General features: G+C 72.6%; 58 protein-coding genes and 1 tRNA gene (1 of these 59 cut by a window edge). 17 read left to right on the top strand and 42 right to left on the bottom strand.

The features are described from left to right. The 4 genes from QE405_RS03225 to QE405_RS03210 all read right to left on the bottom strand — a co-directional run. A protein-coding gene (locus tag QE405_RS03225; protein WP_307198776.1) for an alpha/beta hydrolase crosses the window boundary here: on the bottom strand, positions 1–346 show its beginning. It extends 467 nt beyond the left edge of the window; only the first 346 of its 813 coding nucleotides appear in the window; its start codon is at positions 344–346; its stop codon lies beyond the left edge, outside the window. Between the two features lie 9 nt (positions 347–355). Further along, a complete protein-coding gene (locus QE405_RS03220) occupies positions 356–1,177 on the bottom strand; it encodes an endo alpha-1,4 polygalactosaminidase (protein ID WP_307198775.1) in 822 nt (273 codons plus the stop codon). Next, positions 1,177–1,698 (bottom strand): hypothetical protein, encoded by a 522-nt coding sequence (locus QE405_RS03215; protein ID WP_307198774.1) that lies wholly within the window; start codon positions 1,696–1,698, stop codon positions 1,177–1,179. The genes QE405_RS03220 and QE405_RS03215 overlap by 1 nt, the downstream gene beginning before the upstream one ends. Positions 1,699–1,768: 70 nt before the next feature. Continuing rightward, a complete protein-coding gene (locus QE405_RS03210; protein ID WP_307198773.1) occupies positions 1,769–2,989 on the bottom strand; it encodes a 3-hydroxyacyl-CoA dehydrogenase NAD-binding domain-containing protein in 1,221 nt (406 codons plus the stop codon). Positions 2,990–3,120: 131 nt separating this feature from the next. On the opposite strand from QE405_RS03210, the gene nucS reads away from it, so the two are divergent. The 3 genes from nucS to QE405_RS03195 are packed head-to-tail and all read left to right on the top strand — an operon-like array spanning position 3,121 to position 4,548. After that, positions 3,121–3,795, top strand: coding sequence for an endonuclease NucS (gene nucS, locus QE405_RS03205; protein ID WP_307198772.1), 675 nt, complete (start codon positions 3,121–3,123; stop codon positions 3,793–3,795). 10 nt (positions 3,796–3,805) lie between these two features. Next, positions 3,806–4,225 (top strand): WapI family immunity protein, encoded by a 420-nt coding sequence (locus QE405_RS03200; protein ID WP_307198771.1) that lies wholly within the window; start codon positions 3,806–3,808, stop codon positions 4,223–4,225. Then, positions 4,225–4,548: a DUF952 domain-containing protein gene (locus tag QE405_RS03195; RefSeq protein ID WP_307198770.1), complete on the top strand. Its 324-nt coding sequence runs from the start codon at positions 4,225–4,227 to the stop codon at positions 4,546–4,548. Before QE405_RS03200 ends, QE405_RS03195 begins: the two co-directional genes overlap by 1 nt. A 4-nt stretch (positions 4,549–4,552) precedes the next feature. Here the strand turns inward: QE405_RS03195 and QE405_RS03190 are convergent, their stop codons facing one another. The 5 genes from QE405_RS03190 to QE405_RS03170 form a co-directional block, all read right to left on the bottom strand. Further along, positions 4,553–5,470 carry an FAD-dependent oxidoreductase gene (locus QE405_RS03190; protein WP_307198769.1) on the bottom strand — a complete coding sequence of 306 codons (918 nt, stop codon included), beginning with the start codon at positions 5,468–5,470 and terminating at the stop codon, positions 4,553–4,555. A gap of 34 nt (positions 5,471–5,504) precedes the next feature. After that, entirely contained in the window at positions 5,505–6,029 is a 525-nt protein-coding gene (locus tag QE405_RS03185) for a ferritin (protein ID WP_307198768.1), read from the bottom strand. A gap of 147 nt (positions 6,030–6,176) precedes the next feature. Continuing rightward, complete coding sequence (locus tag QE405_RS03180) at positions 6,177–6,368, bottom strand: hypothetical protein (protein WP_307198767.1); 192 nt, start codon at positions 6,366–6,368, stop codon at positions 6,177–6,179. Between the two features lie 46 nt (positions 6,369–6,414). After that, entirely contained in the window at positions 6,415–8,478 is a 2,064-nt protein-coding gene (locus tag QE405_RS03175) for a protein meaA (protein ID WP_307198766.1), read from the bottom strand. Positions 8,479–8,580: 102 nt separating this feature from the next. Beyond that, positions 8,581–8,943: an STAS domain-containing protein gene (locus QE405_RS03170; RefSeq protein WP_307198765.1), complete on the bottom strand. Its 363-nt coding sequence runs from the start codon at positions 8,941–8,943 to the stop codon at positions 8,581–8,583. 199 nt (positions 8,944–9,142) lie between these two features. On the opposite strand from QE405_RS03170, the gene QE405_RS03165 reads away from it, so the two are divergent. After that, positions 9,143–9,718 carry a cob(I)yrinic acid a,c-diamide adenosyltransferase gene (locus QE405_RS03165; RefSeq protein WP_307198764.1) on the top strand — a complete coding sequence of 192 codons (576 nt, stop codon included), beginning with the start codon at positions 9,143–9,145 and terminating at the stop codon, positions 9,716–9,718. Positions 9,719–9,789: 71 nt separating this feature from the next. On the opposite strand, the gene QE405_RS03160 is transcribed toward QE405_RS03165, so the two are convergent. Continuing rightward, positions 9,790–10,083, bottom strand: a complete 294-nt coding sequence (locus QE405_RS03160; RefSeq protein WP_307198763.1) for a SelT/SelW/SelH family protein — start codon at positions 10,081–10,083, stop codon at positions 9,790–9,792. A 41-nt stretch (positions 10,084–10,124) separates the two neighbouring features. Here QE405_RS03160 and QE405_RS03155 point away from each other — a divergent pair, with 41 nt between their 5' ends. Then, positions 10,125–10,847, top strand: a complete 723-nt coding sequence (locus QE405_RS03155; RefSeq protein WP_307198762.1) for a hypothetical protein — start codon at positions 10,125–10,127, stop codon at positions 10,845–10,847. Between the two features lie 209 nt (positions 10,848–11,056). Here QE405_RS03155 and QE405_RS03150 read toward each other — a convergent pair whose 3' ends face one another. The 22 genes from QE405_RS03150 to argS form a co-directional block, all read right to left on the bottom strand. After that, a complete protein-coding gene (locus QE405_RS03150; protein WP_307198761.1) occupies positions 11,057–11,497 on the bottom strand; it encodes a DUF2550 domain-containing protein in 441 nt (146 codons plus the stop codon). Between the two features lie 134 nt (positions 11,498–11,631). Beyond that, on the bottom strand, positions 11,632–12,024 hold the full coding sequence (locus QE405_RS03145) for a F0F1 ATP synthase subunit epsilon (protein ID WP_307198760.1): 393 nt from the start codon (positions 12,022–12,024) through the stop codon (positions 11,632–11,634). A 2-nt stretch (positions 12,025–12,026) separates the two neighbouring features. Next, the gene (gene atpD / locus QE405_RS03140) at positions 12,027–13,484 is read right to left on the bottom strand and encodes a F0F1 ATP synthase subunit beta (RefSeq protein WP_307205501.1); all 1,458 of its coding nucleotides are present in this window, start codon (positions 13,482–13,484) and stop codon (positions 12,027–12,029) included. Positions 13,485–13,489: 5 nt separating this feature from the next. Continuing rightward, on the bottom strand, positions 13,490–14,416 hold the full coding sequence (locus QE405_RS03135) for a F0F1 ATP synthase subunit gamma (protein ID WP_307198759.1): 927 nt from the start codon (positions 14,414–14,416) through the stop codon (positions 13,490–13,492). A 3-nt stretch (positions 14,417–14,419) separates the two neighbouring features. Continuing rightward, complete coding sequence (gene atpA, locus QE405_RS03130; protein ID WP_307198758.1) at positions 14,420–16,060, bottom strand: F0F1 ATP synthase subunit alpha; 1,641 nt, start codon at positions 16,058–16,060, stop codon at positions 14,420–14,422. Positions 16,061–16,127: 67 nt separating this feature from the next. Next, a complete protein-coding gene (locus tag QE405_RS03125; RefSeq protein WP_307198757.1) occupies positions 16,128–16,934 on the bottom strand; it encodes a F0F1 ATP synthase subunit delta in 807 nt (268 codons plus the stop codon). After that, positions 16,934–17,479: a F0F1 ATP synthase subunit B gene (locus tag QE405_RS03120; RefSeq protein WP_307198756.1), complete on the bottom strand. Its 546-nt coding sequence runs from the start codon at positions 17,477–17,479 to the stop codon at positions 16,934–16,936. The genes QE405_RS03125 and QE405_RS03120 overlap by 1 nt, the downstream gene beginning before the upstream one ends. A 38-nt stretch (positions 17,480–17,517) precedes the next feature. After that, a complete protein-coding gene (gene atpE / locus QE405_RS03115) occupies positions 17,518–17,727 on the bottom strand; it encodes an ATP synthase F0 subunit C (protein WP_307205497.1) in 210 nt (69 codons plus the stop codon). 59 nt (positions 17,728–17,786) lie between these two features. Further along, entirely contained in the window at positions 17,787–18,578 is a 792-nt protein-coding gene (gene atpB / locus QE405_RS03110) for a F0F1 ATP synthase subunit A (RefSeq protein ID WP_307198755.1), read from the bottom strand. Between the two features lie 76 nt (positions 18,579–18,654). Beyond that, a complete protein-coding gene (locus QE405_RS03105) occupies positions 18,655–18,915 on the bottom strand; it encodes an AtpZ/AtpI family protein (RefSeq protein WP_307198754.1) in 261 nt (86 codons plus the stop codon). A gap of 33 nt (positions 18,916–18,948) precedes the next feature. Next, positions 18,949–19,422 carry a hypothetical protein gene (locus QE405_RS03100; RefSeq protein WP_307198753.1) on the bottom strand — a complete coding sequence of 158 codons (474 nt, stop codon included), beginning with the start codon at positions 19,420–19,422 and terminating at the stop codon, positions 18,949–18,951. Positions 19,423–19,503: 81 nt separating this feature from the next. After that, entirely contained in the window at positions 19,504–20,694 is a 1,191-nt protein-coding gene (locus tag QE405_RS03095) for a glycosyltransferase family 4 protein (protein ID WP_307198752.1), read from the bottom strand. 11 nt (positions 20,695–20,705) lie between these two features. After that, positions 20,706–21,431, bottom strand: coding sequence for an L-threonylcarbamoyladenylate synthase (locus QE405_RS03090; protein ID WP_307198751.1), 726 nt, complete (start codon positions 21,429–21,431; stop codon positions 20,706–20,708). A 5-nt stretch (positions 21,432–21,436) separates the two neighbouring features. Continuing rightward, entirely contained in the window at positions 21,437–22,306 is an 870-nt protein-coding gene (gene prmC / locus QE405_RS03085) for a peptide chain release factor N(5)-glutamine methyltransferase (protein WP_307198750.1), read from the bottom strand. Continuing rightward, complete coding sequence (gene prfA, locus QE405_RS03080; protein WP_307198749.1) at positions 22,303–23,388, bottom strand: peptide chain release factor 1; 1,086 nt, start codon at positions 23,386–23,388, stop codon at positions 22,303–22,305. The genes prmC and prfA overlap by 4 nt, the downstream gene beginning before the upstream one ends. A gap of 99 nt (positions 23,389–23,487) precedes the next feature. Continuing rightward, positions 23,488–23,712, bottom strand: a complete 225-nt coding sequence (rpmE, locus tag QE405_RS03075) for a 50S ribosomal protein L31 (RefSeq protein WP_307198748.1) — start codon at positions 23,710–23,712, stop codon at positions 23,488–23,490. A gap of 154 nt (positions 23,713–23,866) precedes the next feature. Next, positions 23,867–25,897: a transcription termination factor Rho gene (gene rho, locus QE405_RS03070; protein WP_307198747.1), complete on the bottom strand. Its 2,031-nt coding sequence runs from the start codon at positions 25,895–25,897 to the stop codon at positions 23,867–23,869. 227 nt (positions 25,898–26,124) lie between these two features. After that, positions 26,125–27,132 carry a homoserine kinase gene (gene thrB / locus QE405_RS03065; protein WP_307198746.1) on the bottom strand — a complete coding sequence of 336 codons (1,008 nt, stop codon included), beginning with the start codon at positions 27,130–27,132 and terminating at the stop codon, positions 26,125–26,127. A gap of 1 nt (position 27,133) precedes the next feature. Further along, on the bottom strand, positions 27,134–28,213 hold the full coding sequence (gene thrC, locus QE405_RS03060; RefSeq protein ID WP_307198745.1) for a threonine synthase: 1,080 nt from the start codon (positions 28,211–28,213) through the stop codon (positions 27,134–27,136). Continuing rightward, positions 28,210–29,514 (bottom strand): homoserine dehydrogenase, encoded by a 1,305-nt coding sequence (locus QE405_RS03055; protein ID WP_307198744.1) that lies wholly within the window; start codon positions 29,512–29,514, stop codon positions 28,210–28,212. The genes thrC and QE405_RS03055 overlap by 4 nt, the downstream gene beginning before the upstream one ends. A gap of 160 nt (positions 29,515–29,674) precedes the next feature. Continuing rightward, positions 29,675–31,087, bottom strand: coding sequence for a diaminopimelate decarboxylase (lysA, locus tag QE405_RS03050; RefSeq protein ID WP_307198743.1), 1,413 nt, complete (start codon positions 31,085–31,087; stop codon positions 29,675–29,677). A gap of 4 nt (positions 31,088–31,091) precedes the next feature. Next, positions 31,092–32,774 carry an arginine--tRNA ligase gene (gene argS / locus QE405_RS03045; RefSeq protein ID WP_307198742.1) on the bottom strand — a complete coding sequence of 561 codons (1,683 nt, stop codon included), beginning with the start codon at positions 32,772–32,774 and terminating at the stop codon, positions 31,092–31,094. 127 nt (positions 32,775–32,901) lie between these two features. Between argS and QE405_RS03040 the strand changes: the two genes are divergently transcribed. Both QE405_RS03040 and purT read left to right on the top strand, forming a co-directional pair. After that, positions 32,902–32,974, top strand: a tRNA-Arg gene (locus QE405_RS03040). Between the two features lie 73 nt (positions 32,975–33,047). Then, positions 33,048–34,256, top strand: coding sequence for a formate-dependent phosphoribosylglycinamide formyltransferase (purT, locus tag QE405_RS03035; protein WP_307198741.1), 1,209 nt, complete (start codon positions 33,048–33,050; stop codon positions 34,254–34,256). A 20-nt stretch (positions 34,257–34,276) separates the two neighbouring features. Here the strand turns inward: purT and QE405_RS03030 are convergent, their stop codons facing one another. Further along, the gene (locus tag QE405_RS03030) at positions 34,277–34,771 is read right to left on the bottom strand and encodes a DUF427 domain-containing protein (protein WP_307198740.1); all 495 of its coding nucleotides are present in this window, start codon (positions 34,769–34,771) and stop codon (positions 34,277–34,279) included. Positions 34,772–35,000: 229 nt separating this feature from the next. Here QE405_RS03030 and QE405_RS03025 point away from each other — a divergent pair, with 229 nt between their 5' ends. Both QE405_RS03025 and QE405_RS03020 read left to right on the top strand, forming a co-directional pair. After that, positions 35,001–38,801: a multifunctional oxoglutarate decarboxylase/oxoglutarate dehydrogenase thiamine pyrophosphate-binding subunit/dihydrolipoyllysine-residue succinyltransferase subunit gene (locus QE405_RS03025; RefSeq protein WP_307198739.1), complete on the top strand. Its 3,801-nt coding sequence runs from the start codon at positions 35,001–35,003 to the stop codon at positions 38,799–38,801. Between the two features lie 108 nt (positions 38,802–38,909). Further along, positions 38,910–39,086, top strand: coding sequence for a DUF6104 family protein (locus tag QE405_RS03020; RefSeq protein ID WP_174267464.1), 177 nt, complete (start codon positions 38,910–38,912; stop codon positions 39,084–39,086). Between the two features lie 6 nt (positions 39,087–39,092). Here the strand turns inward: QE405_RS03020 and QE405_RS03015 are convergent, their stop codons facing one another. The 5 genes from QE405_RS03015 to QE405_RS02995 all read right to left on the bottom strand — a co-directional run bounded on the left by QE405_RS03015 (position 39,093) and on the right by QE405_RS02995 (position 46,623). Beyond that, positions 39,093–41,477 (bottom strand): protein kinase domain-containing protein, encoded by a 2,385-nt coding sequence (locus tag QE405_RS03015; protein WP_307198738.1) that lies wholly within the window; start codon positions 41,475–41,477, stop codon positions 39,093–39,095. Positions 41,478–41,602: 125 nt separating this feature from the next. Further along, positions 41,603–43,948 carry a bifunctional serine/threonine-protein kinase/ABC transporter substrate-binding protein gene (locus tag QE405_RS03010; RefSeq protein WP_307198737.1) on the bottom strand — a complete coding sequence of 782 codons (2,346 nt, stop codon included), beginning with the start codon at positions 43,946–43,948 and terminating at the stop codon, positions 41,603–41,605. A gap of 81 nt (positions 43,949–44,029) precedes the next feature. Beyond that, entirely contained in the window at positions 44,030–44,275 is a 246-nt protein-coding gene (locus QE405_RS03005) for a hypothetical protein (RefSeq protein WP_307198736.1), read from the bottom strand. Between the two features lie 10 nt (positions 44,276–44,285). Then, positions 44,286–45,485, bottom strand: coding sequence for a fatty acid desaturase family protein (locus QE405_RS03000; protein ID WP_307198735.1), 1,200 nt, complete (start codon positions 45,483–45,485; stop codon positions 44,286–44,288). Between the two features lie 43 nt (positions 45,486–45,528). Then, positions 45,529–46,623: a ferredoxin reductase gene (locus QE405_RS02995; RefSeq protein WP_307198734.1), complete on the bottom strand. Its 1,095-nt coding sequence runs from the start codon at positions 46,621–46,623 to the stop codon at positions 45,529–45,531. A 175-nt stretch (positions 46,624–46,798) separates the two neighbouring features. Here QE405_RS02995 and QE405_RS02990 point away from each other — a divergent pair, with 175 nt between their 5' ends. Further along, entirely contained in the window at positions 46,799–47,455 is a 657-nt protein-coding gene (locus QE405_RS02990; RefSeq protein WP_307198733.1) for a TetR family transcriptional regulator, read from the top strand. A gap of 64 nt (positions 47,456–47,519) precedes the next feature. On the opposite strand, the gene QE405_RS02985 is transcribed toward QE405_RS02990, so the two are convergent. From QE405_RS02985 to QE405_RS02970, 4 genes are all read right to left on the bottom strand, one after another. After that, the gene (locus tag QE405_RS02985; RefSeq protein ID WP_307198732.1) at positions 47,520–48,230 is read right to left on the bottom strand and encodes an SDR family oxidoreductase; all 711 of its coding nucleotides are present in this window, start codon (positions 48,228–48,230) and stop codon (positions 47,520–47,522) included. Further along, positions 48,227–49,195: a zinc-binding dehydrogenase gene (locus tag QE405_RS02980; protein ID WP_307198731.1), complete on the bottom strand. Its 969-nt coding sequence runs from the start codon at positions 49,193–49,195 to the stop codon at positions 48,227–48,229. The genes QE405_RS02985 and QE405_RS02980 overlap by 4 nt, the downstream gene beginning before the upstream one ends. Before the next feature lie 230 nt (positions 49,196–49,425). Next, positions 49,426–50,625, bottom strand: coding sequence for an NAD(P)-dependent malic enzyme (locus QE405_RS02975; protein WP_307198730.1), 1,200 nt, complete (start codon positions 50,623–50,625; stop codon positions 49,426–49,428). 74 nt (positions 50,626–50,699) lie between these two features. Further along, positions 50,700–51,068: a S24/S26 family peptidase gene (locus QE405_RS02970; RefSeq protein WP_307198729.1), complete on the bottom strand. Its 369-nt coding sequence runs from the start codon at positions 51,066–51,068 to the stop codon at positions 50,700–50,702. A 98-nt stretch (positions 51,069–51,166) separates the two neighbouring features. On the opposite strand from QE405_RS02970, the gene sodN reads away from it, so the two are divergent. From sodN to QE405_RS02935, 7 genes are all read left to right on the top strand, one after another. After that, complete coding sequence (gene sodN, locus QE405_RS02965; protein ID WP_307198728.1) at positions 51,167–51,562, top strand: superoxide dismutase, Ni; 396 nt, start codon at positions 51,167–51,169, stop codon at positions 51,560–51,562. A gap of 119 nt (positions 51,563–51,681) precedes the next feature. Continuing rightward, positions 51,682–52,146: a DUF5709 domain-containing protein gene (locus QE405_RS02960; protein WP_307198727.1), complete on the top strand. Its 465-nt coding sequence runs from the start codon at positions 51,682–51,684 to the stop codon at positions 52,144–52,146. An 8-nt stretch (positions 52,147–52,154) separates the two neighbouring features. Next, positions 52,155–52,571 (top strand): hypothetical protein, encoded by a 417-nt coding sequence (locus tag QE405_RS02955; RefSeq protein ID WP_307198726.1) that lies wholly within the window; start codon positions 52,155–52,157, stop codon positions 52,569–52,571. A 166-nt stretch (positions 52,572–52,737) separates the two neighbouring features. Beyond that, on the top strand, positions 52,738–53,175 hold the full coding sequence (locus tag QE405_RS02950) for a hypothetical protein (RefSeq protein WP_307198725.1): 438 nt from the start codon (positions 52,738–52,740) through the stop codon (positions 53,173–53,175). Positions 53,176–53,248: 73 nt separating this feature from the next. Next, complete coding sequence (locus QE405_RS02945; protein WP_307198724.1) at positions 53,249–53,923, top strand: TetR family transcriptional regulator; 675 nt, start codon at positions 53,249–53,251, stop codon at positions 53,921–53,923. A gap of 44 nt (positions 53,924–53,967) precedes the next feature. After that, positions 53,968–54,780 carry a DUF6924 domain-containing protein gene (locus tag QE405_RS02940; RefSeq protein WP_307198723.1) on the top strand — a complete coding sequence of 271 codons (813 nt, stop codon included), beginning with the start codon at positions 53,968–53,970 and terminating at the stop codon, positions 54,778–54,780. A gap of 64 nt (positions 54,781–54,844) precedes the next feature. Further along, the gene (locus tag QE405_RS02935; RefSeq protein ID WP_307198722.1) at positions 54,845–55,240 is read left to right on the top strand and encodes a hypothetical protein; all 396 of its coding nucleotides are present in this window, start codon (positions 54,845–54,847) and stop codon (positions 55,238–55,240) included. The last annotated feature ends 420 nt before the right edge of the window (positions 55,241–55,660 follow it).

Genomic DNA, 55,660 nt, shown 5'->3' with positions numbered 1-55,660 from the left:
GGAACTCGGCGTACTCCAGGGCCGCCGCGACGTCGAACCGCTCCCCGACCCCGTTGTCGAACGTGCCCTCGCTCGTGCCCTGCTCGCTCCAGGTGCCGCGCGAGTTGTAGCGCAGCACGGCCACCCCGGCGAGGGCGGGCAGCCGGAACGCGGCCTTGCGGAAGACGTGGCTGTCCATCATGCCGCCGTGGGTCGGCAGCGGGTGCAGGCAGATGATCGTCGCGACGGGGTCGCGGTCCTCGGGCAGGGCGAGCTCCGCCACCAGGTCGAGGCCGTCCGCCGTGTGGAGCGTCAGCCCCTCACGCCGCGCCGGGAGGACGGAGTTCGCACGGATCTTCTGGCCCACACGGGGAGGTTAGTCCTCGCACCACGCGCGTTCGCCGTCGGGCGCGAGGTCCACGTCCCGGTAGACGATCGGCACCGTGCCGCCCAGCTCGTCGCACGCCGCCGCGAAGCCTTCCTCCGTGTACTCCACGACGAGCACGTGGTCGCCGAAGAACTCCGTGTAGGCGTCGCACTCGTCGTACGCCCCGCACTCCTCGACCACGGCGAAGTCGTAGCCGACGCTGGTGCCGTCCCAGCCGGCCCGGTTCTTCTGCCCGGCCGCGAGGCCCGCGTCGTGGGCGACGCCCACGAGCGCCGCGGCCCAGGCGTCGGCGTCCTCCTCGTCGAGGAGGCCCTCGCTGCGGGTGAAGGAGTCGAGGTTGTCGAGCTCGACGGCGTCGAAGCCGTCGTCGGCGCACCCCTCGATCCAGGGGCCGACGACCTCCAGGAGCGCGTCGCGCTTGGCGGCCGAGGAGATGTCGAAGAGGTGTTCCTGCCACACCTCGTCGATCACCGGCTCACCGGCGGCGTCGCGCAGCACCAGGTCGGAGTCGGTCCAGCGCCCGTCGTCGGGCTGCGACTGGAAGCCGTTGACGTAGCAGATGTCGTAGCCGCCGAGCGGCTCCGCCGTGCGGTCCCGCTCGACGATCGCCACGTCGCTGGGTACGTCGCGGGGACCGCCCAGCTGGATGTCCCAGCGCGCGTCGGCCGGGGGCGGGGCGACGGCGGCGCTGTCGCCGGAGCCCGGCTCCTCGCCGGGACCCGCGTCGCCGCCACCCCCGTCGTCGTCGGTGGCCGCGCACCCCGTCAGGAGCACCGCCGCCACCGCCAGCCCGACGACCGCTCGCCGCATCAGTCCTCCACGTCGACCTCGCTGATCGCGCCCTCCTGCCCGGCGCTGGCCGCCTCGTTGGCGACGCGCACGACGATGTCATAGCCCGTGCCGTTCCAGGTGCAGTACGACGAGCCCGCCGCGCCCTCGCACATCGCGAAGACGGGGTCACCCGTCAGGTCGTCCTCGTCGAAGAGGTCGTCGACCTCGTCGGGGTCGCGCACGAGCCGCTCGGCGGCGGCCCGGTCGCCGGCCTGCCAGGCGTCGATGAGCGCCTGCGCGTACTCCTGGGCGTCCGTCGGCAGCGGTCCCGTCGGCGCGGCCGCGGAGGTCGGCGCCGACGACGCCCCGGACGTGTCGCCCGGCTGCTCGGTCGGCGTGCTGGTGGACGTCGAGGGCGACGACGTGACCGTCTCCGTGACGGTCACGGTCGGCGACGACTCGTCGTCGCTGTCGGAGCAGGCGGAGAGCGCCGCACCGGCCAGGACGGCGGTGACGGCGAGGGCGGCGCCGCGGCGTACGGCGTGGGTCGAGGTGGTCATGACCTGAGTCAACACCCGACCTCAAGCCCCTCCCTCCGTCCCCGGCACGCACCGGGGACGGAGGTCGGGATCAGGCGTAGTCGTGGAAACCGGCGCCGGTCTTGCGTCCCAGACGGCCCTCGGCCACGACCTTCTCCAGCGTGACCGCCGGGGCGAGGCCGGGCTCGCCGAACTCGGCGTGCAGCTCCTTCTGGATGGCGAGCGAGACGTCGTTGCCGACGACGTCGAGCAGCTCGAACGGCCCCATCGGGAGCGCCACCTGCTCCTTGATCGCGGCGTCGATCTCGGTCAGCGAGTGCGTGCCCTCCTCGGAGAGCTTCACCGCGTCGTTGAGGTAGGGGAACAGCAGCGCGTTGACGATGAACCCCGCGCGGTCGCCGCAGGAGACGGCCACCTTGCCGGTGCGGGCGCACAGGGCGCGCACCGTCTCGTCGACCTCGGGCGCCGTGTCGGCCGTCGTGACGACCTCCACCAGCTTCATCACGGTCGCCGGGTTGAAGAAGTGCATGCCGATGACGGCCTCGGGCCGCGACGTGGCGGCCGCGCACTCGCGGATGGGCAGCGAGGACGTCGTCGTCGCGAGGATCGCACCCGGCTTGCAGATGCGGTCGAGGTCGGCGAACAGCTCACGCTTCACCTCGAGGTCCTCGGCGATGGCCTCGACGACGAGGTCGACGTCGGCGAGCGCGTCCCGCGAGGTCGCACCGGTCAGGCGACCGAGCACGGCCTCCTTGGTGGCCTCGTCGCCGCGCCCCTTGGCGATGGCACGGTCCTGGTTCTTGGTGATCGTCCGCACGACACCGGCGAGCTTGTCGTCGCTGCGACCGACGAACACGACGTCGTACCCCGCCTTGGCGAACACCTCCACGATGCCGGCCGCCATGGTGCCGGTGCCCACGACACCGACCCGGGTGATCTCGTGGCGCAGCTGCGGCGCGTCGTCCGCCGACGGGGTCTCCTCGTCGGCGACGGGCTCGCCGTCGGCGTACGTGTAGAAGCCACGGCCGGCCGCGACCCCCGTGCGGCCCTCGGCCACCAGGCGCTCGAGCAGGTCGGCGGGCCGGTGCAGCGGGTCGCCGGACTCCGCGAACCGCGCCGCGAGGGCGTCGCGCACCACGTCGAGGCCGATCGCGTCGGTCGCGGCCAGCGGACCGACCGGGTAGCCGCAGCCGAACCGCATGCCCGCGTCGACGTCGGCGCGCGAGGCGTACTTCTCCTCGTACATGCGCACGGCGTGGTTCAGGTACGGGTAGACCAGCGTCGTGCTGATCTGCTCGTTCGTTGAGGTCATGCCCGGGATGATGGCACCGACGGCTACCCCTCGGTAAGTGCCCGACCGGGCGATCCGAGCGATCGATCGGGTAGGTCGGCGACGCGGGCGGGTGGGGCCCGCGCCCGTGCGGCCCGGTAGATTGCCTCGGCGTGAGACTCGTCGTAGCGCGCTGCCAGGTCGACTACGCGGGCCGCCTCACCGCCCACCTGCCGATGGCCACCCGCGTCATCATGGTGAAGGCGGACGGCTCGGTCCTCGTGCACTCCGACGGAGGCTCCTACAAGCCGCTCAACTGGATGAGCCCGCCCTGCACGCTGCGGGAGGGCACCACCGAGGACGGCGCCGTCGAGTGGACGGTCACGAGCAAGACCGACGACACGCTGCGCATCCTCATCGAGGAGGTGCTCGCCGACACCCGCCACGACCTCGGCGTCGACCCCGGCCTCCAGAAGGACGGCGTCGAGAAGCACCTCCAGGAGCTCCTCGCCGAGCACCCCGGCACGCTCTCCGCCGGGCTCACCCTCGTGCGACGCGAGTTCCCCACCGCCATCGGGCCGGTGGACCTCATGTGCCGCGACGCCGCCGGTGCCGCGGTCGCCGTCGAGATCAAGCGGCGCGGCGAGATCGACGGCGTCGAGCAGCTGACGCGCTACCTGGAGCTGCTCAACCGGGACCCCGCCCTGCGACCCGTGCGCGGCATCTTCGCCGCCCAGGAGATCAAGCCGCAGGCCCGCGTGCTCGCCACCGACCGTGGCATCACCTGCGCCGTCGTGGACTACGACGCGCTGCGGGGCATGGATGACGCCGAGGACCGGCTGTTCTAGGCGGCGCCCGGTGAGCCTCCAGCTGCGCGACGCCTCCGGGCACGGTCTCGTCCTGTCGGTCCTGCGCTACGAGCTCCCCGACCTCGACCCGTCGGCCCCCGGCCACGGCTGGGACGCCAACTGGCTCGTCGTCGACGCCACGCTCACGGGCGACGCAGGCGCCCACCACCTGACCGGCCCGTGCCTGCTCACCTCGGAGACCCGGGCACTGGCGGACTGGCTGCACGCGGTCGCCGACGGCCGCGGTACGGCGGGGATCGGCTTCGTCGAGCCACTGCTGTCGTTCCGGCTCGGCCGGCAGGCCGGGGGCACCGCCCAGCTCGGCGTCCGGCTCGGCGACGCGGTCGCGGACCTCGTCGTACCCTCGCGATCACTGCACGCCGCCGCCGACGCGTGGGCGGCCCACCTCGAGGACTTCCCGGAGCGCTGATGCTGATCCACCACGTCGCCACCGCCGCCGACTGGGCCTCCGCCCAGGCCACGGGCGCCTACGAGACCTCGACCCGGGGACGCACCCTCGCCCAGGAGGGCTTCCTCCACGCGGCGCGACCGGAGCAGGTCGCCGGGGTGCTCGCGCGGTACTACGCCGACGTGACCGAGCCGCTCGTGCTGCTCACCGTCGACACCGACCTCCTCGACGAGCTCGGCGTGCCGTGGCGCGAGGACCCCGTCGGGGACGACACCTTCCCCCACGTGTACGCCGCGCTCCCGCCCCCCGCGGTCGTGGCGGTCGAGCCGGTCGAGGCGCGCTGACGGGTCAGGCGGTCCCCACCAGCCGGGTGACCTCCTCGGCACACCCCCAGGCGAGGGTGACGCCGGCGCCACCGTGGCCGTAGCAGTGCACCACGTCGCCCTGGCGCTCGACACGGACCGCGGCCCGCAGCGGACGGAGCCCGACCTTGTGCCGCAGCACCTTCGCGCCGCGCAGGGCGGGCACCAGCACCGCGGCACGCTCGAGGATGTCGCGTGCTGCCTCCGGCGACGGCGTGCGGCTCCACTCCCCCTCGACGGCCGTGCCACCCACGACGATCTCGTGCTCGCGCGGCAGCACGTACGTCGGGTGCTCACCGCTCTCGTCCAACCACCAGCGCTCGAGGCCGATCTGCTCGACCACGACCACCTGTCCGCGGATGGGCACCACGGTGCGGTCCCCCGCCAGCAGGCGCGACCCGATCCCGGAGCAGTTGACGACCACGTCGGCGTGGGACGGGAGCGCCGAGAGGTTCATCCGGGTGAGCGTGCCCCCCAGCTCCTCGACGCGCCGCACCAGCCACCGCAGGTGCACCGGCATGTCGAGCACCGGGGCGCGGAAGGTCCACCCGTCGACGTACCCCGGCGGCAGCGCCGTCTCCCGCGCGATCGGCGGTCCGCCGTCGGCCCACCACGGGTCGGGCACGCGGGTGCGGTGCACCTCGGTGCCCTCCCGCATCCGCACGCCGGCGTCGGGATCGGTGTCGCTGAGGGCGTCGAGGACGGCGTACGACGTGCGCCCCCAGTCCCCGACGCGAGCGCGGGGGAAGGCGAGGTACGGGTACCAGACGGCCCCGGCCACGACCGACGTCGTCTCCAGCGGGAGGTCGCGCGCGACGACGTCGACGCGGTGTCCGGCCTCGAGCAGGCGCACCGCCGCCGTGAGGCCGACGACGCCGGCCCCGACGACGATGACACGGCTCACCGGCGGGCTCCTCCTGCTCTCCGGGCGTCCGGGCTCAGGCGCCCGCGACCGGCGGGGCGGTCGGGTCGGCGCCGGCGCCGCCCTGCTCGCGGGCGACGTACTCCTCGATGTCGTTGACGTCGTCCTTGCTGCGGGTGACGACGGTCAGCAGGTCGCTCATCGTGGCGATCTCCTCGACCTGCTCCTTGATGAACCACTGCATGAACTGCTCGGAGGCGTAGTCGGACTCCTCGCGGGCGATCCGCAGCAGGCCGTTGATCTGCTCGGTGACGCGCTTCTCCTGCGCGAGCGCCAGCGCGACGGGAGCGATGACGTCGTCGAAGGACGACGTGGGCGCCTCGACGCCGGGGATCGTCACCGCGGCGTCGGTGTCGAGGAGGTACTGCACCATCATGAGCGCGTGCTCCCGCTCCTCGAGCGCCTGGCCGTAGAAGAAGGCAGCCATCTGGGGCATCGTCAGGGCGTCGTAGTAGACCGCGCAGGCGAGGTACTGGTTGTGGGCGGCGAGCTCGTTGCCGATCTGGACGTTGAGCTGCTCGGCGAAACGGGCTGCGGGCATGAGGGCGCCTCCTGGTCGATCACGTCGGTTCGCCGGCGCGGAGCGGCGGCGGCCACGATCCTGCCAGAGCGGCGGCGCTGCGGCATCCCAGGACAGGCTGGGCTCAGATCGGGCCCAGATCTGGCGCAGATCTGGCCCAGGTCGGGCTCAGGCCGCCTTCTGCAGCTTCTTCTTGCTGACCTTCTTGCCGTCGACGCGCACGAGGTGACGGTGCTTGACGGTGTAGCCGTCCGGCAGCGTCCCCTCCTTGAGCATGCGGAGGGGGCAGCGGCTGCACTTCGACTTCGACTCGCAGCACTTCAGCTTGGGAAGCTTCTTCTTCCCCTTGGACTTGCCCACGGCGTGGATGCTACGTGACCCGACCGAAGATGAGCGAAGCCTTGCCTCAGTCGAGACCGTTGGCGGCGCGGATCACGTCGACGATGCCGCCCATGATCTCGGTGAGGCCGAAGTCCTTGGGCGTGTAGACCGCAGCCACGCCCAGCTCCTGCAGCCGCTTGCCGTCGGAGTCGGGGATGATCCCGCCCACGATGACCGGGATGTCACCCGCGCCCGCGGCCTTCAGGCCCTCCAGCACGTCGGGCACGAGCTCCATGTGGGAGCCCGACAGGATGGAGAGGCCGACGCAGTGCACGTCCTCGGCGACCGCCGCCGCCACGATCTGCTCGGGCGTGAGGCGGATGCCCTGGTAGATGACCTCGAAGCCGGCGTCGCGGGCCCGCACGGCCACCTGCTCGGCGCCGTTGGAGTGCCCGTCGAGGCCCGGCTTGCCGACGAGCAGCCGCAGGCGACCACCGAGCTCCTCCCCGGTGGCGGCGACCTTCTCGCGCACGGCCGTGAGCTCGGCGCCGGCCTCGGCCACGCCCACGGCGCCGGACACGCCGGTGGGGGCTCGGAACTCGCCGAAGACCTCGCGCAGGGTCGCGGCCCACTCCCCCGTGGTCACTCCCGCCCGCGCGGCCGCCAGGGTCGCGTGCATGAGGTTCGTGTCGTCCTTGGCGTCGGCGGCGAGCTTCTCCAGGGCCGCCGTCACCGCGGCCTCGTCCCGCTGTGCCTTCCACGCCTCGACCGAGGCGATGGCGGACCGCTCGGCCTCGGGGTCGGCGGTCTGGATCGCGCCGTCGAGGTCGGCCGTCAGCGGCGAGGACTCGGTCGTCGTGAACTTGTTGACGCCGACGATGATCTCGTCACCGGCCTCGATGCGCGCCCGTCGGGCCGCGTGGGAGGACACGAGGGCCTGCTTCATGTAGCCCGACTCGACCGCGGCGATCGCGCCGCCCATGGCCTGCACCCGGTCGATCTCGGCCTTGGCGCCCTCGACCAGCTCGGTCACCTTGGCCTCGATGACGTGGCTGCCGTCGAAGATGTCGGCGTACTCCAGGAGGTCGGACTCGTAGGCGAGCACCTGCTGCAGGCGGAGCGACCACTGCTGGTCCCACGGCCGGGGCAGCCCCAGCGCCTCGTTCCACGCCGGGAGCTGGACGGCGCGCGCCCGGGCGTCCTTGCTGAGCGTGACCGCGAGCATCTCCAGCACGATGCGCTGGACGTTGTTCTCGGGCTGCGACTCCGTGAGCCCGAGGCTGTTCACCTGCACGCCGTAGCGGAAGCGGCGCATCTTCGGGTCGGTCACGCCGTAGCGGTCGGCGGTGATCTCGTCCCAGAGGCGCACGAAGGCGCGCATCTTGGACATCTCCTCGACGAACCGCACCCCGGCGTTGACGAAGAACGAGATGCGGCCGACGACCTTCTCGAAGTCCTCCTCGCTGACCTGCCCGGCGGCCTTCACCGCGTCGAGGACGGCGATGGCGGTGCACAGCGAGTAGGCCAGCTCCTGGGTCGGCGTGGCCCCGGCCTCCTGCAGGTGGTAGCTGCAGATGTTGATCGGGTTCCACTTCGGGATCTGGTGGACCGTGTAGGCGATCATGTCGCTGATCAGGCGGAGGGAGTGCTCCGGCGGGAAGACGTACGTCCCCCGCGACAGGTACTCCTTGATGATGTCGTTCTGCGTCGTGCCCGCGAGCTGCTGGGCGACCTCGGCGGGGTCGAGCTCCGGGTTCTGCTCCTCGGCCGCCACCTGGTACATCGCGAGGAGCCACATCGCGGTGGCGTTGATCGTCATCGACGTGTTCATCGACGTCAGCGGGATGCCGTCGAAGAGCTTGCGCATCTCCCCGAGGTGCGGCACGGGCACGCCGACCTTGCCGACCTCTCCGCGCGCGAGCGGGCTCGTCGGGTCGTAGCCGGTCTGGGTCGGCAGGTCGAAGGCGACCGACAGGCCGGTCTGCCCCTTCTCGAGGTTCGAGCGGTAGAGCGCGTTGGAGGCCTCGGCGGTCGAGTGGCCCGCGTAGGTCCGCATCACCCACGGCCGGTCCTTCGCCGGCCGCTCGGGCACGGCGGCGGGGGTCGGCGCGGCGGCGGCGTCGACGGCGCCGTTCGAGGAGTCGCTCATGATCGCAGAGTATGTCGCGAGCGACCGATCGGTAACCACCTCCCGTGGGGCATGGATCACCTCCCCGTCCGGTCAGTTACCCCCCGGTCGACACCGGCTCCGTCACGCGGGGACGGCGAGCCGTTCCACCTCGAGCAGGCGGGCGAGGTGGGAGAGGTGCATGAGGCGCACGACGACGGGACGGGGCGAGGCCAGCACGAGGTGACGACCCTCGTGGTGCGCCCGACGGCTGGCCGCGGCGAGCACCCGCAGCGCCGTCAGGTCGACGTTCGCGACCCCGGCCAGATCGACGACGACGCGCTCGTGCACGGCCATGGCGTCGTGGAGCACCGGGCGCACCTGCGACGTGCTGCGCGCGTCGAAGTCACCGACGAGCTCCAGCCGCGGACCGTCCCCGACGATCTGCAGGCGGTTCCCCGCGCTCGTGCGTCGCCCGATCGTGCCGATCGTCGCGGTGTCAGCCATGTCGATGCCTCGTTCCCCGGACTGCCCGGATCGCGTTCCCACAAGCACAGACGTCCCGAGAGGCGATTCGGTTGCACCGGACCACTGGAGCGACATGGTGTGACGTGGACCACACTATACGCCGCGGGGCACCGCCGTGCGCGCAACCACGGCGTGGCGCGTCCTCGGCCCGCTCGGCTCCATGACCTACCGTCGAGCCATGGTCAACCTGACGCGCATCTACACCCGCACCGGCGACGCCGGTCGCACCCGGCTCGGTGACATGAGCGAGACCAGCAAGACCGACGCGCGCCTCGAGGCCTACGCCGTCGTCGACGAGGCCAACGCCCACATCGGGGTCGCCCTGGCGACGGGCGGGCTCGACGACGACGTCGTGGCGGTGCTGACCCACGTGCAGAACGACCTCTTCGACGTCGGCGCGGACTTCTGCACGCCGGTGGTCGAGGAGCCCGAGTTCCCGCCCCTGCGGATCGAGCCCGACTACGTCGACCGCCTCGAGGGCTGGTGCGACCACTACAACGAGGACCTGCCGAAGCTGCGGTCGTTCATCCTGAACGGCGGCACCGCCGCGGCCGCCCACCTCCACGTGGCCCGCACCGTCGTGCGTCGGGCCGAGCGCGCCGCCTGGGCAGCCTGGGACGAGTACGCCGACTCGATGAACGCCGTCGCCATCACGTACCTCAACCGGCTCTCCGACCTGCTCTTCATCCTGGCCCGGCACGCGAACCGCGAGAACGGCGACGTGCTGTGGGTCCCGGGTGGCGAGCGCGGCTGACGGGGTCATGGCTCGACCCTCGCCCGGCGGGGACGGCGGCGCGACCGACCATGGTCGCGCCGTCGACGACTTCAGTCGCCGCGCACCCGGTCCGCATGGCCGAGGTCCCGACCCGGCGCCGCCAGGTCCCGCACCCGCCGCTTGAGCTCGGTGATCTCGGGGAACCCGCCGTCGGTCTTGCGGTTCCACACCCCGTGGCGCTGACCGTCGACGAGCACGTCGACCCGGAACACCCCACCCGTGGCGGGAGCCAGCGCGACCTCGTCGAGGTCGCCCTCGAAGGTCTGCAACAGCTCGCCGGCGTACCACGTCGCTCGGAGCAGCCAGCGACACTGCGTGCAGTAGGTGATCCGGACCGACGCCACGCCCCGATCCTCGCAGACGGCAGGGGCCTAGGGTCGGGGGAATGGAGAGCCCCCAGGACGACCGCCCGCACCGCATCCCGGACGCCGAGGGCCAGGAGCTGTTCCAGGCCCTGCGGCGGGCACTCGCCTCGGGGCGGCCGCTGGACCTCCTGGTGAGCGTCGGCTCGCTCCTCGACAGCATCGACGAGCGCCACGCCGATCCCGCCCGCGCGCTGGGGCCGACGCTCGCCGACCTGGTGCTGTCGTTCGTCGACACCCCGTACGCCGAGACCACCGCCGCGCTGCTCGTCCTGCGCGAGCTCCACCCCGACCTCCCCCACGGCGACCGCGTCGAGGCCGAGCTCGGCCGCCGGGACGACGCCGTGCCCGCGTGGCTGCGGGTCCTCGGCGACACCCGCGCCGCCGACACCACCTGGACGATCACCGAGGTGGGCGGGGACGCGGTCGACCACCTCGCGGGCGTGCGCCTGCCGGACGGCACCTCCCTGACCACGGCGGTGATCGTCGAGCGCGCGAGCGGCGAGGTCGTGCTCGACGCCGTCGTGCTGCCCCTCGCGGTCGACGACGTCGTCGGGCAGGCCCGCGCCCAGGCGGGCGACGCCATCGACGTCGCGCGGCTCGACGCCGACCCCTGGGTCGCGTCCGTGACGCGGGCGATCGACGGCGGGGCAGCGCAGGACACCCCCGTCATCACGGCGACGTGGCCGCTCTGCCGCCCGGTGGTCGAGTGGGTGGTGCGGCTCAACACCACGCACGACGCCTGAGGCCCCTCGGCCCGCCCGCGCCGATCCCGGCGCCGGCCCGTGTAACGCGGTGTCCGGGCTACTGGACACGTGGTCGACCACCGCACAGGTAGCACGAACACCGCGTTACATGACGAGGGGCGGGCGGCGGAGGGGCGGCGGAGGGCCGGAGGGGTACGGCGGTGGGCGGCGACCGGCCGGCAGGGGTGATGGGGCGGAGGCGGAGGGCGCTAGATGTGCTCGGCCGTCCCCGGCGGGGCGGCCTCGATCCAGGCCTGCAGCCCCATGAGCGACGACGGCGCGAGGGCCAGCTCGACGGTGCCGTCGGGCGTGCGGCACTCCACCACCAGGTGGTCGGCGTAGAGCGTCGCGCACTCGGGGCCGCTCGGGACCCGACGCCCGACGTACTCCAGCTCCGAACGGCGCCACAGGCGCTTCGGCCGCGGGGAGACGGAGAAGATCCGGAACCACTCGAGCGTGTCGCCCTGGTAGCGCCCCAGGCCGAGCACCCAGCCGCGTCCAGGACGGTCCTCGCGGAGCCGCACGCTCAGCTCGAAGGTGGCCCCGTGCCGGGACACAGCACGGCGCCGCACCACGAGTGCGACGCCGTAGAGGACGACCAGGACGACGAGGGCAGCGACGCCGTCGAGCAGCCACTGCCACAGCGGCATGCGATCTCCTCCTCGACGGGTCGGCCCGGCCTCGTCGGAGCGGGACGGGGAAAGACTACTGCCCGGCCCCGCCGAGGGAGGCGGGGGCCGGGCAGCAGCTCACAGCGTCGTACGACGCGGGCGGGACGAGCCTGTCAGGAGGCCGTCTCGACCGCTCGGATGCGGGCCTCGGCCGTGCGGAGGACGTCGAGCGCCTCCGTGTCGTCCTCGCCCGCAGCCTTGGCGCGCTCCACGTCGGCGCGCGCCTTCTCGACATCGATCTCGTGGGACAGCTCGGCGTACTCGGAGAGCACGGACACGCGGTCGTCCGCCACCGACAGGAACCCGTCGGAGACGGCCGCGATCCAGGTCTCGCCCTCGGCCGACTGGATGTCGACCACACCGTGCGACAGCGCGGAGAGCAGCGGCGCGTGACCCGGCAGGATGCCCACGTCACCCGCGACCGTGCGGGCGATGACGCGGACGGCCTCGCCCGACCACACCACGCGCTCGGCGCTGACCAGCTCGACGTGCAGGGAGCCGGCCATCGTCAGAGGCTCTTCTGGATGTCGGCCCACTTGGCCTCGACGTCGTCGAGGCCACCGCACATGAAGAACGCCTGCTCGGCGACGTGGTCGTACTCGCCCTCGGCGATCTTGTTGAACGCCTCGATCGTGTCGGCGATGGAGACCGTCGAGCCCTCGATGCCCGTGAACTGCTTCGCCACGTAGGTGTTCTGCGAGAGGAAGCGCTGGATGCGACGCGCGCGGTGCACGACGACCTTGTCCTCCTCGGAGAGCTCGTCGACACCGAGGATCGCGATGATGTCCTGCAGCTCCTTGTTGCGCTGCAGGATCTGCTTCACGCGGATGGCGCAGTCGTAGTGCTCCTTGCCGATGTACTGCGGGTCGAGGATCCGCGAGGTCGACGTGAGCGGGTCCACGGCCGGGTAGATACCGAGCGACGCGATGTCGCGCGACAGCTCCGTGGTGGCGTCGAGGTGGGCGAACGTCGTCGCCGGCGCCGGGTCGGTGTAGTCGTCGGCGGGCACGTAGATCGCCTGCATCGAGGTGATCGAGTGACCACGCGTCGACGTGATCCGCTCCTGGAGCTGACCCATCTCGTCGGCCAGGTTGGGCTGGTAGCCCACCGCGGAGGGCATGCGGCCGAGCAGCGTCGACACCTCGGAACCGGCCTGCGTGAACCGGAAGATGTTGTCGATGAACAGCAGCACGTCCTGCTTCTGCACGTCGCGGAAGTACTCCGCCATCGTCAGCGCGGACAGGGCGACGCGCAGCCGGGTGCCCGGCGGCTCGTCCATCTGGCCGAAGACGAGCGCGGTCTGACCGAAGACGCCCGCCTCCTCCATCTCGACCATGAGGTCGTTGCCCTCGCGGGTGCGCTCACCCACGCCGGCGAACACCGACACACCACCGTGGTTGCGGGCCACACGCGCGATCATCTCCTGGATGAGCACGGTCTTGCCCACGCCGGCGCCGCCGAACAGGCCGATCTTGCCGCCGGTCACGTAGGGCGTCAGCAGGTCGATGACCTTGATGCCCGTCTCGAACATCTGGGTCTTCGACTCCAGCTGGTCGAACGCGGGCGCCTTGCGGTGGATGCCCCAGCGCTCGTTGACCTCGAGCGTCTCGCCCTCGGGGAGGTTGAGGCAGTCGCCGGTGGTGTTGAACACCTTGCCGAGCGTGACGTCGCCGACGGGCACGGTGATGGACTCACCGGTGTCCGTGACCTGCAGGCCGCGGACGAGGCCGTCGGTCGGCTTCATCGAGATGGCGCGGACCATGCCGTCGCCGATGTGCATCGCGACCTCGAGCGTGATCGTGGTCGACTCGCCGCCGAGGTCGAACGTGACCTTGAGGGCGTTGTAGATCGACGGCATGGCGTCGGACGGGAACTCGATGTCCACGACCGGGCCGATGACGCGGGCGATACGACCGACGGAACCAGCGGCCCCGCCGACCTGGGTCTCTTCAACAGTGGCAGTCATTGTCTTCACTCACTCCCGGCCTGGGCGTCGGCGAGCGCGTTGACGCCACCGACGATCTCGCTGATTTCCTGGGTGATGCCAGCCTGGCGGGCCTGGTTGGCGATCCGCTTGTACTTCTTGATGAGCTCGTCCGCGTTGTCCGTCGCCGACTTCATCGCCTTCTGACGGGCGGCCAGCTCGGAGGCCGCCGCCTGCAGCAGGGCGAAGAAGATCCGGCTCTGCACGTACTTCGGGAGCAGCGCGTCGAGCACCTCGGTGCCGGACGGCTCGAACTCGTACAGCGGGAGCAGCTCGTCCTTCTCGGGCGCCTCGGTGCCCTCGACGACCTCCAGGGGCAGCAGGCGGATCGCCTGCGGCTCCTGCACGAGCATCGACTTGAAGCGCGTGAAGACCACGTGCACCTCGTCGACGCCGGTGATGTCGTCGGCGACCTCGCCCGTCTCCGTCAGGAACGCCGCGATGAGCGCCTGGCCGATGGCCCGGGCGTCGTCGTACGACGGCTGGTCGGAGTAGCCCGTCCACGCCCGCGCGATCGGGCGCTGGCGGAACTTGAAGTACGCCTCGCCCTTGCGGCCGCTGATGAACGCGTCCACCTTCTTGCCCTCGCCCTGCAGGCGCTCGATGAGGCGCTCGGCCTCCTTGAGCACGCTCGAGGAGTAGGCACCGGCCAGACCGCGATCGCTCGTGACGATGAGGACCGCGGCCCGGGTCGGGTTCTCGGGCTCCGTGGTCAGCGGGTGGTCGACGTTCGAGAACGTCGCCACCGCCGACACGGCACGGGTGAGCTCGCGGGCGTACGGCGCGGCGGCCTGCGCCCGCTGCTGCGCCTTGATGATGCGGGACGCAGCGATGAGCTCCATGGCGCGCGTGATCTTCTTCATCGACTCGGTCGATCGGATCCGCGCGCGGTACTCACGCAGCGAAACGGCCATGGGTCAGCCCCGCTTCTGCTTGACGATCTGCTCCTGGCCGAGCTCGTCGTCCTCGAGGGCCTCGTGCGACTCCTTGCCGGCCTTGATCGACTGGCCGTCGGAGGTCTCGAACTGGTCGAGGAACGACTCGTAGGCGTCGTTCAGCGACGACTCGGTCGAGTCCTCGAACTTGAGGCTCTCGCGGATGCCGGCGAGGACGCCGTCGTGCGAGCGGCGCAGGTAGTCCAGGAACTCCTGCTCGAAGCGGAGGACGTCGTCCGTGGGGACCTTGTCCAGGCGACCCGACGTGCCCAGCCAGAGCGAGACGGTCATCTCGTCGACGGGGTACGGCGAGTACTGCGGCTGCTTGAGCAGGGCCATGAGGCGCTGGCCGCGGTCGAGCTGCTGGCGCGAGGCGGCGTCGAGGTCGGACGCGAACATCGCGAAGGCCTCCATGGCGCGGAACTGCGCCAGGTCGACCTTGAGCGAGCCGGTGACGGCCTTCATCGCCTTGGTCATCGCGGCACCACCCACGCGGGAGACCGACACGCCGACGTCGATCGCGGGCCGCTGGTTGGCCGCGAAGAGGTCGGACTGCAGGAAGATCTGGCCGTCGGTGATCGAGATGACGTTGGTCGGGATGAACGCCGAGACGTCGTTGGCCTTCGTCTCGATGATCGGGAGACCCGTCATCGAGCCCGCGCCCAGGTCGTCGCTCAGCTTCGCGCAGCGCTCGAGGAGCCGGCTGTGCAGGTAGAACACGTCACCCGGGTAGGCCTCGCGGCCCGGCGGACGGCGCAGCAGCAGCGACACGGCACGGTAGGCCTCGGCCTGCTTGGTCAGGTCGTCGAACACGATGAGGACGTGCTTGCCCTCGTACATCCAGTGCTGGCCGATGGCCGAGCCCGTGTACGGCGCCAGGTACTTGAAGCCGGCCGAGTCGGACGCCGGGGCGGCGACGATGGTCGTGTACTCCAGCGCGCCGGCCTCCTCGAGGGCGCCACGCACGGAGGCGATGGTCGAGCCCTTCTGGCCGATCGCCACGTAGATGCAGCGGACCTGCTTGGACGGGTCGCCCGAGGCCCAGTTCTGCTTCTGGTTGATGATCGTGTCGATCGCGATCGTGGTCTTGCCGGTCGCGCGGTCACCGATGATCAGCTGGCGCTGGCCACGGCCGATCGGCGTCATGGCGTCGATGGCCTTGATGCCGGTCGACAGCGGCTCGTGCACCGACTTGCGCTGCACCACGGTGGGCGCCTGCAGCTCGAGGGCGCGGCGGCCGCTGGTCTCGAGCTCGCCGAGGCCGTCGATGGGCTTGCCGAGCGGGTCCACCACGCGGCCGAGGTAGCCGTCGCCGACGGGGACCGAGAGGACCTCGCCCGTGCGCTTGACGGCCTGGCCCTCCTCGATCTTGTCGAAGTCGCCGAGGACGACGACACCGATCTCGCGGGCGTCGAGGTTGAGCGCCAGACCCAGCGTGCCGTCCTCGAACTCGAGGAGCTCGTTGGCCATGGCGGACGGCAGACCCGACACGCGGGCGATGCCGTCGGCGGCCTCGGCGACGAGGCCGACCTCGTCACGGCTGGCGGTCTCGGGCGTGTAGTCCGACACGAAACGCTGGAGCGCGTCGCGGATCTCGTCCGGACGGATCGAAAGCTCCGTCATCACTCTTCCTTCTGGTTCTCGGCCCGGGTGGTGGAGGGCGCGGGTGCGGCTGGGATCGGGGCCGGGGTCAGCCGGCGAGGCGGCGGCGTGCGGTGTCGAGGCGCCCGGCGACCGTGCCGTCGATGATGTCGTCGCCGATCTCGACGAGGACACCTCCGACCACGGACGGGTCCACGACGACGTTCAGGTGCACCGGGCGGCCGTACTGTCGCGACAGTACGTCGACCAGTCGAGCCCGGTCGCCCTCGGCGAGCGGCTTCGCGACGGTCACCGAGGCGACCCGCTCACCGTTCACGTCGGCGGCGACCCGCTCGTACGTCGCGAGCGCGGCGCTCACCGTGCGGTAGCTGCCGACCAGGGACTGCTTGGCCAGCACGACGGTCGCGGGGAGCGCCTTGCCGCCGAGCAGGTCGTCGACCAGGCGGGCCTTGTCGTCGACCGAGCGGGCCGGGTCGGAGAGCGCGTCGCGCAGCGACGGCTCGCCCTTGACGACCTGCCCGAGCTCGAAGATCTCGTTCTCGAGCCGGGTGCTGTCGGCCCCGGCGGAGCGGACGACCGCGATCTCCCCGAGACGCTCGATGGCGTCGGCGAGGTCGCGGGCGACCGTCCAGCGGTGCGCGACGGCGGAGGCGACCAGCGGCAGGGTGCCCTCGGCGACCTTGCCCTGCAGGATCTGCCGGAGCAGGCCCTGCTTGGCCTCGGCGGGCACCGACACGTCCGTGACGACCCGGCGCAGGGCCGGCTCGCCGCGGAGGATGCCGGCGACCGCGAAGAGGTCGCCACCGACACGGGCGAGGTCGCCCTCGGCGACGGCCCGCAGCTCGACGGTCAGCGCCGCGAGCGCGTCGGCCGACGTGCCACGGAAGTCGGCCATCAGTTGACCCCGCCGGAGGACTCGAGGTCGGCGAGGAACCGCTCGACGACGCGGCTCTGGCGAGCCTCGTCCTCGAGGCTCTCCCCGACGATGCGACCGGCGAGACCGGTCGCGAGCGTGCCGACCTCGGCACGGAGCGAGGTGACCGCCTGCTGGCGCTCGGCCTCGATCTGCGCCTTGCCCGCCTCGACAATGCGCGCGGACTCGGCCTGGGCCTGCTCGCGCATCTCGGCGATGATCGTCGCGCCCTGCTCGCGGGCCTCCTCACGGATGCGGGCCGCCTCGTGGCGGGCGTCCGCGAGCTGCTGCTCGAGCTCGGCGAGCTTGGCGTCGGCCTCGGCCTGCTTGGTCTCGGCCGCGGCCAGACCGCCCTCGATCGCCGAGGTGCGCTCGGCGAACGTGGCCTCGAAGTTCGGGTAGACGAACTTCTTGACCAGGAGGTAGAGCAGGGCGAAGACGACGATGCCGAGGACCAGCTCAGGGATGTGCGGGATGAGCGGGTTCGGCTCTTCGCCCTCGGAGGCTGCGAGGATGATGGACTTCATGGGCAGTGTCCTTCGTCAGTGCGCGCGAGCGGTGAGGCTCAGGGGTTGAGGACGAACGCGAGCGCGATACCGATGATCGCGAGCGCCTCGGCGAGCGCGAAGCCGAGGATGGCGATCGTCTGGAGGCGGCTCTGCGCCTCGGGCTGGCGCGCCACACCGTTGATGTAGGCGGCGAAGATCAGGCCGATGCCGATACCCGGGCCGATGGCGGCCAGGCCGTACCCGATCATGTTGAGCGAGCCGGTCATTTCCACGGCGGTGCTTCCTTTCGGTTGGGTTTCTCAGCGGTGTTGCTGGAAGGGGAAGGTCAGTGCTCGTCGGCGAGGGCGCCGGCGATGTACATCGCGTTCAGCAGCGTGAACACGTACGCCTGGAGGAACTGGATCAGCAGCTCCAGGAAGAAGATGGCCGTGAACAGCACCCAGGCGAGGATGCCCACCGGCACGTAGCCGAGCACGCCGCTCTGGAAGATCAGCCAGTAACCGCCCATCGCGAACAGGATGAGCAGCAGGTGGCCCGCGAACATGTTGCAGAACAGACGCAGGGCCAGCGTGACCGGGCGGACCAGGATGTTGGAGAAGAACTCCAGCGGGACGATGAGCACCAGGATCGGGCCCTTCACGCCGCTCGGCATGCACTGCAGCTTGAAGTAGCCCAGGAGGCCGTGCTTCTTGATGCCGACGCCGTTGTAGACCAGCCAGCTGATGAGTGCGAGGCCGTAGACTAGTCCCGCACGCGAGAACGTCGGGAACTGGATCACGGGGATCGCCGCGGCCCAGTTGTTGAACAGGAGCAGGAAGAACATCGACACCAGGTAGGGCACGAACTTTTGGAAGTCGTGGCTGCCGATGATGTCGCGGCCGAGCGAGTTGCGGACGAAGCCGTAGCCGGCCTCGCCGACGAACTGCAGCTTGCCGGGGACGAGCGCGCGCTTGCGCGACGCGAAGTAGAGGAACGCGAAGGCCAGGGCGGCGAAGAGGACGATCTGCACCATCGGCTTGGTGACGATCGTGCCCTCACCGAAGATCGGCGGCAGGTCGAAGCTGGAGGGGCCCGGAATGTAGGGCTCCTCCGTCGCGGCCAGAACGTTGACGCTCAACGCGTGTGCTCCTTCGTGAGGTCGGCCATCAGGTCCGGGTGGTCGATCGCAGCGGTCCAGGCCGGACCGCCCGCGTTCAGGTCGTCGGTTTGTCGGTGGGGGCTTCGGGGGAAGCCCGGTTGTAGCGGGCGAACGTCATGTAGATGCCCAGACCCGCGCCGACCAGGATGCCGATCGCAACCAGGAAGCTCGTGCCCAACCATCGATCTGCGAGCCAGCCGAGGAGCCCGTAGAGCAGCACGCCCGAGGTCATGTAGCTGAACGATCGCCAGGGGTCGGCCATCGGCCCGTCGGGTGTTGTCCTCGAACGTTCGGAGGAGGGCTCCTGCGGTGTCATCGCGCCCCGGACGATAGCAGGCAGAGACCGCCATCACGCACCTGGCCTCTCCGACGGGACGGCCGCTCGGTCGGGCAGGTCGTAGAGCGGAATCCGCGCCCGGAGGGTGACCACCACGTGCGCCACGGTCCACACCAGGGCACCGACCACGATCGCTCCGCCCAGCCACGGCGCGCTCAGCGCGTCGTCCGTCAGCCCCGACCGCTGCACCACGATGAGCGCGAGCAGCACGAGGACCACGTTGAGGGTGTAGGTGAGCACGCTCACGAGGAGGACGGGGGCACCCGCGAGGGTGGCGACCAGGTCCACCACCAGGGTGCTGGAACCGAGCACGACCAGCAGCAGCACTCCCCCGACCAGTGCGCCGAGCGCAGCCGAGGACCCGCCCACGAGCGCTCCCACGAGGGTGAGCACGACGACCGAGAGACCCACCGGGACGGTCGTCCGCAGCACGAGGCGAGCGGCGCCGCGAGGGCGCTGCGTGCCGGCGGCGGGGGCGGTCGTCATGAGGGCGGCCGTTCTCGTCGGGGGTGAGGAGGTGGTGCGGGAGACGCGGTCAGACAGCGGCCCGAGCGCTCGTGAAAGTTATCACAAGCCCTCGGTCGCGCCGTCCTCGGGGGGCGTCGCCAGCTCCTCCGGGGGCGCCGCAAGGGCGACCTCGTCGACCGGCTCGGCCGAGCGCACGAGCAGCGTCACGGCCAGGGTGGCCACGAAGCCGACGGCCAGCACCGCCGCCACGAGCGCCCCCGAGTAGAGGCTCATCGTCACCGTGCCGAACCCGACCAGCGCGGCCCACATCCACATGACGAGCACGGCACGCCGGTGGGAGTGCCCGATCTCGAGGAGCCGGTGGTGCAGGTGCTGCTTGTCGGCCTCGAAGGGCGAGACGCGCTTCTTGGCCCGCCGCAGCACGGCGAGCACCAGGTCGGTCAGCGGGATGATGAGGATGGCCACGGGCAGCAGGACGGGCAGCAGGACGGGCAGCAGGCTCGCCGTACCGCCGTCGGCGTCCGCCGTGAGCTCCGTGGCGGGGAACTGGCCCGTCAGGGTGATGGCACTGGCGGACAGCATGAGCCCGATGAGCATCGAGCCGCTGTCCCCCATGAACAGCCGCGCCGGGTGGAAGTTGTGGCCGAGGAAGCCGAGGCAGGCCCCCGCCAGCAGCGCGCTCAGCAGGGCGCCGGTGTTCGCCAGGGTGGCCCCGTTGACGTTGGCGAGCTGGTAGCAGAACCAGAAGAAGGCCAGCGCCCCGATGCCGACCACGCCCGCGGCCAGGCCGTCGAGGCCGTCGACGAAGTTCACCGCGTTGACGGTGACCACGACGATGATCACCGTCAGCAGCGCGCCCTGGAGTTCGTCCATGACGAAGATGCCCCCGCCGGGCAGCGGCACCGAGTAGAACTGCACGTTGCTCAGCACCAGGCCCGACGCCACCAGCACCTGGGCGCCAGCCTTCATGAGCGGGGAGATCTCCCACAGGTCGTCGGCGATCCCCACGAGGCAGATGACCGCGCCGGCCAGCACCACCACCCCGGCGTCGCGGAACAGCGACTCCGAGCCGCGGTAGGACAGGAAGGGCAGCTGGCGGGCAACGGCGTAGGCCGCGACGATGCCGACGAGCATCGCCATCCCGCCGAAGTACGGGATCGGCGTGACGTGCACGTCGCGGCCCCGCACCTTCGCGACGGCGCCCCAGCGCAGCGCGAGCTCGCGCGCCACCACCGTCGCCAGGTAGGTGACGGCGGCGGCGACCAGGACGACGAGGAGGTACTCCCGCAACGCGCGCCCTCTCAGCCGTTGTCGACGAGCGTGGCGCCCTGGGGCTCGAGCACGGCGTTGAGCTCCTCGAGGCTGAGCGCGCCGGTCCGCAGCACCCGGCCCTGCGGGCCGGTCGCGTCGACGATGGTGCTGGCGCTGCCGCCCGGCGAGGTGCCGCCGTCGACGATCACCTCGACCGCGTCGCCGAGCATGCCGTCGGCCTGCTGGGCGGTGGTCGCGGCCGGACGGCCCGTGAGGTTCGCCGAGCTCACGGCCAGCGGTCCGGTGCGCTCGAGGATCTCGCGCGCCAGCTCGTGGTCGGGCATCCGCAGCGCGACGGTCCCCCGCGTGTCGCCGAGGTCCCACTGGAGCGAGGCCTGCTGGTGGAGCACGATCGTGAGCGGGCCGGGCCAGAAGGCGTCCATGAGGGCACGCGCCCAGCCGGGGATCTCCCGCGCCAGGGCGTCGGCCGTCACGGCCGAGCTGATGAGCACCGGCGGCGGCATGTCCCGTCCGCGGCCCTTGGCCGCGAGCAGCTGCGACACCGCGGTGGGGTCGAACGCGTCGGCACCCACGCCGTACACCGTGTCGGTGGGGAGCACGACCACCGCACCGCGGCGTACGGCGAGGGTGGCGGCCTCGACGGCCGACTCACGCTCCTCGGGGGTGGTGGTCGGCAGGACGCGGCTCGGCGTCGTCGCCTTCTCCAGGCTGGGCGTCTCGGGCGTGCGGTCCTCGGGGGTCTGCGGCTCGCTCACGGGGCTCATCGTGCCAGCCTCGCCGTCGTGTAGCGCGCGCGACCTGCCAGGTCGGGGTGGTCGCGCACGTCGCTCCAGCGGCCGTCCGCGACGACGACCGCGGGGGCGCTCTCGCCCTGCTCGTCGGCGTGCTCGAAGCCGAGGTGCCCGCCGGGACGCAGGAGGGCCGCCGCGCGGCCCACCAGGGAGCGGACCGCGTCGAGACCGTCGTCGCCGGAGAAGAGGGCGAGGTGGGGGTCGTGGTCCCGGGCCTCGGGGGCGACGGACTCCCAGGCCTCGAGCGGGATGTAGGGCGGGTTGCTCACCACGACGTCGACCGTGCCGTCGAGGTCGACGAACGCGTCGGCCAGGTCCCCCTGGCGGAGGTCCACGCCCGTGCCGGCCAGGTTCCGCTGAGCCCAGGTGAACGCGTCGGGGTCGAGCTCGACCGCGTGGACGCGTGCGTGGGGAACCTCGTCCGCGAGCGCGCGGGCGATCGCGCCCGAGCCCGTGCACAGGTCGACGACGACGGGCTGCTCCCCCGCCTCCCGCACGCGGTCGACGGCCCACCCGGCGAGCAGCTCCGTCTCGGGCCGGGGCACGAAGACCCCGGGGCCGACCGCCAGCTCGACGTGCCGGAAGGCGGCCGAGCCGGTCAGGTGCTGCAGCGGCTCGCGCGCGGCACGCCGGGCCACCAGCGCGTCGAGCTCGGCGGCCTGCGGCGCCTCCAGGGACCGGACGAGGGCGAGGTTGCCCAGGCGTACGTCGAGGACGTGCGCCAGCAGCAGCTCGACGTCGCGCTCCGGGCTGGCCACCCCCGCGGCGGCGAGCACGGCGCTCGCCCGCCGTCGGACGGCCGCGAGGGGCTCCGCCGCGCCGGTCGTCGGGCCGGTCATCGGGCCGGGCCCGCCTCGACCGACGCCAGCCGCGCCTCGAGGTCGGCGTCGACGGCCGACGCCACGACCGGGCCGAGGTCGCCGTCGAGGACGGCGTCGAGGTTGTAGGCCTTGTAGCCGGTGCGATGGTCGGAGATCCGGTTCTCCGGGTAGTTGTAGGTGCGGATGCGCTCGGAGCGGTCGACGGTGCGCACCTGGGAACGCCGGGCGTCGCTGGCCTCCGCGGCCGCTGCTTCCTGCGCCGCCGCGAGGAGCCGCGCACGGAGGATGCGCAGCGCCTGCTCCTTGTTCTGCAGCTGGCTCTTCTCGTTCTGGCAGCTGACCACGATGCCCGACGGCACGTGCGTGATCCGCACGGCCGAGTCGGTCGTGTTGACGCTCTGCCCGCCGGGTCCGGAGCTGCGGAAGACGTCGATGCGCAGGTCGTTCTCGTCGATGCTGACGTCGACCTGCTCGGCCTCGGGGAGCACCAGCACGCCGGCGGCGCTCGTGTGGACGCGCCCCTGCGACTCCGTCACCGGCACCCGCTGCACCCGGTGCACCCCGCCCTCGAACTTGAGGAGCGCGTACGGCGCCGTCCCCGGCTCCGGCGTTCCCTTCGCCTTCACCGCGACCGTCACGGACTTGTAGCCCCCGAGGTCGGACGGCGTCGCGTCGAGCACCTCGGTGGTCCACCCCTGGCGCTCGGCGTACCGGGCGTACATGCGGAGCAGGTCCCCCGCGAACAGCGCCGACTCCTCGCCACCCTCCCCCGACTTGAGCTCGAGCAGGGCGTCCTTGCCGTCCGCGGGGTCGCGCGGCACGAGCAGCCGCCGCAGTCGCTCGGCGGCCTCCTCGCGGCGTGCGGCGAGCTCCTCGGCCTCGGCGGCGAAGGCCGCGTCGTCGGCGCTCAGCTCCCGGGCGGCGCCGAGGTCGTCGCCCAGCTCCTGCCACTCCCGCCAGGTGCGGACGACGGCGCTGACCTCGGCGTACCGCTGGTTGACGCGCTTCGCGGCCGCCTGGTCGGCGTGCAGCGACGGGTCGGCCAGGGTGCGCTCGAGCTCGGCCTGCTCGGCGGCCAGGGCCTCGACGGCCTCGAACACGGGGGCTCCTCGGTCGGGTTCAGGGGCGGGAAATGCACAGCGCCGGCTGGCTCCCTCGACATGGAGGCCGAGAGGAGCCAGCCGGCGCTGAGACGGGCCTCAGTTCTTCTTGGCCGCGCCAGCCTTCGCGTAGCGCGCCTCGAAGCGGGCCACGCGGCCGCCGGTGTCGAGGATCTTCTGCTTGCCCGTGTAGAACGGGTGGCACTGCGAGCACACGTCGGCGTGGATCGAGCCGGACGTCGACGTGCTGCGGGTCTCGAACTTCGCGCCACAGGTGCAGGTGACCTGGGTGACGACGTAGTCGGGGTGGATGTCCTTCTGCATGATCTGTCCTCTTCTCCTCGGCCGCCGGGTCGTCCTCCCCCGGTGGGAGGCCGTGAACCGGAGCCAGCGATGGATTGTGCCACCGGGGTCAACACGGACACCAATCCGTGTGTTCCCCGGTGGCGACGCTTCTGTGGCCGCCCGGAGGCGGCGCTCAGTGACCGTTCTCGCCGGCGCCCGGCATCGTCTTCTGCACCTGCATGAGGAACTCGATGTTGCTCTGCGACTTCTTGAGCCGCTCGAGCAGGAGCTCCAGCGCCTGCTGGCCGTCGAGACCCGACAGGAGGCGACGCACCTTCCAGATGATGGCGAGCTCGTCCTTGCCGAGGAGCAGCTCCTCGCGACGGGTGCCCGACTGGACGGCGTCGATCGCCGGGAAGATCCGCTTCTCCGCGAACTCGCGGCGCAGCCGGATCTCCATGTTGCCGGTGCCCTTGAACTCCTCGAAGATCACCTCGTCCATCTTCGAGCCGGACTCGATGAGGGCCGTGGCGAGGATGGTGAGCGAGCCGCCGTTCTCGATGTTGCGGGCCGCACCGAAGAACTTCTTCGGCGGGTAGAGCGCGGCCGAGTCCACACCACCGGAGAGGATGCGTCCGCTCGGCGGGGCGGCGAGGTTGTAAGCGCGGCCCAGGCGGGTGATGCCGTCGAGGAGGACGACGACGTCGTGGCCCAGCTCGACGAGGCGCTTCGCCCGCTCGATCGCCAGCTCCGCGACCGTCGTGTGGTCGCCGGCCGGGCGGTCGAACGTCGAGGAGATGACCTCGCCCTTGACGGAGCGCTCGAAGTCGGTGACCTCCTCGGGACGCTCGTCGACGAGCACGACCATGAGGTGGCACTCGGGGTTGTTGCGCGTGATCGAGTTGGCGATCGACTGCATCACCATCGTCTTGCCGGCCTTGGCCGGGGAGACGATGAGGCCGCGCTGGCCCTTGCCGATCGGCGCGGCGATGTCGATGACGCGACCGATGAGGTTGTGCTGGTCGGTCTCGAGACGCAGGCGCTCCGAGGCGTAGAGCGGCGTCAGCTTGGCGAACTCGGGCCGGTTGCGCGCCTTCTCGGGGTCGTCGCCGTTGACCGAGTCCACCCGCACCATCGGGTTGAACTTCTCCTTGCGCTCGCCCTCGCGGGGCTGGCGCACCTGGCCGACGATGGCGTCGCCACGGCGCAGGCCCATCTTCCGCACCATGGGGAGCGACAGGTAGACGTCCTCGGGCGCCGGCAGGTAGCCGCTGGTGCGGACGAACGCGTAGCTGTCGAGGACGTCGAGGATGCCCGCCGCGGGCACGAGGACGTCGTCCTCGAGGATCGTGGTGTCGGGCTCCCGACCGCCCCGGCCGCTGCGGTCGCGGTTGTTGCCGCCCCCGCCGTCACGGTCGCGGCCCCGACGACGCCGGCTGCGCCGACCGCCCTCGTCGTCGCGGTTCGACTGCGGGCCCTGGTTGCCGCCACGGTCCTGGTTGCGGTCCTGGTTGCGCTGGCCCTGGTTGCCGCCCTGGCGGTCCTGGTTCCCGCCCTGGTTCCGGTTGCCCTGGTTGCGGTCCTGGTTCCCGCCCTGGTTCCCGCCCTGGTTGCGGTCCTGGTTCCGGTCCCGGTCCTGGTTGCGGTCCTGGTTGCGGTCCTGGTTGCCCTGGCCGTCACGGTTGCCCCGGCCCTCGCGCTGGTCGCCGCGCTGCTCCCGCGGGGCGTCGCCCTGCGAGCGGCCGGCGTCGTCCGCCGAGCCGGTGGTCTCGGTGCTGTCCGCCTGCTGGCGGTCGCGGCGGCGCGCGGGCCGCTCGGCGCGCTCGGCGCTCGGGGCGGACTCGTCCGTCGCCGGACCGGCGCCGTTCCCGCCGCTCGCGGCGGGCTGGGCGTCGCCGTCGGCCTGGCGTGCCCGCCGGGTGCGGGCGGGGCGCTCCGCGGCCGCGTCGGCCGGGGCGCTCTGCTCGGGCGCGGCTGCCGGGGCCTCGGCGGACGCGGTGGTCTTGCGGGCGCGGCGCGCCGGGGCCGTGCCGGACGCGGACGCACCGCCGCCCGACTGGGCCGCCTTGATCGCGTCGACGAGCTGGGCCTTCTTCATGCCGCTCGCACCCGCGATCCCCAGGCCACCCGCCATCGACTTGAGGTCGGCGAGCAGCAGGGAGTTGAGCCCGCCGCGCTTCTTCGGGGTCTGCTCGGCTGCGGCGGAATCGATCGTCTCAGTCACGTGAGGTCCTTCCCACGTTTGTGCGCTGGGCGGAGAACGCGCGGTCCGCACCGCCAGCTGGGGTCATGGCCTCCACGCCGCAGGGCCGACCCGTCACGGCTCGCGGGCGAGCTGCGTCGGGCAGGAGTGGATCCGCGTCGGGGACGTGGAGGAGGTTGCACCGCGCGGGATGATCCCGGCGAGCGCCGCGCCGCACGATCGGAGCAGACCGATCGATGACGCGCTGGTTACCGTACCACCACACCCCGCGGATCCACCGCGAGGTGGTGGGCGCGCCACCCGTCGGGGCAGCGCGCGAGCAGCGCCTCCGCGCTCGTGAGAGCGCGCCGCGCGTCCGCGGGCGACTCGACGTGGTCGTCGGGGTCCGCGTCGCCGACGAACGCCAGCACCGTGGGGCCGGCGCCCGAGATGACCGCCGCGACGCCGTCGGCGCGCAGGGCCCGCACCAGCTCGGCGCTGCGGGGCATCGCCGAGGCGCGGTAGTCCTGGTGGAGGTAGTCCCGCGTCGCGGCCGGCAGCAGCTCGGGACGCTGGGCGAGCGCGAGCACGAGGAGCGCCACCCGCGCCGCGTTCGCGGCGGCGTCGGCGTGCGGCACCGTCGCGGGCAGCAGGCTGCGGGCGACCTCGGTCGAGACGGGCTCGTCCGGGACGAAGACCACGGCGGAGACCCCCGCGGCGACCGGCGAGGGCACCGCGAAGAACGTGCCGCCCTCCGAGCCCGAGACCGTGAACCCGCCGAAGACCGCAGGGGCCACGTTGTCGGGGTGTCCCTCGAGCCGGGCGGCGAGGGTGAAGAGATCCGTGTCGTCGAGCCGCTGGGCACCGTCGGCGACGAGGGCGCGCGCGAGCGCCAGCCCACCGACGATCGCGGCCGAGGACGACCCGAGCCCCCGACTGTGGGGCAGCACGTTCTCGCAGCGCAGGCGCAGGCTGGGCTGGGCGAGCCCCATCTGCTCGAAGGCGCAGCGCATCGCGCGGACCACCAGGTGGGACTCGTCGAGCGGTACGTCGCCGGCACCCTCGCCGACGACCTCGACCTCCACCCGGGCCGGCGTCCCGTCGGCCGGTGCGATCACCTCACCGGTGAGCACGTCGCGGAGGGCGAGCGCCAGCCCCAGGGTGTCGTAGCCCGGACCGAGGTTCGCCGAGGTCGCCGGCACGGAGACCGAGACCGGTCCCTGCACGAAGGCGGCACCCGGGTCCGTGCGGTCCAGCGGGGCGTCGAGGGCCCCCACGTCAGGCGAGCCCGGCTGCGCGCGCCACGTCGGCCACGTCGGCGTCGACGACGGAGTCCACGACGTCGCCGAGGCCCTCCAGCGCCGTCACGGTGTCCTTGAGCCCGTGGCCCGTCACGGTCACCGCGACGGTGAGGCCGGCGTAGGACTCCCCCCGGTCGAGGTCGTCGAGGAGGCCGGCGACACCGGTCGCGGAGGCCGGCTCGACGAAGACGCCGTCGCGCCGCGCCAGCTCGCGCTGGGCGCTGAGGATCTGCTCGTCGGTCACGGCGCGGAACCGACCACCCGACTCCTCGGCGGCGGCCACGGCCAGCTTCCACGAGGCGGGGTTGCCGATCCGGATCGCCGTCGCCTTCGTCTCCGGGTCGGACACCGGCGCGCCGTGCACCAGCGGGGCCGCGCCCGCGGCCTGGAACCCGCGCATCACCGGACGGCGCGACGCGTGGCCGGCCGCGGCGTACTGGGTGTAGCCGAGCCAGTACGCCGAGATGTTGCCCGCGTTGCCGACCGGCAGCACGTGCACGTCGGGCGCGTCGCCCAGGAAGTCGACGATCTCGAAGGCCGCGGTCTTCTGCCCCTCGAGCCGCGCGGGGTTGACGGAGTTCACGAGGGCCACCGGGTAGGAGTCCGCGAGCTGCCGCGCGAGGGTCAGGCAGTCGTCGAAGTTGCCCCGCACCATCAGCACCTGCGCGCCGTGCATGATCGCCTGCGCCATCTTGCCGGCCGCGATCTTGCCCTCGGGCACGAGCACGAGCGGCGTGAGCCCGCAGTGGGCGGCGTAGGCCGCCATGGCGGCCGACGTGTTGCCGGTCGACGCGCACACGACGGCGCGGGCGCCCTCGTGCTTCGCCAGCGAGATCGCCGCGGTCATGCCGCGGTCCTTGAAGGACCCGGTCGGGTTGTTGCCCTCGACCTTGAGCCAGACCTCCGCGCCGGTGAGGCCGGACAGCCAGCCGGAGCGCACGAGCGGCGTCCCGCCCTCGCGCAGCGTCACCGCCGGCAGTCCCGCGGGCAGGTCGAGCAGCTCGCGGTACTCGTCGATCACTCCACGCCACTGCGGGCGTGCGGCCGTCGTGCTCATTCGGTCTCCCCCTCCACGCGCATCACCGAGGTGACCTCGCGGACGATGTCCATCTGCTGCAGGTGTGCCACCGTGGCGGCGAGCTGGGCGTCCGTGGCCCGGTGCGACACGACGACGAGCTGGGCGTCGGCCCCGCGGCCCTCCTGGCGGACCGTCTGGATCGAGACGCCGTGCTCCGCGAAGGCGGTCGCGACGAGCGCCAGCACGCCCGCGCGGTCCTCGACGTCGATGGCGACGTGGTAGCGCGTCAGGGTCTCGCCCATCGGCAGGACGGGACGGGCCGTGTACGCCGACTCCCCCGCCCCCCGCGTCCCCGCACGGTGGTGGCGGGCGATGGTGACGAGGTCGCCCAGCACCGCCGAGGCCGTCGGCGCACCGCCGGCACCCGGGCCGTAGAACATGAGCCGGCCGGCGGCCTGCGACTCCACGAAGACCGCGTTGTAGGCCTCGCGGACCGACGCCAGCGGGTGGCTGCGCGGGATCATCGCGGGGTGCACCCGGGCGGAGACCGCCTGTCCCTCGGGTCCGTCCCGCAGCTCGCAGATGGCGAGCAGCTTGACGACGGCGCCCATGTCGGCCGCCGAGCGCACGTCTGCGGCGGTCACGTCGCTGATGCCCTCGCGGTGCACGTCGGCTGCGGTGACGCGGGTGTGGAACGCCAGCGACGCCAGGATCGCGGCCTTCGCCGCGGCGTCGAAGCCCTCGACGTCCGCAGTGGGGTCGGCCTCGGCGTACCCCAGCTCCTGGGCCTCGCCGAGCGCGTCGGCGAAGCCGGCGCCCGAGCTGTCCATCTTGTCGAGGATGTAGTTCGTCGTGCCGTTGACGATGCCGAGCACGCGGGTGACGGTGTCGCCGACGAGCGACTCGCGCAGCGGGCGGATGATCGGGATGGCGCCCGCCACGGCCGCCTCGTAGTAGAGGTCCCGACCGGCCTTCTCGGCGGCCTCGAAGAGCGTCGCGCCGTCCTCGGCCAGCAGCGCCTTGTTGGCGGTCACCACGGAGGCGCCGCTCTCGAGCGCCGCCAGGATCAGGGAGCGCGCCGGCTCGATGCCGCCGATGACCTCGACCACGAGGTCGACACCGCTGGTGACGAGCGCGGTGGCGTCGGTCGTGAGGAGGTGGCCCGGGACGTCGACCTCACGCGGTGCGTCGAGCCGCCGCACGGCGACCCCGACCAGCTCGAGGGGGACACCGGCGCGCATCGCGAGGTCGTCGGCCTGCTCCGTCAGCAGGCGCACGACCTGCGAGCCGACCGACCCGCAGCCGAGCACGGCGACGCGGAGGGCGTCCTTGGTCTGCATCGTTCTCAACCTTTCCACCGCCGGCCGGACGGCCTGCGGCGCCGTGACGGGTCGCTCGGAGGGGGCCCCGCGACCGCATCGGCCATGGCCGCGAGCGCACGGGGAGCCCCCGCACCGTATCCGGAGCGAGCCGCCGGCACGGGATCGGCCTCGTGCCGGCTCACTCCTCGGACCCGCCGACGTCGGTGGCCAGGAGGTCGTCGAACGTCTCGCGGCGCACGACGACCCGGCTCGACCCGTCGCGCACCGCGATCACGGGCGGGCGCAGCGCGTGGTTGTAGTTCGACGCCATCGACCGGCAGTAGGCACCCGTCGCCGGCACGGCCAGCAGGTCGCCCGGCGCCACGTCGCCCGGGAGGAACTCGTCCTTCACGACGATGTCGCCGGCCTCGCAGTGGTGACCCACGACGCGGGCGAGCTCGGGCGCGGCCTCCGAGCTGCGCGACGCGAGGGTGCAGGAGTAGTCCGCGTCGTACAGGGCCGTGCGGATGTTGTCGCTCATGCCGCCGTCGACGGAGACGTAGGTGCGGCTCGCGCCGCCGTCGAGCGCGACCTCCTTGACGGTGCCCACCTCGTAGAGCGTGAACGTCGACGGGCCGACGATCGCGCGCCCGGGCTCGATCGAGAGGTGCGGCACCGCGATGCCCAGGCCCCGGCACTCGTGCTCGACGATGGCGCGCATCTCGGCCGCGAGCACCGCGGGCGTCGAGGGGTCGTCCTGCGTCGTGTAGGCGATGCCGAAGCCGCCACCGAGGTCGGTCTCGGGCATCGTGTGGCCCAGCTCGGACGCCACGCGGGCGTGCAGCGCCAGCACCCGCTTCGCGGCGACCTCGAAGCCGGCGGAGTCGAAGATCTGGCTGCCGATGTGGCTGTGCAGCCCGCGCAGCTCGAGCCCCTCGGCGGCCAGCACCCGCCGCGCCGCCTCCAGCGCGTCGCCGGCCGTGATGGAGAAGCCGAACTTCTGGTCCTCGTGGGCCGTGGCGATGTACTCGTGCGTGTGGGCCTCGACCCCGGCCGTCACCCGGATCATGACCGGCGCCCGGCGCCCGGCGCCGGCGGTCAGCTCCGTCAGCCGCTCGATCTCGTGGAACGAGTCGACGATGATCCGGCCGACGCCGACCTCGAGCGCCCGCCGCAGCGCCCGCACCGACTTGTTGTTGCCGTGGAAGCCGATCCGCGCCGGGTCGACCCCCGCCCGCAGCGCGACGGCCAGCTCGCCCTCCGAGCAGACGTCGAGGCAGAGCCCCTCCTCGGCCACCCAGCGTGCGACCGCGGTGCACAGGAAGGCCTTGCCCGCGTAGTAGACGTCCCACCCGGCGAACCCGTCGCGGAACGCGCGGGCGCGGCCGCGGAAGTCGTCCTCGTCGAGCACGTACGCCGGGGTGCCGTGCTCCTCCGCGATGCGGGACACCGGCACCCCGGCCACGGTCAGCTCGCCGGACGCGTCCTTGGCGACGTTCGTCGACCACAGGTGCTCGACGAGGGCGTTGGGGTCGGCGGGCTCGCGGAGCCAGGCCGGGCCGCGCAGGGCGCCCTCGGCGTGGGCCCAGCCGGCCTCGTGGGCGCGGACCACCTCGTCACATCCTCTCGGGGGCGGAGACGCCGAGCAGGCCCAGGCCGTTCGCGACGACCTGGCGCACGGCGTGGGCGAGCACGAGGCGCGCCTCGTTCGTCGGCGATACCGGCTCGTCGCCCTGCGGCAGCATCCGGCAGTCCTTGGTGTCGTACCACTTGTTGAACACCGACGCGGTGTCCTCCAGGTAGCGCGCGATGCGGTGGGGCTCGCGCAGCTCGGCCGCGGTCGCGACGACGCGCGGGAACTCGGCGAGGGCCCGCAGCAGCTCGCCCTCGCGCTCGTGGGAGAGGAGCGAGGCGTCGAACTCGTCGCCCAACGCGCCGGGCAGGCGCATCCCCAGGTCCGTGGCGTTCGCGATCATGCGGCAGGTGCGGGCGTGCGCGTACTGCACGTAGTAGACCGGGTTGTCGGCCGAGGCCCGCGTGATCTCCGCGATGTCGAGCGTCAGCGGCGAGTCGGCCGGGTAGCGCGCGAGCGAGTAGCGCAGCGCGTCGACGCCGATCTCGTCGGCGAGCTCGTTGAGCGTGACGATCGTGCCCTTGCGCTTGGACAGCTTCACCTCGACGCCGTCGCGCAGGATCTTCACGAGCTGGCCGATGAGCACGTCGAGGGTCTCGTCGGGGTCGTCCCCCACGCAGGCGGCCATGGCACGCAGGCGGTTCACGTATCCGTGGTGGTCGGCGCCCAGCAGGTAGAGGCAGCGGTCGAAGCCCCGCGCGCGCTTGTTCAGGTAGTACGCCGTGTCGGAGGCGAAGTAGGTCAGCTCGCCGTCCGACTTGATGAGCACGCGGTCCTTGTCGTCGCCGAAGTCGGTGGTGCGCATGAAGAGCGCGCCCTCCGACTCGTAGACGTGGCCGAGGTCCTTGAGGCGGGCGAGCGTCTCCGGCACCGAGCCCGACTCGTGCAGGGAGAGCTCCGAGAACCACACGTCGAAGTGGGTCTGGAACGCCGCGAGCTGCTCCTGCTGCTCCCGCAGCTGGATCGCGTAGCCCTCGGCGCGGACGGCGGCGCGGCGCTCGTCGGCGGGCAGGTCGAAGATCCCGGGCCGGGCCGCCTCGACGGCCGCGGCGAGCTCGGCGACGTACGCCCCGGCGTACCCGTCCTCGGGCGCCGGCTGCCCCAGCGCGGCCGCGATGATCGAGTCGGCGAAGTGGTTCATCTGGACGCCGCGGTCGTTGATGTAGAACTCGCGCGTGACCTGGGCGCCCGCAGCGTCGAGGACGCGGCCGATCGCGTCGCCGAGCACGGCCCAGCGGGTGTGGCCCAGGTGCAGCGGACCGGTGGGGTTGGCGGAGATGAACTCGACGTCGACCTTGAGCCCGTCGAGCGTGTGCGAGCGGCCGTACGTCGCGCCCGCGGCCACGATGTCGGCCGCGACCTGGCCCTGGGCGCCGGCGTCCACCGTGATGTTGAGGAAACCCGGCCCGGCGATCTCGATCCCGGCGACGCCCGCGGCCCGCTCGAGCCGCTCGCTCAGGAGGCTCGCCAGGGCGCGCGGGTTGGTGCCCGCCTTCTTCGCGAGCTGGAGCGCGACGTTGGTCGCGTAGTCGCCGTGGCCCTTCTGGCGGGGTCGCTCGATCGTCACCGTCGTGGGGAGATCGGCGTCGGCCAGGGCGAGGGAACCGTCGGCGACGAGCGCCACCAGGGCGTCGCGGACGGTCGTGGAGAGCTGCTCGGGGGTCACCGACCCAGCGTATCGGCGCGGGGCGCCGGGCCTGGCATCGATATCGGGGGCCCACCTGATTCGCCGCCACCCTGGCGGGGTTGTAAGGTCGTCCCAGCCTCATGACCGGTCGCGACCGGTCGGGCGGGCCTCCGTAGCTCAGGGGATAGAGCACTGGTTTCCGGTACCAGGAGTCGCAGGTTCGAATCCTGCCGGGGGTGCAGCACCGAAGGGCCCGGACCGCACGCGGTCCGGGCCCTTCGCCGTGTCGGCCCTTCCCCCTACCCTGTGCGCGTGACGATCCTCGGCACCCCCCTCTCCCCCGGCGCCACCCGCGCCCTCCTCCTCGGCTCCGGCGAGCTCGGCAAGGAGGTGGCGATCGAGCTCCAGCGCCTCGGTGTGGAGACGATCGCCGTCGACCGGTACGCCGACGCCCCGGCCATGCAGGTCGCGCACCGCAGCCACGTGATCGACATGCTCGACGGCGCCGAGGTGCGCCGCGTGGTCGAGCTGGAGCGGCCCGACTGGGTGATCCCGGAGATCGAGGCCATCCACACGCCGACGCTGCTCGACCTGGAGGCCGAGGGCGTCACCGTGGTGCCCACGGCCCGCGCGGCCCGCCTGACGATGGACCGCGAGGGCATCCGCCGGCTCGCCGCCGAGGACCTGGGGCTGCCCACCTCGCCGTACCGGTTCGCGGACACGTTCGAGGACTTCACCGCGGCGGTCGAGGCCGTCGGGACCCCGTGCGTGGTGAAGCCCGTGATGTCGTCGTCGGGCAAGGGCCAGTCGGTCGTCCGCACGCCGGCCGACGTCGAGACCTCCTGGCGCTACGCGCAGGAGGGCGGCCGCGCGGGCGCGGGCCGGGTGATCGTGGAGGGCTTCGTCGACTTCGACGTCGAGATCACGCTGCTCACCGTCAAGCACGCCGCGACGGACGGCGGACCGGACGTCATCTCCTTCTGTGCACCCATCGGGCACGTGCAGGTCGACGGCGACTACCGCGAGTCCTGGCAGCCGCAGGTCCTCGACGACGCCGTGCTCGCCCGGGCGCAGGAGGTCGCGGCCGCCGTCGTCCGCGAGCTGTGCGGCGAGCGCGGTCGCGGGCTCTTCGGTGTCGAGCTGTTCGTGGCCGGCGGCGAGGTCGTCTTCTCCGAGCTCTCCCCGCGTCCGCACGACACCGGCCTCGTCACCCTGGTCTCGCAGGACCTCTCCGAGTTCGCGCTGCACGTGCGCGCCGTGCTGGGCCTCCCGATCCCGAACGTCCGCGACCGCGGCCCCGCCGCGTCGTGCGCCGTGCTGCTGGAGGGCGAGCTGACCGCGCCCCGGTACGCCGGGATCGAGGCCGCCCTGGCCGAGCCCGACACGGCCGTGCGGGTGTTCGGCAAGCCGGCCGTGGCGGGGCGCCGCCGGATGGCCGTCACCCTCGCCCTCGGGGACGACGTCGAGGCCGCCCGCGCCACCGCCCGGCGGGCCGCGTCGCGGATCACCGTGACGGACTGAGACGGCTCACCGGGGGCGGCTCACCAACCCCACGTGCCGGGGGCGCCCTTGAAGGGGCCGACCACCCGCGAGGTGATCCAGCCGCCGTAGAAGCCGCCCGGCTGGGGCACGACCTCCTCACCGTCGACCGTGCAGCGGTCGACGGCGCCGGGCATGACCGCGAGGGTGCCCACGAGGTCCGTGAAGCGCGGGGTGGGCAGCGGGTAGGTCCAGGCCGCACGGGGAGCCCTGCGGGCGCCGCCGACGAGGTCGGCGTAGGCCGCCCGGCCCTTCCACTCGCAGGTGCTGGTGCCCTCGACCGGGTGGACCGCGCCCTCGACGAAGGCGTCGCGCGGCAGGTAGTACGTCGGCGGGTGACTCGTCTCCAGGACGCGCCAGGCAGCGTCGGTCGACGCGATCCGCTCGCCACCCAGCCACACCTCGACCCGCTCGGTCGAACGCACGAGGGCGGGCGGGCGCGGGTAGTCCCAGACGGACTCCTGACCGGGACCGGGCTGCTCGGGACGAGGACGCATGGCCGCCAGGCTAGGTCGGCCCCCGAGCGGAGCCCCGCACCGCGCGATCCCGGCCTCGCGCCGGCGTGATCTCGGACACGATGAACGGTCCAATTGGACAGGTCCGGCCGGTACGGGCGGGTAGGGCGACCGGCTTGCGACCCGGTCCCTGCAATTGTTGCCGCCAGGGACTAGCCTGGGTGGCCGAAACCCACCCCGTCGCGTACTCCCGGAAGAGGCGAACCTAGCCGTGCCGCAGTCCCCTGGCAGCCCATCCACATCGACCGTCGACTTCGGAGCCAACGAGTGGCTCGTCGACGAGATGCGTGAGCAGTTCGAGCGTGACCCGGACAGCGTGACCCCGGAGTGGAAGGCCTACTTCACGACGGGCGCGACGAACGGCTCGAACGGCAACGGCTCGGCCCCCGCCGCCGCCCCCGCGAAGGCGCCGGCACCCGCCGCCGCGAAGGCTCCGGCCAAGGCCCCTGCGAAGGCTCCGGCGAAGGCCCCCGAGAAGGCCCCCGAGAAGGCCCCCGCCGCGACTGCCGAGAAGGCGCCGGCCGCGGCTCCCGCGAAGGCCCCCGAGAAGGCCGCCCCCACGCCGCAGTCCAACCCCCGCCCCGCGAGCCAGGCCTCCGAGCCGGGCCAGGGCGGCACCAAGCCGGTCGCGAAGGAGAACCCCGTGGCTGCCGCTGCGGCTGCGTCCGACACCCCGACCTACACGGTGCTCCGCGGCGCCCCGGCGCGCACGGTGCAGAACATGGACGCCTCCCTCGAGGTGCCGACGGCGACGTCCGTGCGGGCCGTCCCCGTGAAGCTGCTCTGGGACAACCGCACCGTCATCAACAGCCACCTCGCCCGCGCCCGCGGCGGGAAGGTGTCCTTCACGCACCTCATCGGGTACGCGCTGGTGCAGGCCCTGAAGAGCATGCCGGAGATGAACGTCGGCTACGAGGTCGTCGACGGCAAGCCCAACCTGGTCACGCCCGCCCACATCAACCTCGGGCTCGCGATCGACATCCAGAAGGGCGACCAGCGCCAGCTCCTCGTGCCGTCGATCAAGGCGGCCGAGTCGATGGACTTCGCCGCCTTCTGGACGGCCTACGAGGAGATCGTCCGCAAGGCGCGCGACTCCAAGCTGACGATCGCCGACTTCCAGGGCACGACGATCTCGCTCACCAACCCGGGCGGCATCGGCACCGTCCACTCCGTGCCGCGGCTCATGAAGGGCCAGGGCGCCATCATCGGCGTCGGCGCGATGGAGTACCCGGCGGAGTGGCAGGGCGCCTCCGCAGAGGCCATCGCCCGCAACGGCATCAGCAAGGTCATGACGCTGACGTCGACCTACGACCACCGCGTCATCCAGGGCGCGCAGTCGGGCGAGTTCCTCAAGCGCGTGCACCAGCTGCTGCTCGGCGCCGACGACTTCTACGACGACATCTTCCGGGCGCTGCGGATCCCCTACGAGCCGATCCGCTGGAGCAACGACATCGCGACGTCGCACGACGACGAGATCTCGAAGCAGGCGCGCATCCTCGAGCTGATCCACGCCTACCGCGTGCGCGGCCACCTCATGGCCGACACCGACCCGCTGGAGTACAAGCAGCGCAGCCACCCCGACCTGCGGGTGGAGACCCACGGCCTCACGCTGTGGGACCTCGACCGCGAGTTCGCCACCGGGTCGTTCGGTGGCGAGGGCCGCCGCTTCATGAAGCTGCGGGACATCCTCGGCATCCTGCGCGACAGCTACTGCCGCACGACCGGCATCGAGTACATGCACATCCAGGACCCCGAGCAGCGCCGGTGGATCCAGGAGCGCGTGGAGCAGCCCCACAAGAAGACGCCGCGCGACGAGCAGCTGCGGATCCTGCTGAAGCTCAACCAGGCCGAGGCCTTCGAGACCTTCCTGCAGACGAAGTTCGTCGGCCAGAAGCGCTTCAGCCTCGAGGGCGGCGAGACGACCGTCCCCGTGCTCGACGAGATCTGCGAGGCCGCCGCCGAGGCGTCGCTGGACGAGGTCGCGATCGGCATGGCCCACCGCGGCCGCCTCAACGTGCTCGCCAACATCGTCGGCAAGAAGTACAGCCAGATCTTCCGCGAGTTCGAGGGCAACATCGACCCGCGCACGGTCCAGGGCTCCGGCGACGTCAAGTACCACCTGGGCGCCGAGGGCGAGTTCGTCGCCGACAACGGCGACAAGGTCAAGGTCTCCGTCGCCGCCAACCCCTCGCACCTCGAGGCGGTGGACCCGGTGCTCGAGGGCATCGCGCGGGCCAAGCAGGACGTCCTGGACCGCGGCGACGCGTTCCCGGTGCTCCCGCTGCTGGTGCACGGCGACGCGGCCTTCGCCGGCCAGGGCGTCGTCGCGGAGACGCTCAACCTGTCCCAGCTCCGTGGCTACCGCACGGGCGGCACGATCCACGTGATCGTCAACAACCAGGTCGGCTTCACCACCTCGCCCGGCTCGTCGCGCTCGACGCTCTACGCGACCGACGTCGCCCGCATGGTGCAGGCGCCGATCTTCCACGTGAACGGCGACGACCCGGAGGCGTGCATCCGCGTCGCCCGGCTCGCGTTCGAGTACCGCCAGGCGTTCAACAAGGACGTCGTCATCGACCTCGTCTGCTACCGCCGCCGCGGCCACAACGAGGGCGACGACCCGAGCTTCACGCAGCCGCTCATGTACGACCTCATCGAGCAGAAGCGCTCGGTGCGCAAGCTCTACACCGAGTCCCTCATCGGTCGTGGCGACATCACGATCGAGGAGGCCGAGCAGGTCCTGCGCAACTACCAGGAGCAGCTCGAGCGCGTCTTCACCGAGGTCCGCGAGGCGACGAGCCAGCCGTCCGAGTGGACGACCGTGCCGGACTACCCGGAGAAGCCCGCCGGCGAGACGCAGACCGCGATCTCGCTCGAGGAGATGAAGCGCGTCGCGGACGCCTACACGACGCCACCGGAGGGCTTCACGGTCCACCCGAAGGTGCTGCCGCAGCTGCAGCGTCGCGCTGCGGCGATCGCGAACGGCCCCATCGACTGGGCGACCGGCGAGATCCTCGCCTTCGGCGCCCTGCTCATGGACGGCCGCCCGGTGCGCCTGGCCGGTCAGGACTCGCGCCGCGGCACGTTCGTGCAGCGCTTCGCGACGATGATCGACCGCACCAACGCCGACGAGTGGACGCCGCTGTCCAACCTCACCGAGGACCAGGCGAAGTTCCACGTCTACGACTCGCTGCTCAGCGAGTACGCCGCCCTCGGCTTCGAGTACGGCTACTCCGTCGCGCGTCCCGAGGCGCTGGTGCTGTGGGAGGCGCAGTTCGGCGACTTCGTCAACGGCGCCCAGACCGTCATCGACGAGTTCATCTCCTCCAGCGAGACGAAGTGGCGCCAGCGCTCGGGCGTCGTGCTGCTGCTGCCGCACGGCTACGAGGGCCAGGGCCCCGACCACTCGTCGGCCCGCATCGAGCGCTTCCTGCAGATGTGCGCCGAGAGCGCGTTCGTCGTCGCGCAGCCCTCGACCCCGGCGTCGTACTTCCACCTGCTCCGGCAGCACTCGCTGAGCGAGCGCCACCGGCCCCTCGTGGTCTTCACGCCGAAGTCGATGCTGCGCCGCAAGGAGGCCGCCTCGCAGCCCGACGACTTCACCTCGGGCACGTTCCAGCCGCTCATCGGCGACGCCGAGGCCGACGCCGAGAAGGTGACGACCCTGCTGCTCTGCTCGGGTCGCGTGACGTGGGACCTCGCGGTCGAGCGGACCAAGCGGGACAACGGCTCGTCGTTCGCCATCGCCCGCGTCGAGCAGCTCTACCCGACGCCCGACACGGCCATCGCCGAGGAGATCGCGAAGTACCCGAACCTCGAGCAGGTCCGCTGGGTGCAGGACGAGCCCGAGAACATGGGCCCGTGGCCGCACCTGCAGCTCAACTCGTGGCCCCTCATCGAGAAGTTCACCGTCGAGCCGGTCACGCGCAAGCAGTCGGCGTCGCCGTCGGTCGGCACGGCGAAGCGCCACGCCGAGGAGCAGAAGGAGCTCCTCGCCCGCGCGTTCGCCTGACGCGCTGACGCACGACGGGCCGGTCACCCTGCGGGGTGGCCGGCCCGTCGTCGTACCGGAGCGGTGCGGGGGTCGTCGGCGGGACGGGGCGGAGGGAGAATGGGCGGCATGTACTTCACCGACCGCGGCATCGAGGAGCTGGAGAAGCGACGGGGCGACGAGGAGGTCACGCTGGCCTGGCTCGCCGAGCAGCTGCAGGCCTTCGTCGACACCCACCCGGAGTTCGAGACGGCTGTCGAGCGACTCGCCACGTGGCTGGCGCGGCTGGACGACCCCGAGGACTGACCGGGGTCAGGAGGCGTCGTCGGCCCCGGACTTGGTGCCCACGATCTCGTCGACCGGATCGGTGATGATTTCCCCCGACTCGTCGTAGCCCAGCACGCTGAACCGGCCCGACTCGAGGTCGTTGTCCGCGTCGATGGACGCGTCGACGGCCACCCCGCGGTAGGTCACCTCGTGACCACCCTCGAGCAGCGCTGCGCAGCGCCGGAAGGTGACGCACACCGTGCCGCCCCCGCTGCCGGCGACGGCCCGCAGGTTCTCCGCGATGGTCGCGCCGTCCGTCGCCTCCCCCCGCACCGCCGCGAGCGCCGCGAGCACGACGGCGTCGTAGGTCTCGGCCGCGAGCGTCGAGATCGTCAGGTCGGGCTCGTCGGTGGCCGCGGTCCAGTCACCGAGGCGCTGGACGAACCCGTCGCCGGGGCGCGCGCCGTTGACGAGCGCGGAGACGGTGCCGAAGAACGCGGGATAGCCGTCGACCGCCAGCTGGAAGCTGCCGCCGACGGTGACGACGTTCGCGTCGGTCTTCGCCGGCGCGTAGGCGTCCATGAAGGGCGAGGTGGGCTCGGTGAGGACGACGACGGTCTCGGCCCCGCTCGCGACGACCGCCGCCGCGTCGTCGGAGAAGTCGGCGTCGGTGGTGAGCTCGGTGTCGTCGCAGCCCCACACGCAGGTGGATCCGGCCGCCTCCGCGGCGTCGAGGAGCCGGTCGCGGTCCTCGATCTGGTCGGCTGCGCCCTGCTGCGCGACGAAGGCGATGGTGTCGGCGCTGTTCTCCTGGGCCAACCGCGCGAACGCGTCGTCGTAGGCCGTGGTGTCGCCGATGGTGCGGAAGAAGTACGGCGAGATCCCCGAGAGCTCGCTGTCGGTGGCGCCGACCCCGACGAGCGGCACCTCGGCGTCGCGGAACTCGGGCACGACCGCCTCCGCGACCTCCGACCGCGTCGGGCCGACCACGACCGACATGTCCTGGTCGATCAACGCGGCCGCGCCCTCCTCCCCGGACTCGAGGTCGAGCCGGTCGCCCGCCTCCTCGACGGCCTGGCAGACGGGCTGGCCGAGCACGCCGCCGGCGGCGTTGATGTCGCTGACGGCGAGTCCGAGGCCGGCGGTCGTCGGCCCCCGGTACGTCGAGTCGTCGGACCGCAGCGGCAGCAGGCCGCCGACGCGGAGGGCGTCCGTGGCCGTGCCGGCATCGCCGCACGGCGTGACCGTGTAGTCGGCGTCGACGACCCCGGGCTGGTCGTCGTCGGCGAACGGGACGTCCGCGAGCGGCACCGTGCCGTCGCCGCCCTCCGGGTCGTCGCCGCCGAGCACCAGCACCCCCACGACGGCGCCCGCCACGAGCACGACGCCCGCGAGCCCGGCGGCCAGCAGCCACCGGCCCCGGCCCGTGCCCGACGTGGTCCGGCGCTCTCCGCGGGCCGGCGTGGACGCGGGCCCGGGTTCCGCACGCCGCCGGCCGTGGGTCGGCAGGTCACCGGACGCGACGCGGCCGGCGGGGGCCGGCGCGGACGGTGGGGCCTCGGCGACCGCGCGGCGCCCGGGAGCGGGACCCGGCCCGCCCGTGCCGCGGGACACGCGGTCGAGCATCGGCAGCAGCGCCCGTGCGGAGGCGGGGCGCTGGCCGGGATCCTTGGCCATGAGCTGACGCAGGAGGTCGTTGATGCCCCGCTCCTGCGGCCCGTGCTCGGGCAGCTGCGGCACGGGCGCGTTCATGTGGGCGAGCGCGACCTCCATCTCGCTGGCCGCCTCGTAGGGCGTGCGGCCGGTGAGCATGACCCACAACAGGCACCCCAGCGCGTAGAGGTCGCTGCGCACGGAGGCGGGGACCCCGCGGTGGCGCTCCGGGGCGAGGTAGGCCCAGGTGCCGACGACCCCGCCGGTGCGCGTGTGGCCCGCGTCCTCGGTCTGCGCGATGCCGAAGTCGCAGAGGTAGGCCCGGACGCCGCCCTCGCCCAGGCGGCGCAGCAGCACGTTGGAGGCCTTGATGTCCCGGTGCAGCACCCCCGCCTCGTGGGCGGCCAGGAGCCCGCTCGTCACCTGCCGGAGGAGGTCCAGGGCCATCGCGGGCGGCACGGCGCCGTACTGGCGGAGCCACGCCGCCAGGTCGCCGTCGGGGACGAGCTGCATGGCGAGGAAGAGCGAGGAGTCGCGCTCCCCCGCGTCGTGGATGGTGACGACGAACGGGGACTCGAGGCGGGCGAGGGTGCGTGCCTCGCTGAGGAAGCGGGCGCGGTACTCGGCATCCGACGAGAACTGCTCGGACAGCACCTTGAGGGCGACCTCCCGCTGGAGGTCGCGATGGACCGCGCGGTAGACGACCCCCATGCCACCACGGCCGATGCGCTCGCCGACGTCGTAGCTCCCGAACTCGGCCCCCGGCTGCGGCAGCACGGCTCCCCCCTCGTCTGTCGGATCAGGCGGGCGTCGCGGCCCGGCGGGGGCCCGATACCCCGAGCGAGCCTGTCACGAACCTCGTCCGGTCGCGACGACCGGGTTCCGGTCCCGCCGGGTCGGGTTCAGCGCTGGCGGCCCAGCACCTGGTTCTCGCCGCGCACCGCGTCGCCGTTCTCCTCGAAGCTGATCGTGCTGAACAGCGCCTCGGTCAGGTCGTTGTCCTCGTTGAACGGCCCTCGCACGGCGACACCCCGGTAGACGATCTCCTGGTCGGCCTCCAGCAGGGCCGCGCACCGGCGGAAGGTGGCGCACTGCGTGCCGCCCTCGCTGCCGGAGACGGGCCCCATGTTGTCGGCGATCGTGTCGCCGTCGGTCGCACCGCCGCGGATGGCGGCCAACGCCGCCAGCACCACCGCGTCGTACGACTCCGCGGAGAGGAACGGGGTGGGGACGGTGCCGCCCGAGTCGAGGGCGTACCAGTCGGCGACACGCGCCTGGAAGTCCTCCGAGGACTGCACGGCGGGGAACACGGAGAAGGTCCGCGCGAGGATGTCGGCGGGCACGTCGACGAAGTCGGTGTCGCTGACGGCCGAGAGGTAGACGGGGCCGTCGAAGTCGGTCGCCGCGAGCGCGGTCAGCAGCGCCGAGCCGTCGAGGTAGCCGTTGACGACCACCGCGGTGGCCCCCGACGTCGCGACCTGCTCCGCGATGGCGCTGAAGTCGGTGGTGGTCTCCGGGACGTCCTCCCCGGCGTCCGGGCAGGCGAGGAGGCACGTCATCCCGACCGCCTCCATCGCGGACTCGATCGCGGCGCTCGACCGGAGCGAGAACGGCTCGGCGGCGGTCACGAACGCGACGTCGTCGCCGCTGCCGATCCGGTCGAGCATCGTGCGCACCAGCGCGTCCGCCATGGTGTCCATGTCGCCGATCGTGCGGAACGCGTAGCGCGAGACCCCCGAGCGGTCGTTGACCCACGACGACGGGGAGATGTTGACGACCTCCTCGTCGTCGAGCACCGGCGGCAGCGTATCCGACAGCTCCGACTGGATCGGGCCCACCACCACGTCGGTGTCGACGCCGTCCGCCAGCAGCGACGCGACGGTGTCGTCGTCGCCGCTGTCGACGACGTCCTGGCAGACGTCCTGCCCGAGGACGCCGCCCGCGTCGTTGATGTCGCTGACGGCGAGGCCGAGGCCCCCCAGCACGGGAGGAGCCTGCTGGGCCAGGACGCCGGTCTCCGGCAGCACGCCGGTGATCCGCAGCCCCTCCGTCGAGCCGTCGCACGGCGTCGTCGTGAGCGTCGCACCGTCCACGACGCCGGCGACGGTGTCGTCGGCGAAGGGGATGTCGTCGGTGCCGCCGCCCCCGTCACCACCGCGCGAGAGCAGCGCCCACGCACCCAGGCCGAGGCCCGCGACGAGGACGAGCGCGAGCGCACCGGCGAGCAGGCCACGCCGGCTCCCCGACGGCGCTCCGCCGGCACGGACAGGGCCGCCGTGGCCGCCGGGGGCACCGGGGCCGCCAGGAGCGCCGGGGCGTCCGACACCCCCGGCGGGGAGGACCCCCCGCGATCCGGTCGGCCCGCCGTGGGACGCGGTGCGGGTGCGGTCGCCGCCGGGCAACGGCGCGCCACCGGGGCGGACGGCGGCCGCGACCCGGTCGATCTCGTGCAGCACCTCGCCGGCCGAGGAGATCCGTCGCGCGGGGTCCTTGTCGAGGAGCCGGGCGAGCAGGTGGTTGAGCGCGCGCACCTCGTTCGACCCGCCGGCGAGCTGGGGCACCGGGGCGTTCATGTGCGCCAGGGCCACCTCCATCTCGGTGCTGCCCTGGTAGGGCGTGCGCCCCGTGAGCATCGCCCACAGCAGGCACCCGAGCGCGTAGAGGTCGCTGCTCACGGAGGCGGGGACGCCGCGGTGGCGCTCGGGGGCGAGGTAGGCCCAGGTGCCGACGACGGCACCGGTGCGGGTGTGCGACTCGTCGGCGGTCTGGGCGATGCCGAAGTCGCAGAGGTACGCACGGGTGGCGCCGCCCGGGAGCCGCCGCAGCAGCACGTTCGAGGCCTTGATGTCGCGGTGCAGCACGCCGGCCTCGTGCGCGGTCGCCAGGCCGGTGGTGACCTGGCGCAGCAGGTCGAGCGCCATCACGGGCGGCATCGCACCGAAGCGGCGCGACCAGGACGACAGGTCGCCCTCGGTGACCAGCTGCATCGCCAGGTAGAGCGATCCGTCGTGCTCGCCGGCGTCGTAGATGGCGACGATGTGGTGGGACTCCAGGCGGGCGAGCGTGCGCGCCTCGCTCAGGAACCGCCGACGGTAGTCCTCGTCCCCGGAGAACTGCGGGGCCAGCACCTTCAGGGCCACCTCGCGGTCGAGGTCGCGGTGGACGGCCCGGTAGACGACACCCATGCCGCCGTGACCGATGCTCTCGCCGACCTCGTAGCTACCGACCACGCTCCCGGGCTGCAGCACGGGCACCTCCTCCATGACACCGGGACGACCGACGGCCCCGGCGGGGGTTACCCCGCCGGGGCCGTCGGTAACCGTACGACGTCAGGCGCCCCGGTCCTGCTCGCGGACCGGGTCGAGCTCGGCCGTCGCGCGGCGGGCCGCGTCACGGAGCTCGAACGCCTCGGTGGCGCCCTCGCCCACCGCGCTCGCGACGTCCCGCACGGCGCCGGTCACGATGGCGGCGACGCGGCCCACCGTGGTGGCGGCGATCTCCACCGAGGTCTGCACGACGTCCTTCGCGATCTCGGCCTTGCTGAGGCGGTCGCCTCCCGTGCGCTCGTCGGTCATGGGACGAGTGTCAGGCAGCGTCCGGCACGACGGCAACCGGGGCCGGCTTGCGGCGACCCAGGAGCCGCTGCAGGAGCGGGACGCCCGGCACCTCGGAGACGTCGTCGGGCAGCGCGTAGCGGCAGATCTTCTTGGCGACGCTGAGCAGCTGGCTGTGCAGCGGCCCGGTGTTGTACTGCAGCCCGTAGCGCTCGCAGATCTCCCGCACCTCGTCGGCGATCTCCGGGTAGCGGCGTGCCGGCAAGTCGGGGAACAGGTGGTGCTCGATCTGGTGCGACAGGTTGCCGCTCATCACGTGGAAGAGGGGGCTGCCGGTGATGTTGGCCGAGCCGAGCAGCTGGCGCAGGTACCACTGGCCGCGCGACTCGTCCTCCGACTCCTCCATCGAGAACGAGGCGACCCCCGCCGGGAAGTGCCCGCAAAAGATGATGTTGAAGGCCCAGATGTTGCGCACCAAATTGGCGGTCGCGTTACCCGCGAAGGTGAGCGGGAAGAGCGGGCCGGTGAGCGCCGGGAACAGCACGTAGTCCTTGAGCGCCTGGCGCTTCACCTTGCGCATGATCCCGCGGTGCAGGGCGGCGTTCTCGGAGATCTTCCGCTTGCCGGCGACGATGTTCTCCACCTCGAGGTCGTGGAGCGCGACGCCCCACTCGAAGAACACCATGAGGAGGAACGCGTAGACCGGGTTGCCCAGGTAGTACGGGTGCCACTTCTGGTCGGGGTCCATCCGGAGGACGCCGTACCCGATGTCGCGGTCCTTGCCGACGATGTTGGTGAACGTGTGGTGGATGTAGTTGTGCGAGTACTTCCACTGCTCCGACGGGCACACGTTGTCCCACTCGAACATGCGCGAGTTGAGGCCGGGGTCGCCCATCCAGTCGTACTGGCCGTGCATGACGTTGTGCCCGATCTCCATGTTGTCGATGATCTTGGAGATGCTGAGCGACGCCACGGCGAGCGGCCACGCGGGCGGCAGGTAGAAGAGCGCGCGGCCCGCGACCTCGAAGGCGCGCTGCGCCTTCACGACCTTGCGGATGTACGCCGCGTCCTCCTCCCCCAGGCTGGCGATGATGCGCTGGCGGATGGCGTCCATCTCCTCGCCGAACGCCTCGAGCTGCGTCGGGGTGAGCGGGAGGTTGGGGCTGATCGGCTCCTCGCCCGGCTCGGGGGTCGGAGCGGGACGGAGTGCCTCGGTGGGTGCGGCGGTCATGGGGTGCTCCCTTCGTGGGATGACGACGGGTGGTCGGTGGGGTTCAGAGGTCGACGACGCAGTCGCCGACGGGGGCCGAGACGCAGATGCGGACCTCCTCGTCGGGGAGCGAGGACTCCTCGCCGGTGAGCACGTTGCGCACCGTGCCCTCGCTCTTGCGTGCCGTGCAGGAGAAGCAGATGCCCATGCGGCAGCCGAACTCGGGCGTCAGGCCCGCCGCCTCGGCCTGCTCCAGGATCGAGGCGCCCGAGTTGGGGGCCTGCTCCCCGGACCGGGCGAAGACGACGTCGCCCTCGGCAGTGCCGGCCGTGACGACCGGGGGCTTGAACCGCTCGGTGCGCAGCCGGGGCGAGCCGTCGTAGGCCGTCTCGACCCGCTCCATGAGGCCGGCGGGGCCGCAGACCCACGTGTCGACCTCGCGGAAGTTCGGCACCTCGCGGGCGAGGTCGATCGCACTGAAGAGGGGGTCGCCCGCCGACTCGTGCCGCAGCACGACCCGCACGCCGTTGTCGGCGGCGGCGATCCGGGCGAGCTCGTCGGCGAAGATCTGGTCCTCGGGGCCCCGTGCGTAGTGCAGGAAGGTGACCTTGCGGCCGGCGTGGCCGTCGTACCCGTCCCGCAGCAGCGTGCGCACCATCGACATCGCCGGCGTGATCCCGGACCCGCCGGTGATGAAGAGCAGGTGGTTGTTGGTCGGCGTCGCGGGGCTCTCGTCGAGGCAGAACTCGCCCTGCGCCTGCGAGAGGTGCACGAGGAACCCCGGCTGCGCCTGCTCGACGAGGAACTTCGAGACGAGGCCCTCGCCGTGCGCCCGCACGGTGAGGGTGAAGCGCTCGCCCGGCGCGGACGCGGCCGAGGAGATGGTGAAGCAGCGGGTGGTGCGCCGGGCGCCGGGCACCTCGATGCCGACCTGGACGTACTGACCGGCACGGTGGCCGCGCCAGGTCGACGTCGGCTGCAGGGTGATGGTGGCGACGGGGTGCTCGCCGCTCGTCTCGCGGTGGACGTCGACCACGCGGGCGCGCACCTCGCGGGCCGCCCACATGGGGTTGACGAGCTCGAGGTAGCGGTCGACGCCGTGCGGCGACGCGAGCGCGGCGACGGCACGGGACCGCAGGAGGGCGCTGGTCAGGCTCATGGCGTGGCTCCAGAGGTCGGTGGGGCGTCCACCACTGAGTGAACGCTTGTGCACCGACAAGGATGCCGAGGTCGCCAGCGCCGGGTCAAGGACCGGTGGCCGAGGACACACGTGGCCGGGGCCACGCCCACGGCCGCGCCGCGCCCGGTCACCCGTCCGTGGGACGATGGGCCCCGTGTCCAGCCCCTCCGCGCGCCCCGGCGCCGCCGCCGACGGGCTCAGCCGCGTCGAGCGCAAGGAGCTGACGCGGCAGTCGATCCTGGCCGCCGCGCTCCGCTTGGCCGAGACGGGCGGCCTCTCGGCCGTGTCCCTGCGCCAGGTCGCGAAGGACGTCGGAATCGTGCCGACGGCCTTCTACCGGCACTTCGACTCCATCGAGGAGCTCGGCCTCGCGCTGGTCGACGAGGCCTTCGTCTCCCTGCGGGCGATGCTGCGCGACGTACGCTCGGCGGACCCCACGTTCAAGGACATCATCGACAGCTCGGTGCGGGTGCTGACCGAGCACGTGCGGGCCCAGCGGGGGCACTTCCTGTTCATCGCCCGCGAGCGCTTCGCCGGTCCTGCCGCCGTGCGGGCGGCCATCCGCCACGAGATCGAGCTGTGCGAGCGCGAGCTCGCCACCGACCTGGCCCGCCTCCCCGGGCCCGACGCCTGGGCGAGCGAGGACCTCTACGTGCTGGCCAACCTCATCGTCGGCGCCGTGGTCTCCACCGCGGAGGAGCTGCTCGTCGCCGAGGGGCGGCGCTCGGCCGAGGACGCCGTCGCCGACCGCGCGCGCACCCAGCTGCGCATGATGCTCGTCGGCGCGCTCAACTGGCGCTCGCGTCCCTGAGCCGCCGGGCCGGCCGGGACGGGGCCGGGACGGGGCCGGGACGGGGCCGGGGACGAGCGACCGGTCAGGGACCGGGACGCACCACGACCTCGGCCAGCGTCGCGTCACGCGGCAGGTCGACGCAGCCGATGATCGCGTCCGCCACGGTCCCCGCGGCGATCCACGCCCCGGGGTCGTAGTCGGCGCCCTCCTGGGCGTGCACCTGGGCCTGCATCGGCGTCGCGGTGCGTCCAGGGAAGACGGTGGACACGCGTACACCGTGGGGGCCCTCCTCGCCGCGCAGCGCGTCCGCCACGGCGCGCAGCGCGAACTTCGACGCGGCGTACGCCCCCCACTGCGGGTGCGCCGTGAGGCCCGCGCCCGAGTTGACGAAGACGACGGTCCCCCGGCGCGCCCGGAGGGCCGGCAACAGCGTGCGCGTGAGCAGCGCCGGCGCCGTCACGTTGACGTGGAGCGTGCGCTCCCACACCGCGCGGTCGGTCGTCGCGACCGACCCGAGCTCGACGAAGCCGGCGACGTGCAGGAGCGAGTCCACCCCGTCGAGCACGTCCAGCCCGTCGGGCCGCCAGGCCTCCACGGCGGCGGGGTCCGCGAGGTCCAGCGCGACCACGTCGGCGCCGGGGTAGGTCGCCGCGAGGTCGTCGACCCGCGCCTCGTCGCGGGCGAGCAGCACGAGGTGGTCGCCACGGGCCTGCAGCCGCTCGGCGACGGCAGCACCGATGCCCGAGCCGGCGCCGGTGACGACGTGGGTGCGGCGCGGAGCGCGAGCGGTCATCGGGTCATCACCACCTTGCCGAAGACGTCCCCCTCCGCCAGCGTGGCGAAGGCGTCCCGGGCGTCGACCATGGGGACCACCCGGTCGATGAGGGGCCGCACGCCGGTGGCGTCGAGGAAGGAGATGAGAGAGGCCAGCTCGTCGCGCGTGCCCATCGTGGAGCCGATGACCTGCAGCTGGCGGTAGAAGATGCGGGTGAGCTCGGCGTCGTCGGGCTGCGGGCCCGAGGTCGTGCCCGAGATGACGATCTTGCCCCCGGGGCGCAGCGACCGCACGGAGTGCGACCAGGTCGCCCGCCCCACGGTCTCCATGACGGCGTCCACCTTCACGGGCAGCCGCGTGCCGCTCTCGAACACCTCGTGCGCGCCGATCTCCAGCGCCCGCTCCCGCTTCCGCTCGTCGCGGCTGGTCGCCAGCACCCGGAGGCCGGCCGCGCGGGCAAGCATGATGAGGGCCGTCGCGACCCCGCCGCCGACGCCCTGCACGAGCACCACGTCACCGGGCTTGCACGCGCCCTGCGTGAAGAGCATCCGGTAGGCCGTCAGCCACGCCGCCGGCAGGCACGCCGCCTCCTCGAACGAGAGCGACGGTGGTTTCGGGACCACGTTGCGCCGCGGCACGACCACCGTGTCGGCGAAGGTGCCCTGGTGACGCTCCGACAGCAGCGTGCGGCGCGGGTCGAGCGTCTCGTCGCCCGTCCACGACGGGTCGCACAGGACCGCGTGGACGACGACCTCGTTGCCGTCCTCGTCGTGGCCCGCGGCGTCGCAGCCGAGGATCATCGGCAGGTGCTCCGCCTTCAGGCCCACCCCGCGCAACGACCAGAGGTCGTGGTGGTTGAGGGCGGCCGCCTTGACGGTCACGGTCGTCCAGCCGTCGGGCGCGACGGGGTCGGGGCGCTCCCCCACCACCAGCCCGCTCAGCGGGTCGTCGGTGGAGAACCCCGTGGCGTACACAGCGAACATGGCGCCAACCTAGCCGGGCGGACGAGCGGTCGGTCCAGTGCCCGACCGGGTAGGACCGACCGTCCCCCCGATCGGTCGGGGCCGTCGTGACGGTGGCCTGGACGCGCGTAGTCCCTGACGTTCCGCACGCGACACGCCGCCCTTGGCGAGCGACACGGTGCGAAACGTCAGGGACTACGAGCGTGGGACCAGGCGGTACGGCGCGGGGCGACCCCGCGCCGTACCCGGGGTCAGCGGCGGGCCACGCCGTCCTTGCGGGCCGCCTCGGCGACGGCGGCGGCGACGGCCGGGCCGACGCGGGGGTCGAACGGCGAGGGGATGATGAGGTCCTCGCGCAGGTCGTCGCCGACCAGGCCGGCGAGCGCGTGGGCCGCCGCCAGCTTCATGCCCTCGGTGATCGCGGTGGCGTGGGCGTCGAACGTGCCGCGGAAGATGCCGGGGAACGCGAGCACGTTGTTGATCTGGTTGGGGAAGTCGGAGCGTCCGGTCGCGACGACCCGCGCGTGGCGGTGCGCCACCTCGGGGTGCACCTCGGGGTTGGGGTTCGCGAGCGCGAAGATGATCGCCTCGTCCGCCATCGTGGCGACGACCTCCTCCGGCACCGTGCCGCCCGACACGCCGATGAAGACGTCCGCGCCGGCGAGCGCGTCCTCGAGGCTGCCGCCCCGGACCGTCCGGCCCGCCGTCAGGCCCGCGAGGGTGCGCTTGATGGGCGTCAGGTCGTCGCGGTCCTCCGAGACGATGCCGTTGCGGTCGGTCACGGCCAGGTCGGTGATCCCCGCCTCGAGCAGGATCTTGGTGACGGCGACCCCGGCCGCGCCGGCGCCGGAGATGACGACGCGGGTGCCGGCGTACGTGCGGCCGGTGAGCTCGAGCGCGTTCTCGAGCGCGGCGAGCGCGACGACCGCCGTGCCGTGCTGGTCGTCGTGGAAGACGGGGATGTCGAGGAGCTCCTTGAGCCGGTCCTCGATCTCGAAGCAGCGGGGCGCCGAGATGTCCTCGAGGTTGATGCCGCCGAAGCTCGGCGCGAGCCGCACGACCGTCTCGATGATCTCCTCGGTGTCGGTCGTGGCCAGGCAGATCGGCACGCCGTCGACGCCGCCGAACTCCTTGAACAGCACGGCCTTGCCCTCCATCACGGGCATCGCGGCCGCGGGCCCGATGTCGCCGAGGCCGAGCACCGCCGTGCCGTCGGTGACGACCGCGACCGTGTTGGGCACCCACGTGTAGAGCTGGGTGAGCTCCGGGTCGGCGTGGATGGCCTCGCAGACGCGGGCGACGCCCGGCGTGTAGGCCTTCGACAGCTCCTCGCGGCTGTCGACCGCCGCCGTCGCCGCTACCGCGAGCTTCCCGCCCACGTGGGCGTCGAAGACGGGGTCCCCCTGGAAGGGGTGGTCGGTGATCGGCTGGGGTGCGACGTGTGCGGTCATGGCCTACTTCTCGGTGGGGCTGCTGGGACGGGCGCAGTGTTCCACACCACTCTCGCCCGTCGAGGTGGTTGATCTCACACCCGGCGTGGCCGAGGCCAGAGCCGGGCGCGGACGACCCCGACGACCGCGTCCGCGGCGACGACCCCGCGGTGCCGCGAGTCGACCCCCACCTCCGGGGCGTCGCTCAGCAGCCACCAGCCGGCGGCACCGGTGCGCGTCGAGCGGGCTTCCGTGGCGCGCTTGACGACGACGGTGCCGTCCACGAACCGGGCCACCACCACGTCGCCGGGGCGGACGGCCGCGTCGTACCGGACGAGGAGCCGGTCGCCGGGACGCAGGCCGGGGCGCATGGAGTCGCCCGACACGCGGGCCAGGCCCCAGGGCAGGAGGGAGCGGCGAGCCGCGTGTCCGGAGCCCGGGTCGGACTGCCGCCGTCGTGCCATGCGGAGTAGTGTCGCAACCACGCCGCGGCCCTGCCGCGACCGGACCCGCGGGACCGCCGCCGAGGCGGTCCCTCCACGACCGAGAGGATGCTCCGCTGATGCGTCTGTTCGCTCCCACCGTCGACGTCGAGGCCCACTGCGACCTGCCCTGCGGCGTCTACGACCCCGCCCAGGCCCGCATCGAGGCCGAGTCGATCAAGGCCGTCATCGCCAAGGTCGCCGACTCCGACGACCCCGACTTCCGCACCCGCGCCGTGCTCATCAAGGAGCAGCGCTCCGAGCTCGTCAAGCACCACCTCTGGGTGCTGTGGACGGACTACTTCAAGCCCCCGCACTTCGAGAAGTACCCCCAGCTCCACACCCTCGTGAACGAGGCCACGAAGCTCGCGGGCGCGGCCGGCACCAAGGGCAGCCTCGACGCCGAGGTCGCCGACCAGCTCCTCGCCAAGATCGACGAGATCGCCGAGATCTTCTGGGAGACCAAGAAGGCCTGACGCCTCCCGGCTCCGACGACGCCGTCCGTGCCGCCCCTCGGGGTGGACCGGGCGGCGTCGTTGCATGCGGGGCCGGGCGGGTACCGGACGAGCGGACACCCCCGGACGGAAGGACCAGCATGAGCGAGACCGACGGCGAGACCTACCACGACTACTCGGTGGACGACGAGGACCAGCCGCAGAGCACCGGGGACAGCCTCGTCGACGACGACCGCGGGCTGGTCGAGCCGTTGGACGAGGGCTACTCGCCGCCCGAGAAGTGGTCGGCCGGGCAGCGCTTCGGCAACACCCCGCTCGAGGAGAGCCTCGGCGAGTCGCTCGAGCAGCGCGTCGCGCAGGAGGAGCCCGAGCCCGACCCCTACGCCGAGGCCGAGCGCGAGGCCGCGGAGGGGCGGCTCGACGACCTCGTGAAGGAGCGCGAGGTCGGCGACGAGCGGTCGGGACGACTGGTCGCACCCGACGAGGGCGTCCGCACCGACACCGAGAAGGACCTCGTCGCCGAGGACGTCGGGATCGACGGGGCGGCCGCCGGGGCGGAGGAGGCGGCGGTGCACGTCGTCGACGAGGACGAGCTCCCGAGCTGAGGCCGGACGTGGACTGGACGCTCGCGACCCACCTCCTCTACCTGCTCGTCACCCTCCCGCTGACCTTCCTCGTCGCCCGGTCGCTCGCCCGGCACGGCACGGCGTTCCTCGCCGACGCGTTCGAGCACCGGGAGGGCCTGGCGCGCTCGGTGAACCACCTCCTGCTCCTCGGCTTCGGCCTCGTCAACACCGGCTTCGTGCTCCTCCTGCTGCGGGCCGGTGGCCCGGTGCGGGACGCCACCGGCGCCGTCGAGGTGCTGAGCGTGAAGCTCGGCGTGGTGCTGCTCGTGCTCGGCCTCCTGCACCTGGCCAACGTCGCCGCGCTCGGCGGCACCCGACGCCGTCGGGTCGAGCTCGCCGAGCGCGAGGCCGCCGTGGCCGCCGTGGCCGCCGTGGCCGCCTCGCCGGCCACCCCCTCCGGGTAGCCCTCCGGGTAGTCCCTGACGTTCCGCACCGTGGCGCGCACGTTCCGCGGCGTGTCGGGGCCGGAACGTCAGGGACTACGGCCCGGGACCCCCTCTTTGAACACGTTCAAAACTGCCGCACGATCGAGCCGTCCGCATTTTTGAACACGTTCAAACCGGAGGAACCATGGACTGGACCGTCGCCACCTACGTCGGCTACCTCGCCGTCGCCGTGCCGCTCACGATGTGGGTCGCCCACGTCCTCTCGACCAACGGCACGATCTTCCTGGCCGACGTCTTCGAGGGTCGGCACGACCTCGCCGGGGCCGTGAACCGTCTGCTGGTGGTGGGCTTCTACCTGCTCAACGTCGGCTTCGTGCTGCTCTTCCTCCGCGTCGGCGACCCCGTACCCGACGCGAGCGCGATGCTCGAGAGCCTGAGCGTCAAGCTCGGCGTGGTGCTGCTCGTGCTGGGCGCCGTGCACTTCACCAACGTGCTGGTCTTCAACTCGATCCGCCGCCGGCACCGCTTCGAGCAGGCCACCATGCCGCCCGTCCCGCCCAGCCGCGTCGTGCCCGGCGCGTTCGGGCCCTACCCCGGCGCCCACCCCGCTCCCGGCAGCTGAGGGAACGCGCCGTACCGACAGCCGCCGACGGCGCCGACAGCGTCGACGGGAGGAGGTGACTACCCTGGCGGCTGTGCCGACGCCTGCTCCCCGCTCCGCCAAGGCCGAGGCGACCCGCGCCGCGATCGTCGGGGCGGCGATGCGGCTCTTCCGCGAGGGCGGGTACGACGCGACCACCATGCGCGCGGTCGCCGACGCCGCCGGGGTGTCCCTGGGCAGCGCCTACTACTACTTCGCGTCGAAGGAGCACCTGGTCCAGGGGTTCTACGACCAGCTCTCGGGTGCGCACCACGACCTGGTGGGCGACGTGCTGGCCACCGAGACCGGGTTCGCCGAGCGGCTCACGGGCGTGCTGGAGGGGTGGATCGACCTCGCGGAGCCCTACCGCGACTTCGCCGCCACCTTCTTCCGGAACGCGGCGGACCCGCGCAGCCCCCTCTCGCCCTTCTCCCCCGAGTCGGCGGCCGCGCGTGCGACGTCGGTCGACATCCACCGTCAGGTGCTCGCCGGCTCGGACCTCCGCCTAGCCCCCGCCCTCCGCGAGGAGATGCCGGAGCTGCTGTGGCTGCTCCAGATGGGCGTCGTGCTCTTCTGGGTGTACGACGCGTCCGAGGGCCAGGCGCGCACCCGGGCCCTCGTGCACGGCGTCGTGCCGCTCGTCGACCGACTGTGCCGGCTGACGCGGTTGCCCGTCGTGCGGGGCGTCGCCAACGACGTCGTCGCGCTCGTGCGGTCGCTGCGGGCGTGAGGCGTTCGCGGGACAACGGCGGCCGTCGCGGCCACCATGGTGCCGTGACCCGCCCTCCTGCCCGTGGCCTCGTGGTGGCCGCGCTGCTGCCGGCCGTGCTGGTCCTCGCCGGGTGCGGGGACGTCGGCGGGCCGGGCGACGCCGACCCGGTGCGTGCCGGTGCCGAGTCGGAGACCTCCCTCGAGGGGTGGGTGGGCGACGGCGGCGACGACCTGACGCAGGCGGAGATCGACGAGCTCGTGCGCGAGGCGTGGCAGGAGGGCGGGGACGTCCCGCCCCTCGACGACAGCGACCTCTGCGACCCGCCGGGCCCCGACGGGGCCGAGGAGGTCGAGGACACCGAGGAGCTCGACATGACCCTCCCCATCGGGACACCACTCGACGAGGCCCTCGCCGCCGACGGGACGACCGCAGTGCTGGTCCGCGCCGACCGCACCGACGACGCCGCCTGGACGCGCGTCACGGAGCTGGTGCTCGCCGGCACCGACTTCGGCGACGGCGAGCCGGGTCCGTGCGGCGAGCCGCCCGAGCTCTACCAGCCGGCCATCCTGACCTCCGACGACCCGGCCTGGGCGGGCCTGACTGCCGAGGCCGCGATCGCGGACCTGCCCCCGACCTACGGCTACCTCCTGCTGGCCGACGGACGATCGATGCGCGAGGCCGCCGCCGGCGGAGAGGTCACCGTGCTCTGGGTCGACCTCGGGCCTGCGGCGGAGGGCGAGCCGGACCTCCCCCGCAGCTTCCGCAGCACCGTCGACGTGGTCGCCGAGGTCGAGGCCAACCTCGCCATCGCCAACATGGGCTTCTTCGAGTACGCCGACAGCGCCGACCCGGACGGCGTCTTCCGCGGCTTCTGAGCCGCGGCCGCACCTCACCCGCCCGCCCCGGGAACCGCCGGAGGCCGGCGCGCGTCGTACCTCCATGCGCCCCTCCATCGCCGCCCTCCTGTCCCTCCCGGTCGCCCTGCTGGCCCTCGCGGGATGCGCGAGCGAACCCGACGTCAGCGAGGTGCGGATCGTCTCCACGCCCTGGAACGGGTGGGACCCGGACCACGACCCCACGGCGACGACGTGGACGCTGCTCCCCGCCGAGGGCGAGGAGGCCGACGTCGGCTGCGGGGTGACGCTCACCGTCGTCGACGTCGGCGGCGACCACGCGGTGCTCCGCAGCTCCGAGGACCTGGCACCGACGAACGACACGGGCGGCATCCGCCTCCGCGACACGCAGGACGAGTGGGAGGTCGAGCGGGGCGAGGTCGTCGAGGCGGCCACCGCGACCACGGACGGCGGCTGCCGGTTCGAGCTGTCGGTGGGATGACCCCGCGCTGTCCCACCGAGGGCGCCCTACGCTGACCACGTGCAGCAACGGACCGCGTTCGGGCGACGTGCCGTCCTCGCGGCACGCGGCGTGCGGACGGCGCGACCCCTGGTCTGGCTCGTCGGGGTGCTGCGGTCCTTCGTCCTGTCGTTCGTCGCCATGGCCGTCACGCTGCAGCTCGTGCCGGGCGAGCAGGTGCCCGAGAACGGCAGCGTCACGGTGGCGCTGCTGGTCGGCACCGTGCTCCTCGTCGGCGCCCTGATGCGCCCCCTGCTCACGCGGCTCACGGTGCTCACCGGGGTCGTGGGGCTGCTGCTGTCCGGCTTCCTGGCCCAGGCGCTCATCCTCGCGGTCGCGCTGTCGCTCGTGCCGGCCATCGAGCCGATCGACTTCCTCGACGTCGTGCTCATCGCCTGGGGC

Origin of the sequence: Nocardioides zeae (assembly GCF_030818655.1) — a bacterium.
GTDB classification, from domain to species: Bacteria; Actinomycetota; Actinomycetes; order Propionibacteriales; family Nocardioidaceae; genus Nocardioides; species Nocardioides zeae_A.
The sequence above is the reverse complement of the archived record's forward strand: the minus strand, read 5'-3'. Positions and strand labels throughout refer to the sequence as shown.

What these genes read in the sequence shown, in the direction of transcription:
- atpE (WP_307205497.1), bottom strand. Translation starts at nt 17,727, where the DNA reads ATGACCGGCTCGCTCAACATGATCGGGTACGGCCTGGCCGCCATCGGC.
- QE405_RS02970 (WP_307198729.1), bottom strand. Translation starts at nt 51,068, where the DNA reads ATGGCACGACGGCGGCAGTCCGACCCGGGCTCCGGACACGCGGCTCGC.
- thrC (WP_307198745.1), bottom strand. Translation starts at nt 28,213, where the DNA reads ATGAGCACGACGGCCGCACGCCCGCAGTGGCGTGGAGTGATCGACGAG.
- QE405_RS02950 (WP_307198725.1), top strand. Translation starts at nt 52,738, where the DNA reads ATGGACTGGACCGTCGCCACCTACGTCGGCTACCTCGCCGTCGCCGTG.
- QE405_RS03135 (WP_307198759.1), bottom strand. Translation starts at nt 14,416, where the DNA reads ATGGCCGTTTCGCTGCGTGAGTACCGCGCGCGGATCCGATCGACCGAG.
- QE405_RS02975 (WP_307198730.1), bottom strand. Translation starts at nt 50,625, where the DNA reads ATGACCGCACACGTCGCACCCCAGCCGATCACCGACCACCCCTTCCAG.
- QE405_RS03125 (WP_307198757.1), bottom strand. Translation starts at nt 16,934, where the DNA reads ATGGCCGACTTCCGTGGCACGTCGGCCGACGCGCTCGCGGCGCTGACC.
- QE405_RS03105 (WP_307198754.1), bottom strand. Translation starts at nt 18,915, where the DNA reads ATGACACCGCAGGAGCCCTCCTCCGAACGTTCGAGGACAACACCCGAC.
- QE405_RS03185 (WP_307198768.1), bottom strand. Translation starts at nt 6,029, where the DNA reads ATGCCCGCAGCCCGTTTCGCCGAGCAGCTCAACGTCCAGATCGGCAAC.
- QE405_RS03165 (WP_307198764.1), top strand. Translation starts at nt 9,143, where the DNA reads ATGGTCAACCTGACGCGCATCTACACCCGCACCGGCGACGCCGGTCGC.
- QE405_RS03195 (WP_307198770.1), top strand. Translation starts at nt 4,225, where the DNA reads ATGCTGATCCACCACGTCGCCACCGCCGCCGACTGGGCCTCCGCCCAG.
- QE405_RS02935 (WP_307198722.1), top strand. Translation starts at nt 54,845, where the DNA reads ATGCGCCCCTCCATCGCCGCCCTCCTGTCCCTCCCGGTCGCCCTGCTG.
- QE405_RS03120 (WP_307198756.1), bottom strand. Translation starts at nt 17,479, where the DNA reads ATGAAGTCCATCATCCTCGCAGCCTCCGAGGGCGAAGAGCCGAACCCG.
- atpD (WP_307205501.1), bottom strand. Translation starts at nt 13,484, where the DNA reads ATGACTGCCACTGTTGAAGAGACCCAGGTCGGCGGGGCCGCTGGTTCC.
- QE405_RS03170 (WP_307198765.1), bottom strand. Translation starts at nt 8,943, where the DNA reads ATGGCTGACACCGCGACGATCGGCACGATCGGGCGACGCACGAGCGCG.
- QE405_RS03000 (WP_307198735.1), bottom strand. Translation starts at nt 45,485, where the DNA reads ATGACCGCCGCACCCACCGAGGCACTCCGTCCCGCTCCGACCCCCGAG.
- prmC (WP_307198750.1), bottom strand. Translation starts at nt 22,306, where the DNA reads ATGACCGGCCCGACGACCGGCGCGGCGGAGCCCCTCGCGGCCGTCCGA.
- QE405_RS03055 (WP_307198744.1), bottom strand. Translation starts at nt 29,514, where the DNA reads ATGCAGACCAAGGACGCCCTCCGCGTCGCCGTGCTCGGCTGCGGGTCG.
- QE405_RS03175 (WP_307198766.1), bottom strand. Translation starts at nt 8,478, where the DNA reads ATGAGCGACTCCTCGAACGGCGCCGTCGACGCCGCCGCCGCGCCGACC.
- QE405_RS02985 (WP_307198732.1), bottom strand. Translation starts at nt 48,230, where the DNA reads ATGACCGCTCGCGCTCCGCGCCGCACCCACGTCGTCACCGGCGCCGGC.
- QE405_RS03210 (WP_307198773.1), bottom strand. Translation starts at nt 2,989, where the DNA reads ATGACCTCAACGAACGAGCAGATCAGCACGACGCTGGTCTACCCGTAC.
- QE405_RS03030 (WP_307198740.1), bottom strand. Translation starts at nt 34,771, where the DNA reads ATGCGTCCTCGTCCCGAGCAGCCCGGTCCCGGTCAGGAGTCCGTCTGG.
- QE405_RS02995 (WP_307198734.1), bottom strand. Translation starts at nt 46,623, where the DNA reads ATGAGCCTGACCAGCGCCCTCCTGCGGTCCCGTGCCGTCGCCGCGCTC.
- atpA (WP_307198758.1), bottom strand. Translation starts at nt 16,060, where the DNA reads ATGACGGAGCTTTCGATCCGTCCGGACGAGATCCGCGACGCGCTCCAG.
- rpmE (WP_307198748.1), bottom strand. Translation starts at nt 23,712, where the DNA reads ATGCAGAAGGACATCCACCCCGACTACGTCGTCACCCAGGTCACCTGC.
- QE405_RS03020 (WP_174267464.1), top strand. Translation starts at nt 38,910, where the DNA reads ATGTACTTCACCGACCGCGGCATCGAGGAGCTGGAGAAGCGACGGGGC.
- sodN (WP_307198728.1), top strand. Translation starts at nt 51,167, where the DNA reads ATGCGTCTGTTCGCTCCCACCGTCGACGTCGAGGCCCACTGCGACCTG.
- QE405_RS03145 (WP_307198760.1), bottom strand. Translation starts at nt 12,024, where the DNA reads ATGGCCGGCTCCCTGCACGTCGAGCTGGTCAGCGCCGAGCGCGTGGTG.
- QE405_RS02980 (WP_307198731.1), bottom strand. Translation starts at nt 49,195, where the DNA reads ATGTTCGCTGTGTACGCCACGGGGTTCTCCACCGACGACCCGCTGAGC.
- QE405_RS03150 (WP_307198761.1), bottom strand. Translation starts at nt 11,497, where the DNA reads ATGCCGCTGTGGCAGTGGCTGCTCGACGGCGTCGCTGCCCTCGTCGTC.
- QE405_RS03220 (WP_307198775.1), bottom strand. Translation starts at nt 1,177, where the DNA reads ATGCGGCGAGCGGTCGTCGGGCTGGCGGTGGCGGCGGTGCTCCTGACG.
- QE405_RS03100 (WP_307198753.1), bottom strand. Translation starts at nt 19,422, where the DNA reads ATGACGACCGCCCCCGCCGCCGGCACGCAGCGCCCTCGCGGCGCCGCT.
- QE405_RS03215 (WP_307198774.1), bottom strand. Translation starts at nt 1,698, where the DNA reads ATGACCACCTCGACCCACGCCGTACGCCGCGGCGCCGCCCTCGCCGTC.
- QE405_RS02960 (WP_307198727.1), top strand. Translation starts at nt 51,682, where the DNA reads ATGAGCGAGACCGACGGCGAGACCTACCACGACTACTCGGTGGACGAC.
- QE405_RS03005 (WP_307198736.1), bottom strand. Translation starts at nt 44,275, where the DNA reads ATGACCGACGAGCGCACGGGAGGCGACCGCCTCAGCAAGGCCGAGATC.
- QE405_RS03155 (WP_307198762.1), top strand. Translation starts at nt 10,125, where the DNA reads ATGGAGAGCCCCCAGGACGACCGCCCGCACCGCATCCCGGACGCCGAG.